This is a genomic window from Anabaena sp. UHCC 0253 (assembly GCF_009712085.1).
GTDB lineage: Bacteria > Cyanobacteriota > Cyanobacteriia > Cyanobacteriales > Nostocaceae > Dolichospermum.
Genome location: NZ_VILD01000001.1, coordinates 771,704 through 829,374, shown reverse-complemented (window position 1 = coordinate 829,374; position 57,671 = coordinate 771,704). Strand labels below are relative to the sequence as shown.

At 36.3% G+C, this 57,671-nt stretch carries 48 protein-coding genes and 4 pseudogenes (1 of these 52 cut by a window edge); 30 read left to right on the top strand and 22 right to left on the bottom strand.

Going from position 1 to position 57,671, the window contains the following annotated elements; translation table 11 throughout:
* The 7 genes from FJR38_RS03720 to FJR38_RS03690 all read left to right on the top strand — a co-directional run.
* On the top strand, window positions 1-1,606 hold the 3' portion of the coding sequence (locus FJR38_RS03720; RefSeq protein WP_168535467.1) for a type I polyketide synthase. 3,023 nt of this gene lie to the left of the window's left edge; 1,606 of the gene's 4,629 nt are visible here — the last part of the coding sequence; the start codon falls outside the window, past its left edge; it ends in the stop codon at window positions 1,604-1,606.
* Window positions 1,607-1,657: 51 nt separating this feature from the next.
* Complete coding sequence (locus FJR38_RS03715; protein WP_168496074.1) at window positions 1,658-2,608, top strand: acyl-CoA desaturase; 951 nt, start codon at window positions 1,658-1,660, stop codon at window positions 2,606-2,608.
* 105 nt (window positions 2,609-2,713) lie between these two features.
* Window positions 2,714-6,040 carry a non-ribosomal peptide synthetase gene (locus FJR38_RS03710; RefSeq protein ID WP_168535465.1) on the top strand — a complete coding sequence of 1,109 codons (3,327 nt, stop codon included), beginning with the start codon at window positions 2,714-2,716 and terminating at the stop codon, window positions 6,038-6,040.
* A complete protein-coding gene (locus FJR38_RS03705) occupies window positions 6,037-10,227 on the top strand; it encodes a non-ribosomal peptide synthetase (protein ID WP_168535463.1) in 4,191 nt (1,396 codons plus the stop codon). The genes FJR38_RS03710 and FJR38_RS03705 overlap by 4 nt, the downstream gene beginning before the upstream one ends.
* Before the next feature lie 4 nt (window positions 10,228-10,231).
* Complete coding sequence (gene recN, locus FJR38_RS03700) at window positions 10,232-11,968, top strand: DNA repair protein RecN (RefSeq protein WP_168496203.1); 1,737 nt, start codon at window positions 10,232-10,234, stop codon at window positions 11,966-11,968.
* A gap of 141 nt (window positions 11,969-12,109) precedes the next feature.
* Complete coding sequence (locus FJR38_RS03695) at window positions 12,110-13,831, top strand: bifunctional diguanylate cyclase/phosphodiesterase (protein WP_168535461.1); 1,722 nt, start codon at window positions 12,110-12,112, stop codon at window positions 13,829-13,831.
* Between the two features lie 49 nt (window positions 13,832-13,880).
* Window positions 13,881-14,972: a response regulator gene (locus tag FJR38_RS03690; RefSeq protein ID WP_168535459.1), complete on the top strand. Its 1,092-nt coding sequence runs from the start codon at window positions 13,881-13,883 to the stop codon at window positions 14,970-14,972.
* Between the two features lie 10 nt (window positions 14,973-14,982).
* Here the strand turns inward: FJR38_RS03690 and FJR38_RS03685 are convergent, their stop codons facing one another.
* Window positions 14,983-16,197 carry a hybrid sensor histidine kinase/response regulator gene (locus FJR38_RS03685; protein ID WP_168535457.1) on the bottom strand — a complete coding sequence of 405 codons (1,215 nt, stop codon included), beginning with the start codon at window positions 16,195-16,197 and terminating at the stop codon, window positions 14,983-14,985.
* 14 nt (window positions 16,198-16,211) lie between these two features.
* Complete coding sequence (locus FJR38_RS03680) at window positions 16,212-18,530, bottom strand: ATP-binding protein (RefSeq protein ID WP_168535455.1); 2,319 nt, start codon at window positions 18,528-18,530, stop codon at window positions 16,212-16,214.
* 407 nt (window positions 18,531-18,937) lie between these two features.
* On the opposite strand from FJR38_RS03680, the gene FJR38_RS03675 reads away from it, so the two are divergent.
* From FJR38_RS03675 to FJR38_RS28085, 4 genes are read left to right on the top strand one after another with little or no spacing between them, the layout of a single operon-like run.
* The gene (locus FJR38_RS03675) at window positions 18,938-20,614 is read left to right on the top strand and encodes a CBS domain-containing protein (protein ID WP_254449332.1); all 1,677 of its coding nucleotides are present in this window, start codon (window positions 18,938-18,940) and stop codon (window positions 20,612-20,614) included.
* A complete protein-coding gene (locus FJR38_RS28090; RefSeq protein ID WP_371418139.1) occupies window positions 20,599-20,994 on the top strand; it encodes a PAS domain-containing protein in 396 nt (131 codons plus the stop codon). Before FJR38_RS03675 ends, FJR38_RS28090 begins: the two co-directional genes overlap by 16 nt.
* A complete protein-coding gene (locus tag FJR38_RS03670) occupies window positions 20,964-21,200 on the top strand; it encodes a PAS domain-containing protein (protein ID WP_371418132.1) in 237 nt (78 codons plus the stop codon). Before FJR38_RS28090 ends, FJR38_RS03670 begins: the two co-directional genes overlap by 31 nt.
* Window positions 21,118-22,803 (top strand): PAS domain S-box protein, encoded by a 1,686-nt coding sequence (locus tag FJR38_RS28085; RefSeq protein WP_371418138.1) that lies wholly within the window; start codon window positions 21,118-21,120, stop codon window positions 22,801-22,803. The genes FJR38_RS03670 and FJR38_RS28085 overlap by 83 nt, the downstream gene beginning before the upstream one ends.
* On the opposite strand, the gene rdgB is transcribed toward FJR38_RS28085, so the two are convergent.
* Window positions 22,781-23,371 carry an RdgB/HAM1 family non-canonical purine NTP pyrophosphatase gene (rdgB, locus tag FJR38_RS03660; RefSeq protein ID WP_168535449.1) on the bottom strand — a complete coding sequence of 197 codons (591 nt, stop codon included), beginning with the start codon at window positions 23,369-23,371 and terminating at the stop codon, window positions 22,781-22,783. The genes FJR38_RS28085 and rdgB overlap by 23 nt on opposite strands.
* Window positions 23,372-23,523: 152 nt before the next feature.
* Between rdgB and FJR38_RS03655 the strand changes: the two genes are divergently transcribed.
* Window positions 23,524-23,745 carry a hypothetical protein gene (locus tag FJR38_RS03655; protein ID WP_168535447.1) on the top strand — a complete coding sequence of 74 codons (222 nt, stop codon included), beginning with the start codon at window positions 23,524-23,526 and terminating at the stop codon, window positions 23,743-23,745.
* Window positions 23,742-24,038, top strand: coding sequence for a type II toxin-antitoxin system VapC family toxin (locus FJR38_RS03650; protein WP_217359973.1), 297 nt, complete (start codon window positions 23,742-23,744; stop codon window positions 24,036-24,038). The genes FJR38_RS03655 and FJR38_RS03650 overlap by 4 nt, the downstream gene beginning before the upstream one ends.
* Window positions 24,039-24,153: 115 nt before the next feature.
* On the opposite strand, the gene FJR38_RS03645 is transcribed toward FJR38_RS03650, so the two are convergent.
* The 3 genes from FJR38_RS03645 to FJR38_RS03635 form a co-directional block, all read right to left on the bottom strand.
* Complete coding sequence (locus tag FJR38_RS03645) at window positions 24,154-25,596, bottom strand: phosphoglucomutase/phosphomannomutase family protein (protein ID WP_168535445.1); 1,443 nt, start codon at window positions 25,594-25,596, stop codon at window positions 24,154-24,156.
* 143 nt (window positions 25,597-25,739) lie between these two features.
* Window positions 25,740-26,381: a phosphoribosylglycinamide formyltransferase gene (gene purN, locus FJR38_RS03640; RefSeq protein ID WP_168535444.1), complete on the bottom strand. Its 642-nt coding sequence runs from the start codon at window positions 26,379-26,381 to the stop codon at window positions 25,740-25,742.
* A gap of 9 nt (window positions 26,382-26,390) precedes the next feature.
* Window positions 26,391-27,326: a type IV pilin-like G/H family protein gene (locus FJR38_RS03635; protein ID WP_168496100.1), complete on the bottom strand. Its 936-nt coding sequence runs from the start codon at window positions 27,324-27,326 to the stop codon at window positions 26,391-26,393.
* A gap of 83 nt (window positions 27,327-27,409) precedes the next feature.
* Between FJR38_RS03635 and FJR38_RS03630 the strand changes: the two genes are divergently transcribed.
* Entirely contained in the window at window positions 27,410-28,297 is an 888-nt protein-coding gene (locus tag FJR38_RS03630; RefSeq protein ID WP_168535442.1) for a carbohydrate ABC transporter permease, read from the top strand.
* A gap of 155 nt (window positions 28,298-28,452) precedes the next feature.
* Here FJR38_RS03630 and FJR38_RS03625 read toward each other — a convergent pair whose 3' ends face one another.
* The 3 genes and pseudogenes from FJR38_RS03625 to fraC form a co-directional block, all read right to left on the bottom strand.
* Window positions 28,453-29,232, bottom strand: a complete 780-nt coding sequence (locus tag FJR38_RS03625; protein ID WP_168535440.1) for an ABC transporter permease — start codon at window positions 29,230-29,232, stop codon at window positions 28,453-28,455.
* A gap of 26 nt (window positions 29,233-29,258) precedes the next feature.
* Complete coding sequence (gene fraD / locus FJR38_RS03620) at window positions 29,259-30,269, bottom strand: septal junction protein FraD (RefSeq protein WP_168535438.1); 1,011 nt, start codon at window positions 30,267-30,269, stop codon at window positions 29,259-29,261.
* Between the two features lie 52 nt (window positions 30,270-30,321).
* Window positions 30,322-30,859, bottom strand: a pseudogene (gene fraC / locus FJR38_RS03615) (filament integrity protein FraC).
* Between the two features lie 590 nt (window positions 30,860-31,449).
* Between fraC and FJR38_RS03610 the strand changes: the two are divergent.
* On the top strand, window positions 31,450-32,586 hold the full coding sequence (locus tag FJR38_RS03610; RefSeq protein WP_168496110.1) for a cob(I)yrinic acid a,c-diamide adenosyltransferase: 1,137 nt from the start codon (window positions 31,450-31,452) through the stop codon (window positions 32,584-32,586).
* Between the two features lie 91 nt (window positions 32,587-32,677).
* On the opposite strand, the gene FJR38_RS03605 is transcribed toward FJR38_RS03610, so the two are convergent.
* On the bottom strand, window positions 32,678-33,877 hold the full coding sequence (locus FJR38_RS03605; RefSeq protein WP_168535436.1) for a murein hydrolase activator EnvC: 1,200 nt from the start codon (window positions 33,875-33,877) through the stop codon (window positions 32,678-32,680).
* Between the two features lie 308 nt (window positions 33,878-34,185).
* Window positions 34,186-35,505 carry an FADH(2)-oxidizing methylenetetrahydrofolate--tRNA-(uracil(54)-C(5))-methyltransferase TrmFO gene (gene trmFO, locus FJR38_RS03600; RefSeq protein ID WP_168496114.1) on the bottom strand — a complete coding sequence of 440 codons (1,320 nt, stop codon included), beginning with the start codon at window positions 35,503-35,505 and terminating at the stop codon, window positions 34,186-34,188.
* A 95-nt stretch (window positions 35,506-35,600) separates the two neighbouring features.
* Here trmFO and FJR38_RS03595 point away from each other — a divergent pair, with 95 nt between their 5' ends.
* Together FJR38_RS03595 and FJR38_RS03590 are read left to right on the top strand one after the other, a co-directional pair.
* On the top strand, window positions 35,601-36,866 hold the full coding sequence (locus FJR38_RS03595; RefSeq protein ID WP_168496117.1) for a tetratricopeptide repeat protein: 1,266 nt from the start codon (window positions 35,601-35,603) through the stop codon (window positions 36,864-36,866).
* A 144-nt stretch (window positions 36,867-37,010) separates the two neighbouring features.
* Window positions 37,011-38,026, top strand: a pseudogene (locus FJR38_RS03590) (sulfate/molybdate ABC transporter ATP-binding protein).
* Between the two features lie 109 nt (window positions 38,027-38,135).
* On the opposite strand, the gene FJR38_RS03585 reads toward FJR38_RS03590, so the two are convergent.
* From FJR38_RS03585 to gatA, 3 genes are all read right to left on the bottom strand, one after another.
* Complete coding sequence (locus FJR38_RS03585; protein WP_168496121.1) at window positions 38,136-39,131, bottom strand: protochlorophyllide reductase; 996 nt, start codon at window positions 39,129-39,131, stop codon at window positions 38,136-38,138.
* Window positions 39,132-39,346: 215 nt separating this feature from the next.
* Window positions 39,347-40,351 carry a hypothetical protein gene (locus FJR38_RS03580; protein ID WP_168535434.1) on the bottom strand — a complete coding sequence of 335 codons (1,005 nt, stop codon included), beginning with the start codon at window positions 40,349-40,351 and terminating at the stop codon, window positions 39,347-39,349.
* A gap of 108 nt (window positions 40,352-40,459) precedes the next feature.
* Entirely contained in the window at window positions 40,460-41,920 is a 1,461-nt protein-coding gene (gatA, locus tag FJR38_RS03575; RefSeq protein ID WP_168496125.1) for an Asp-tRNA(Asn)/Glu-tRNA(Gln) amidotransferase subunit GatA, read from the bottom strand.
* A gap of 139 nt (window positions 41,921-42,059) precedes the next feature.
* Between gatA and FJR38_RS28970 the strand changes: the two are divergent.
* The 12 genes and pseudogenes from FJR38_RS28970 to rfbB form a co-directional block, all read left to right on the top strand.
* A pseudogene (locus FJR38_RS28970) lies at window positions 42,060-42,209 on the top strand (element excision factor XisI family protein); the annotation flags it as partial.
* 105 nt (window positions 42,210-42,314) lie between these two features.
* Window positions 42,315-43,073 (top strand): hypothetical protein, encoded by a 759-nt coding sequence (locus FJR38_RS03565; RefSeq protein ID WP_168496127.1) that lies wholly within the window; start codon window positions 42,315-42,317, stop codon window positions 43,071-43,073.
* A 136-nt stretch (window positions 43,074-43,209) separates the two neighbouring features.
* A complete protein-coding gene (locus tag FJR38_RS03560; protein WP_168496129.1) occupies window positions 43,210-43,437 on the top strand; it encodes a ChpI protein in 228 nt (75 codons plus the stop codon).
* Window positions 43,438-43,485: 48 nt separating this feature from the next.
* Complete coding sequence (locus FJR38_RS03555; RefSeq protein WP_168496131.1) at window positions 43,486-43,650, top strand: hypothetical protein; 165 nt, start codon at window positions 43,486-43,488, stop codon at window positions 43,648-43,650.
* Between the two features lie 36 nt (window positions 43,651-43,686).
* Window positions 43,687-45,048 carry an OB-fold nucleic acid binding domain-containing protein gene (locus FJR38_RS03550; RefSeq protein WP_168496133.1) on the top strand — a complete coding sequence of 454 codons (1,362 nt, stop codon included), beginning with the start codon at window positions 43,687-43,689 and terminating at the stop codon, window positions 45,046-45,048.
* A 243-nt stretch (window positions 45,049-45,291) separates the two neighbouring features.
* A complete protein-coding gene (locus FJR38_RS03545; RefSeq protein ID WP_168496135.1) occupies window positions 45,292-45,885 on the top strand; it encodes a transposase in 594 nt (197 codons plus the stop codon).
* Between the two features lie 129 nt (window positions 45,886-46,014).
* Window positions 46,015-46,569 (top strand): methylmalonic aciduria and homocystinuria type D protein, encoded by a 555-nt coding sequence (locus FJR38_RS03540; protein ID WP_168535432.1) that lies wholly within the window; start codon window positions 46,015-46,017, stop codon window positions 46,567-46,569.
* Between the two features lie 122 nt (window positions 46,570-46,691).
* Window positions 46,692-47,015, top strand: coding sequence for a phasin family protein (locus FJR38_RS03535; protein WP_168496139.1), 324 nt, complete (start codon window positions 46,692-46,694; stop codon window positions 47,013-47,015).
* Window positions 47,016-47,093: 78 nt separating this feature from the next.
* Window positions 47,094-47,615: an FKBP-type peptidyl-prolyl cis-trans isomerase gene (locus FJR38_RS03530; RefSeq protein WP_254449331.1), complete on the top strand. Its 522-nt coding sequence runs from the start codon at window positions 47,094-47,096 to the stop codon at window positions 47,613-47,615.
* 110 nt (window positions 47,616-47,725) lie between these two features.
* The gene (locus FJR38_RS03525) at window positions 47,726-48,367 is read left to right on the top strand and encodes a DUF6391 domain-containing protein (protein WP_168535430.1); all 642 of its coding nucleotides are present in this window, start codon (window positions 47,726-47,728) and stop codon (window positions 48,365-48,367) included.
* Between the two features lie 105 nt (window positions 48,368-48,472).
* Entirely contained in the window at window positions 48,473-49,474 is a 1,002-nt protein-coding gene (locus FJR38_RS03520; protein ID WP_168535428.1) for a glycosyltransferase, read from the top strand.
* Between the two features lie 9 nt (window positions 49,475-49,483).
* Complete coding sequence (gene rfbB, locus FJR38_RS03515) at window positions 49,484-50,506, top strand: dTDP-glucose 4,6-dehydratase (RefSeq protein WP_168535426.1); 1,023 nt, start codon at window positions 49,484-49,486, stop codon at window positions 50,504-50,506.
* Between the two features lie 105 nt (window positions 50,507-50,611).
* Here rfbB and FJR38_RS03510 read toward each other — a convergent pair whose 3' ends face one another.
* A complete protein-coding gene (locus tag FJR38_RS03510; RefSeq protein WP_168535424.1) occupies window positions 50,612-51,466 on the bottom strand; it encodes an indole-3-glycerol phosphate synthase TrpC in 855 nt (284 codons plus the stop codon).
* Between the two features lie 241 nt (window positions 51,467-51,707).
* A complete protein-coding gene (locus FJR38_RS03505) occupies window positions 51,708-51,986 on the bottom strand; it encodes a HetP family heterocyst commitment protein (RefSeq protein ID WP_168535422.1) in 279 nt (92 codons plus the stop codon).
* 935 nt (window positions 51,987-52,921) lie between these two features.
* Between FJR38_RS03505 and FJR38_RS03500 the strand changes: the two genes are divergently transcribed.
* Window positions 52,922-53,791: a DNA-binding response regulator gene (locus tag FJR38_RS03500; protein ID WP_168535420.1), complete on the top strand. Its 870-nt coding sequence runs from the start codon at window positions 52,922-52,924 to the stop codon at window positions 53,789-53,791.
* 31 nt (window positions 53,792-53,822) lie between these two features.
* Here the strand turns inward: FJR38_RS03500 and FJR38_RS03495 are convergent, their stop codons facing one another.
* From FJR38_RS03495 to FJR38_RS03470, 6 genes and pseudogenes are all read right to left on the bottom strand, one after another.
* Window positions 53,823-54,146 carry a DUF3082 domain-containing protein gene (locus FJR38_RS03495; RefSeq protein WP_168535418.1) on the bottom strand — a complete coding sequence of 108 codons (324 nt, stop codon included), beginning with the start codon at window positions 54,144-54,146 and terminating at the stop codon, window positions 53,823-53,825.
* A 162-nt stretch (window positions 54,147-54,308) separates the two neighbouring features.
* Window positions 54,309-55,253 carry a 4-(cytidine 5'-diphospho)-2-C-methyl-D-erythritol kinase gene (gene ispE / locus FJR38_RS03490; RefSeq protein ID WP_168535416.1) on the bottom strand — a complete coding sequence of 315 codons (945 nt, stop codon included), beginning with the start codon at window positions 55,251-55,253 and terminating at the stop codon, window positions 54,309-54,311.
* 32 nt (window positions 55,254-55,285) lie between these two features.
* A pseudogene (gene rsmA / locus FJR38_RS03485) lies at window positions 55,286-56,103 on the bottom strand (16S rRNA (adenine(1518)-N(6)/adenine(1519)-N(6))-dimethyltransferase RsmA).
* 56 nt (window positions 56,104-56,159) lie between these two features.
* Window positions 56,160-56,582 carry a type II toxin-antitoxin system VapC family toxin gene (locus FJR38_RS03480; protein ID WP_168535414.1) on the bottom strand — a complete coding sequence of 141 codons (423 nt, stop codon included), beginning with the start codon at window positions 56,580-56,582 and terminating at the stop codon, window positions 56,160-56,162.
* Entirely contained in the window at window positions 56,579-56,833 is a 255-nt protein-coding gene (locus FJR38_RS03475) for a hypothetical protein (RefSeq protein WP_168496159.1), read from the bottom strand. Before FJR38_RS03475 ends, FJR38_RS03480 begins: the two co-directional genes overlap by 4 nt.
* Window positions 56,834-56,961: 128 nt before the next feature.
* Window positions 56,962-57,671: J domain-containing protein (locus FJR38_RS03470; RefSeq protein ID WP_168535412.1), on the bottom strand; the 710-nt coding region annotated here is incomplete at its 5' end.

The window sequence follows — 57,671 nt, the reverse complement described above, 5'->3', positions numbered from 1 at the left end:
ATGGAATTTAACAACTGAGACTTTAAATCAGGAATTAGATACAGCTTTAATAGCAACAGCCCAATATTTAGGATTTTACAGTTTACTATTTTTTGTCCAAGCTTGTGGAAAACAAGTTTTTCTCCATGACTGTGAAATTTTATCAATTGCTAACAATATACATGAAGTGACGGGATCAGAAATCCTCTGCCCTGAAAAATCCACAATTTTAGGAACTGTCCAAACAATTCCCCAAGAATACCCCAATTTTAACTGTCGTTTGATTGATGTAATTTTTTCTGAAGAGAAACAGCAAATTATCAAACAATTAATTGCCGAAATTACCACCAAATCAGCAGAAAAAAATATTGCTTATCGGGGACAACATCGTTGGGTGCAAACCTTTGCATCATTCCCCTTAGAACTTCCCGCAACCAATCACAAATTGAAAGAAAATGGCGTATATCTCATTACAGGTGGTTTGAGTTATTTGGGCTTTATCTTAGCAAAACATTTAGCTAAAACTGTCAAAGCTAAATTAATTTTAACAGGACGTTCTGCTGTTATTGAAAAAGCAAATTGGCAGCAATGGCTGGCTACTCATGACGCAGAAGATAGCATCAGTAAGCAAATTCGCAAAGTTCAAGAATTAGAAGCATTAGGGGCTGAAGTTATGGTAATTAGTGCTGATGTTGCTAATTTACAACAAATGGAAACAGCCATTAAGCAAGCAGAACAACGATTTGGTAAAATTAATGGTGTGATTCATGCAGCGGGTGCAGGTGCTATTTGGGGACAATCAATTAATGTAATTGAAAATATTACCAAAACCGAATGTGAAAATCAATTTACAGCTAAAGTATACGGCACATTAGTATTAGCTAAAATCCTCAAAAATAAAGAACTTGATTTTTGTATGTTGACATCTTCTTTATCTGCAATCTTAGGAGGATTAGGATTTGTAGCTTATGCAGCAGTGAATACTTTTATGGATACATTTGTTTATAGTTATAACAAAACAACAAATCATCCTTGGATTAGTGTAGATTGGGATGGTTGGAAAAGCAATCAACAAGTCATCATTAATAATCAAGGTTTTGGGGAAGAAATATCAGAATTAGAAATTACAGCGGAGGAAGGAGTTACAGCATTTCAACATATTTTAGCAGATCATCAATGTCATCAGTTAATTGTCTCCACTGTTGATTTAGAACCAAGAATTAATTTTTGGGTAAAGCGAGGTTTAGCAAAAAATCAAAATCTGCAAGCTGCAAATCGAAAAATATCAGCAAGTTCAAATTATATAGCACCGAGAAATGAAACCGAAGCCAAAATTGCTAATATCTTTGAATTTCTACTTGGTGTTAATCAAGTAAGTATCCATGATAGCTTTTTAGAATTAGGAGGTGATTCATTAACAGGAACTCAACTTTTATCTAAACTTAAACAAACCTTTGCCATGAATTTACCAATTAGCACTGTATTTGAGTCTCCTACTGTAGCGCAACTAGCAGAACTTATTGACAGCAAACAGGAATCAGGGCAAGATGATATGGACAAAATTAATGATATTTTGAATATGATGGAATTACTTTCAGACGATGAAATAAATGCTCTAGCTGAATAATCTAAATACCTTTTGTAAAAACGTTTATCTTTTGATAATTACTAAACATCTATGAAGAATCAAATAGTAGAAAATAATCAACCAGACAGTCCAACATCAACAAATAATGATGGACTATCTATCAATACAATAATCACAGCAATTATTGTTTTACTTCCTCTTGTCGGTACAGTAATTGGAATGGGAATTCTGTTTTATTCTGGTATTAGTTCATTAGAATTGGGATTGTTAGTTAGTCTGTGTATTTTAACAGTAATTGGTGTTGAAGTAGGGTTTCACCGACATTTTTCACATCATTCCTTTCAAACTACAACTCCAATTCGAGCTATCTTAACTATTTTCGGTTTAATGGCTGCTCAAGGTGGTCTAGTATATTGGGTAATTGAGCATCCACGTCATCATAAATATAGTGATGTATCTGGTGATCCTCATACCCCTAATTTACATGGAATCGGCTTTAAAAATCAACTTCGTGGCTTATATCATGCTCATATTGGTTGGATTTTTGAAGTTTTAAAGTCTGGAGATACAGATTCTTCACTCTTAGTTAAAGACTTGCTTAAAGATCCTGTAATTTTTAGAATTGACCAACTACAACTAACTTGGGTAGTGTTAGGACTGCTAATACCTGCTATTTTAGAAGGGGTAATTACATCGTCTTGGATAGGAGCTTTTAAAGGATTTATATGGGGAGGACTCGTGCGGATTTTTCTAGTCCAACATTTCATTTGGAGTACAAATTCAATCTGTCACGTTTATGGAAGTCGTCCTTTTAAAACCAATGGATTTAGCACTAATAATGTATGGTTAGCTATCCCTACTTTTGGTCAATCGTGGCATAACAATCATCATACTTTTCCCAATTCCGCAATTACTGGACTAGAATGGTGGCAAATTGATTTAGGTAAATGGTTAATTTGGATATTAGAAAAAACAGGTTTAGTTTGGGATGTAAAAAGACCTACAGCAAATATGATAGCTGCGAGAAAATTACAAACCTAAAGTTTTATAATTGAGGATAGAGGAAATACATAATTGTAGTTTTCTCTATCCTATCCTGGAAATGATATAAATTAACTTTATTGGGATCAAAGAGGATAATAAATAGTGGCTCAATCACAGCAAGATATAGCTAAAAAACTGGCAAGTCTTCCTCCAGAAAAGCGGAATATTTTAATTAAATTACTCAAAAAACAAGGAATAGATCCTTCTAAATTACCTATCATTCCTACCAACAGAGAATTAAACCCAATTCCTTTATCTTGGGGACAGGAAAGATTATGGTTTTTAGATCAGTTTGAAGAAAATAGTGCTACCTATAATCTATTACTAGGAGTAACAATTACTGGCAAATTAGAAATTAATGATTTGCAGAAAGCTTTAAATATGATTATCCAACGTCATGAAGTATTAAGGACTAATTTTCAAGAAATTAATGGAACTGTAGTACAGATAATTAAACCATCAGGAAATTGGCCTTTAATTATCGAAAATTGCCAAGAATCAGAAATTGCTATATATATTCACAAAGAACAGCAAAAACCTTTTAATTTAGCTACAGATTCTTTAGTCCGGGGGACTTTATTAAAAGTATCAAATTCTAAATTCATCTTATTAGTAACTAGACACCATATCGTTTGGGATGGTTGGTCTACAGGTGTATTTTTACAGGAATTATCTACTATTTATCAAGCTTATAGTCAAGGTAATAATCCTGATTTAGCACCTTTATCTATTCAATATGCAGACTTTTCTCAATGGCAAAGACAATGGTTAACCGGGACAATATTAGAACAACAACTTAATTATTGGCAGGAACAATTAAAAAATGCACCATCACTATTACAATTACCAACAGATAAACCTAGACCATCAGTAATGACTTTTAATGGTAAAAGTCAAGAATTAATTATTAATCAAGAAATAAGCAAAAAACTACAATTATTAAGTAGGGAAACAGGAACAACCCTATTTATGACATTATTGGCTATATTTGCCACATTATTATATCGCTATAGTCATCAAGAAGATATCTTAATAGGTTCACCTATTGCTAACCGTAACCGCGAGGAAATAGAACCATTAATAGGATGTTTTGTAAATACATTAGTATTAAGAGCCAATTTTTCAGAAAATCTCAATTTTACAGAATTACTAAATCAAATTAAGGAAACAACTTTAGCCGCTTATAATCATCAAGATATCCCTTTTGAACAAATTGTAGATGCAGTAAAAGTAGAACGTTCTTTGAGTCATTATCCTCTATTTCAGGTAATGTTTATTTTACAAAATACACCAAATGAATCTTTGGAATTACCTGATGTTACCCTAACACCTTTAACACTTGGCAAGGAAACTACAAATTTTGATTTAACATTAGATATAGAACCAACTGAAAAAGGTTTAGTCGCAACTTGGGAATATAATAGTGATTTATTCGCAGATGTGACAATTACGAGAATGCTATGTCATTTTGAAAATATTTTAACAGCAATTATTGCCAATCCTCAACTACAAATTAATCATATTTCTTTATTGACAGAAGCAGAGAGAAATCAGATATTATTTGACTGGAATAATACTCAAATTGAATACCCGCAAGAGAAATGTATTCATCAACTATTTGAAAAGCAAGTAGAAAAAACTCCAGAAGCAGTTGCAGTAATCTATGGAAATCAACAACTAACCTACAGAGAACTAAACGAAAAAGCCAACCAACTAGCCAACTACTTAAAAACATTAGGAGTAAAAGTAGAAACATTAGTGGGGATATGTGTAGAACGTTCCTTAGAAATGGTAATTGGACTATTAGGAATATTAAAAGCAGGAGGAGCTTATGTACCAATAGATCCTAATTATCCAGCAGAAAGAATAGCATATATGCTATCAGATGCCGACGTACAAATATTAATCAGTCAAAAATCATTATTATCATCCTTATCAGCACATCAAACAAAAATAATTAGTTTAGATCAAGATTGGGAAATAATTAATCAACAAAATTCAGAAAATCCAGATAGTGAAATAAAACCAAAAAACCTAGCATATATAATATATACATCAGGTTCAACAGGAAAACCCAAAGGAGTGCAAATAGAACATCAAGGAGTAGTGAACTTTTTAACTACCATGAGTCAGCAACCAGGGATAACAGAAAAAGATACATTAAACGCAGTTACAACAATCTGTTTTGATATAGCAGGATTAGAAATATATTTACCATTAATAGTCGGAGCAAAAGTCATAGTAGTAAGTAGAGAAATAGCGACAGATGGAAATAGATTATTAAAGCAAATGCAAGAGTCAGGAGTCACAGTTATGCAAGCGACTCCAGCGACATGGCAAATGTTATTAAGTGCAGGATTATCAACAGAGAAACTAAAGATAAAAGTGTTGTGTGGAGGAGAAGCATTAACAACAGAATTAGCAAATCAACTATTAGGAACAGGAGCAGAATTATGGAATGTATATGGACCTACAGAAACCACAATTTGGTCAATGCTGAAGCAAGTTGAGAAAATAAATGATTCAGGATCAGAGGGGATAATTCCCATTGGTTATCCGATTGCGAATACACAAATATATATTTTAGATAGTGATTTACAACCTGTACCGATTGGGGTAGCAGGAGAATTACATATTGGTGGTGCTGGTTTAGCGAGGGGTTATTTAAAGCGACCGGAGTTAACAGCAGAGAAATTTATTGAAAGTCCATTTAATAGCAACAATAAATTATATAAGACTGGGGATTTAGCGCGTTATTTAGCTAATGGTCAGATTGAATATTTAGGAAGAATTGATAATCAGGTAAAGGTGCGGGGTTTTAGAATTGAGTTGGGAGAAATTGAAGCGGTAATTAATGCTTATCCCGACGTAAATCAAGGAGTGGTGATATCCCGTGTAGATAGTCCAGGAAATCATCGCTTGGTGGCTTATTTGGTGACGAAAGATGGTTTTGATTTGCCAAAGTTACGCAATTTATTGAAGTTGCAATTGCCTGATTATATGATACCTGCGACTTTTGTGGTTTTGGATTCTTTACCTCTGACTCCTAATGGGAAGATTGATAAAAAGGCTTTACCTGCACCGGAAATTGATTTAAGTAAAGAAAAAGAATTTGTTCCTCCCCAAACTCCTACGGAGGAAATGATAGCTAATATCTTCGCAACTGTTTTAAATGTGCAATTAGTCGGGATTCATGATAACTTCTTTGAACTGGGTGGTCATTCCTTACTGGCAACTCAAGTGATTTCTCGTTTGCGAAAAGCCTTTGAGATAGAAATTCCCTTGAAAGAATTGTTTGCTGCTCCTACTGTAGCTCAATTAAGCGATCGCATTGAGTCACTCAGAAATAATCATAGTTTATCCTTAGCTCAACAGCTACAAGCTGTTCCTACTACTCAATTAGATAACCGGGAGATTATCGAAATATGAAAACTATAGAAGAATTTTTATCCAAATTAGCAAATCTAGATGTTAAACTTTGGCTTGAAGGTGAACGTTTACTTTGTGATGCACCTCAAGGCATTTTAACTCCTGATATCCGCACTCAATTAGCTGCCATAAAACCGGAAATTATTAGCTTTCTTAAACAAGTTAATCTTCAGAAAGATTTTTATCTCCAACCTATTCTTCCTGCTCCCAGAACTGGTGATTTACCTTTATCTTTTGCTCAAGAAAGACTTTGGTTTTTAGATCAATTAGAAGGTCAAAATTCTACTTACAATATCCCTGGAATGTTAAGAATTACGGGGAATCTGCAAATTTCTGCACTTGAGCAAGCATTGAAAGAAATAGTCAATCGTCATGAAGTGCTGCGGACAAATTTTAAAGCTGTCAATGGTACACCCATACAGGTAATTGATGATAAAAAAACTTTTACATTAACCATAGAAGATTGGCAGCATCTCAATAAAACAGAAGCTGATATTCAACTATTTTCACAACAAGAAACAGAAAAAACATTTGATTTAACTACAGATACTCTTTTAAGAGCCACTCTTTTACAAGTATCTAATCATGAATTTATATTGTTGGCAACTATGCACCATATCATCTCTGATGGTTGGTCAATAGGAATATTTGTAGAAGAATTATCTCACCTTTATCAAAGTTATATTCAGGGGAAAAATTCTTCTTTACCTAAATTACCAATTCAATATGCAGACTTTGCAATATGGCAAAGACAACGGTTGAGTGGAGAAATTTTAGAAACTCAAATAAACTACTGGAAACAGCAATTAGCAAATGCACCTGCTTTGTTACAATTACCAACCGATAGACCTAGACCTGCGGTAATGACAAATGCCGGCAAAAGCCACAGATTTACTATTAATTCCGAATTAACTCAGCAATTACAAAAACTCAGTAGGGAAAATGAAACAACCCTATTTATGACATTACTGGCAGGATTTTCTACATTATTATATCGTTATAGTTATCAAGAAGATATTCTCATAGGTTCACCAATAGCTAACAGAAATAGAGGGGAAATAGAATCCTTAATTGGTTGTTTTGTAAATACATTAGTATTAAGAACAAAATTTGATAATAATCCTAGTTTTCAAGAATTACTAAATCAGATAAAAGAAGTAACATTATCGGCATACTCTCATCAAGATGTACCTTTTGAGCAAGTGGTAGAAGTTATTAAACCAGAACGTTCTTTAAGTCATTCTCCTTTATTTCAGGTGCTATTTATTTTACAGAATGCACCAATGGAAAATTTAAAATTACCTGGAGTAAATATAAAAATATTCTCATCAGATATAGTTAGAGCTAAGTTTGATTTAACTTTATCAATGATGGAAACTGAGAAAGGATTAATAGCATCTTATGATTATAACAGCGACTTATTTGATGAAAGAACAATCATAGGAATGGCAGAACATTTCCAAAACATATTAACAGCTATAGTTGAAAATCATCAAATCCAAGTAAATACAATTCCTTTATTAACAACCACAGAAAAACAGCAATTATTATTTGACTGGAATAATACTCAAGTTGAATATCCCCAATATAAATGTATTCATCAGTTGTTTGAAGACCAAGTAATTAAAACTCCTAATGCTGTTGCAGTAGTATTTGAAAATCAACAACTAACTTATCAAGAACTAAATCAAAAAGCCAATCAACTAGCAAATTACTTAAAAACATTAGGAGTCAAAACAGAAACATTAGTGGGGATATGTGTAGAACGTTCCTTAGAAATGGTAATTGGACTATTAGGAATATTAAAAGCAGGGGGAGCTTATGTACCAATAGATCCTAATTATCCAGCAGAAAGAATAGCATATATGCTATCAGATGCCAACGTACAAATATTAATCAGTCAAAAATCATTATTATCATCCTTATCAGCACATCAAACAAAAATAATTAGTTTAGATCAAGATTGGGAAATAATTAATCAACAAAATTCAGAAAATCCAGATAGTGAAATAAAACCAAAAAACCTAGCATATATAATATATACATCAGGTTCAACAGGAAAACCCAAAGGAGTGCAAATAGAACATCAAGGAGTAGTGAACTTTTTAACTACCATGAGTCAGCAACCAGGGATAACAGAAAAAGATACATTAAACGCAGTTACAACAATCTGTTTTGATATAGCAGGATTAGAAATATATTTACCATTAATAGTCGGAGCAAAAGTCATAGTAGTAAGTAGAGAAATAGCAACAGATGGAAATAGATTATTAAAGCAAATGCAAGAGTCAGGAGTCACAGTTATGCAAGCGACTCCAGCGACATGGCAAATGTTATTAAGTGCAGGATTATCAACAGAGAAATTAAAGATAAAAGTGTTGTGTGGAGGAGAAGCATTAACAACAGAATTAGCCAATCAACTATTAGGAACAGGAGCAGAATTATGGAATGTATATGGACCTACAGAAACCACAATTTGGTCAATGGTGAAGCAAGTTGAAAAAATAGATGATGTAGCAATAATACCCATAGGAAAACCCATAGCCAATACAGAACTTTACATTTTAGATAGTTATTTAAAACCAGTACCCATAGGAGTATCTGGAGAATTGCATATAGGAGGAGATGGGTTAGCGAGAGGATATTTAAACCGTCCAGAGTTAACAGCAGAAAGATTTATTAATAGTCCATTTAATCCTGAACAAAAAATATATAAAACTGGAGATTTAGCTAGGTATTTATCAGATGGTAATATAGAATATTTAGGCAGAATAGATCATCAAGTGAAAATACGTGGGTTTAGAATAGAATTAGGAGAAATAGAAGCAGTAATTAATGATTATATCCAAATAAATCAATCAGTAGCAATTGCTAAAGCAGATAAATTAGGCAATCAAAATCTCGTAGCTTATTTATTAGTAAAAGATGGTTTTGAATTACAGGAATTAAGAAACTTCCTGAAATCTCAATTACCAGATTATATGATTCCTAGTGGTTTTGTAATCTTAGAATCATTTCCCCTTACTCCCAACGGTAAAATTGACAGAAAAGCCTTACCTGAACCTGAATTTACGAGAGAAAATTTACAACAAAGCTATCAAGCACCTCGTACAGCATCAGAAGTAATATTATGTGAAATATTCTCAGAACTATTAAATATTAATCCCGTAGGAGTCCAGGATAACTTCTTTGATTTAGGTGGACATTCATTATTAGCTGTGCGGTTAATGGCTTTAATTCAAGATAGATTTAAAATTAATTTACCTTTAGCAATTTTATTCCAATCTCCCACAGTAGAACAATTAGCATTATTAGTGGATGATCCTAATTTTAATGTTTCTAGTCCTACATTAATTCCTATTCAAAGCAAAGGCAATAAGCTACCTTTATTCTTTGTTCCTGGTGCTGGTGGTAACGTGATTTATTTAAATAGTTTAGCCCAGTTTATCGGTACAGAAAGGCCATTTTATGGATTACAACCAAATGGTTTAGATGGACAAGGAAAATTAGATGAATCTGTAGAAGCAATGGCTTTTACCTATATTCAATCTATGAAACAGGTACAATCTGAAGGTCCTTATTTTATTGCCGGTCATTCCTTTGGGGGTTGGATAGCTTATGAAATAGGTAGACAATTGCTCCAGAAAGGGGAGAAAGTTGGTTTGATATTTGAGGTAGATACACTTGCACCTAAACCTAAAAAATATCATATTCCTAAACACATGGAAGAGTGGCAATGGTTAGAAATGACTCTTAATCAAGCGGAAGGATTATATGGAAAAGAGATAGGAGTAAAGGGTGAAGAGTTACAGCAACTTAATTCTGAAGATGAGCAATATGCTTATGCTTTAGATAAACTGATTAAGGCTGGTATTTTACCCCCAGGAAGTTTGGTGAGGCAGCTACGGGGGATTATCAAAGTCTACAAGGCCAATAATGAAATAGAATATGTTGTGAAGGAAGATGAAGGAGATAAATTACCGATAGTATTATTTCGTTCTCAAGGGGGATTTACAGAAGAGGTTTCAGCGGTAAAAGAAGAGTGGTTTGCACGGGAAGATTGGGGTTGGCAAGAGTACGCAAGTATACCATTAGCGGTGGAATGGATACCAGGAGATCATCACACAATGATGGCTGTTCCTCATGTCGAAATCCTTGCCCAAAAATTTCGCCAATATCTGGATTAGTAAAATGTTGCTGTGCTTGAGAATTGAAAATTTCGCCTTGATTGATCATCTGGAATTGGATTTTGGATCTGGTTTGAATGTGTTGACGGGGGAAACCGGCGCAGGAAAGTCAATTATTTTGGATGCGATTGATGCGGTTTTGGGTGGTAAAGTTTCTAGTCGGGTGATTCGGACTGGCACAAATAGAGCGATCGTAGAAGCGACTTTTAGCGTCACTCCACCTCTAGCCGCTTGGTTAAGTGAGCAGGAAATTGATTTAACTGATGATAATGTGGTGATAATTAGTCGAGAAATTACTACTACTACCAGTAATATCCGCAGTAGATCACGGGTGAATGGGGTGCTGGTAAATCGTCAGTTAATGGGAGGATTGCGGGACAGTTTAGTAGAAATTACGGCACAAGGGCAAACTGTACAGGTGGGACAATCAGCCCAAGTTCGAGATTGGTTAGATTTGTATGGTGGTGATTCTGCTTGGCAAAAACGGCAAAATGTGGCTGCTGCTTATGGTGTGTACCAACAAGCCCGGCAAGCACTAGAAAAACGCCGGATATCGGAACGGGAACGACTGCAACAATTGGATTTACTCACCTATCAAGTGCAAGAATTGGGTGCAGCAAATCTTGATGATCCCCAAGAACTGGAACAATTAAATCAAGAACGGGAACGCCTCAATCATGTTGTTGATTTACAACAAATGAGTTACAAAGTTTATCAGGCTTTGTATCAAGATGAGCAGGAAAGTCGGACTGCTGCTGATTTATTGGCAGATGGTGAGATGACATTAACTCACATGGTGGAGTATGATTCTCAACTACAATCTTTATTAGAATTGGTGCGGGATGCGATCGCCGCAGTGATGGAAGTGGGTAGACAAATTAATGCTTATGGGGAAGCTTTGGAAGCTGATCCTCAAAGGTTGGAAGAAGTAGATGAACGGATACGGGAATTAAAACAAATTTGTCGTAAATATGGACCAACTCTGACGGAAGCGATCGCCTATTATGAAGTTATTCAAGGTGAATTAGCTGCATTAAATGATAGTGAACAAGCTATAGAAACTTTAGAACAACAAGAACAATTATATTTACAAGAACTCCTGCAAGTTAGTCAAAAATTAACCCAATTACGTCGGCAAACTGCGGCTCATTTAGAATCTCGTTTATTAGCCCAACTCAAGCCTTTAGCCATGGATAAGGTGAAATTTCAAGTGGAAATTATGCCAATTGCTCCCACAGCTACAGGTGCAGATAAAATTACTTTTATGTTTAGTCCTAACCCCGGAGAACCTATTCAACCATTAACAGAAATTGCTTCTGGTGGGGAAATGAGCCGATTTTTACTAGCATTAAAAGCTTGTTTTAATCAAGGGAATGAAGTAGGAACAATGGTATTTGATGAAATTGATGTGGGTGTTTCTGGTCGAGTTGCCCAAGCGATCGCGGAAAAATTGCACCAACTCAGTCAAGGACATCAAGTATTATGTGTAACCCATCAGCCTCTAGTTGCAGCTATGGCAGATCGTCATTTTCGAGTTGATAAATTAGTGATTAATAAACCTAGAAATAGTCATGATGAACAGCGGACAGTTGTCAGGGTGACAAGTTTAGATAATTTAACTACCCGTCGAGAGGAATTGGCACAGTTAGCCGGTGGGAAATCTGCAAATGAAGCGATCGCTTTTGCCGAATCTTTATTATTACAAGCTGCTAATCATCGAGAAACTACACAACCACAATAAGTTAATACAGGTTGATTACCTTTCCTGTTGCAAATAATACAACAAAAGCATTAAGATTAAACTAGCCATATACCTTTTTATCCTTAGTTTAAATCCCTGTTCCCTTGCCCCAACGACAATTTTTAACACACACCTACTTATATGAATACAATTTTGATCATTGAAGATGAGCCTCAAATACGAGAAAACATTCAGGAAATTCTCGACCTTCAGGGGTTTGCCACAATCACCGCAGAAGATGGATTGGAAGGGTTACAAATGGCTGAACGCCATCAACCAGATATCATTATTTGCGATCTGATGATGCCACGATTAGATGGATATGGAGTGATTAAAGCATTGCGTCAACAGCCATTGACTGCGGACATTCCCTTGGTTTTTCTTACTGCTAAAGCAGAACATCGTGATTTGCGTCAAGCAATGGAACTGGGTGCAAATGACTATTTAACCAAGCCCTTTGAACCCAATGAACTCATTCGGGTAATTTCGGTTCAACTAGAAAAACGCCAAATAGTTGCTCAACGCTACAGTGGACAGATTAAACAGATGGAAGATCAGATCAATTATCTGACTCGTCATGATAGCTTGACTGGTTTACCCAATCAATTTTTCTTAGAAGAGTATTTCAATCAAACTCGTCTTCAAGTCTACAATCAAAGTCAATTTTTACCCCTATTATTGATTGATATAGAAATTCTCTACCGGACTAAATTATTCTTTGAACCAAGTTTGAAGAATTTGTTAATTAAAACTGTAGGGGAACAATTAAATCAGTTAAATTCCCAAGATCAGATTATTGACTTAATTGCTTACTTAAAAACCGACCAACTAGCATTGCTATTAAAGCCAGTTCAAGACAGTAAAATCGCTGCTAATATTGCTTTACAAATTTTAGAAAATTTATCACAACCATTAATTATCAATAATCAGGAAATCTCTATTCAAGCTAAAATTGGTATTGCTTGTTATCCCAATGATGCGCTGCAATTAGGAGAACTATTGACTCATGCAGAAGTTACTCTAGAGCATTATAAACAAGAAAATAAAACTTACTATTATTTCTACAATCAAGAAATACTAGATATTGTTTTTAGAAAAGTAATTTTAGAAACTGACTTTTGGCAGGCGCTGGAAAGGAATGAATTTCAGCTTTATTATCAACCTCAAATGAATATTCAGACTAAAAAGGTTGTCGGTTTAGAAGCATTAATCCGTTGGCAACATCCAGAATATGGAATGATTTCTCCCGCAGAATTTATTCCTATGGCTGAAGAATCAGGCTTTATTATTCCTTTGGGAGAATGGGTTGTAAAAACAGCTTGTTCACAAATAAAAAAATTACAATTAGAAGGCTTTGGTAATTTAAATGTGGCTGTTAATATATCAGCTTATCAGTTTAGACAAGAAAATTTTCTTCAACGTATTCATGATATCATTATTGAGGCAAATTTCAATCCAGAACTATTAGAGTTAGAACTGACTGAAACTGTATTTATTCAAGATATTGAAGTAGTGAAAAGCCAAATAGAAGAGTTGAGGAATTATGGCATTAAATTATCAATTGATGATTTTGGTACAGGATATTCATCTTTTAAATATTTACAAGAATTATCTTTTAGCCACTTGAAAATAGATCGTTATTTCATTAGCAATATTGACAAGTTGGAAAATAAGCAATCAATTGTTAAAAGTATAATTCAGTTGGCAGATAGTTTGAAAATCAATATTATTGCCGAAGGAGTAGAAACAAATGAAGAGTTAAATTGGCTCAAACACAATCATTGTTCTATGATTCAAGGATATTTTATCAGTCGTCCTTTAACAATAGAGGAATTAAAGACTTTTTTACTAGCCAATCATTAAAAAACCAGAACCCCATTTATCTATCAATCAAGGAAACAAGGAAAATAACATGAAAACCATTTTAATTATTGAAGATGAAACTCAAATCAGAAACAATATCCGAGAAATATTGCACCTATCAGACTTTGATACACTCGTTGCTGAAAATGGGTTACAGGGTTTGGAATTAGCTAAAAATAAACATCCTGATTTGATTATTTGTGATTTGATGATGCCTGAATTAGATGGTTATGGTGTATTAACTCAATTGCGTCAGAATAGTTCTACAGCAACAATGCCTTTAATTTTCTTAACTGCTAAATCAGAGTGGTCAGATGTACGCCGAGGCATGGAACTTGGTGCTGATGATTACCTAACTAAGCCTTTTCAACCTCATGAATTACTACAAGCAATTACTGCTAGACTTGATAAAAAATCTATAGCTGACCAACAAATTCAACAAAAATTAAATGATTTAAGCAGTGCTATAAGTCACTCACTTCCCCATGAAATTAATACTCCTCTCAATCACATTATAGGATTATCAAATTTATTGATTCAAGAGCAGGGAATGCTTGCTAATGAGGAAAATTTAGAAATGCTAAATTTAATTCATCAAGCAGGTTTAAGAATACATAAGTTGACTCTTAATTTCCTCATGTATACAGAGATGGAATTAATATCATCTGATCCGGCAAAAATTGCAGCAATTCGCAATAATGGAGTCAAAAGTTTTGTCAAATCAGATATTGAAAATGTAGCTGTAAAAATTGCCCAAGAGTCCAATAGATTAGCAGATTTAAGTATAGAAATATCTGATGCAATGGTCAAAATTTCTCCAGCCAAATTGAGTAAAATTGCTGAAGAAATAATTGATAATGCTTTTAAATTTTCCCAGCCAAATACACCCATAAAAATCATTGGCTATAGCATTGAAAATACCTTTCATTTGTATATAATTGATTACGGTAGAGGTATGACTCACGAAGAAATTGCTAATGTTGGAGCCTATGTCCAATTTGGGCGCAAAATTTATGAACAACAGGGTTCTGGTTTAGGACTATTAATTGCTAAGAGGTTGGTGGAACTCCATGGAGGAGAATTTTCAATTGAAAGTATATATGGGAAACAAACAATTATTAGGATTGTTCTTCTCCAGTAAATTATCTAATTTATAAAGGGATGTTTTGAAAAGGAATACTAACTGTAAATGTTGTTCCCTTTCCTAATTGGCTATCTAGACTAATTTTCCCTTTGTGCAAATCCACACATTTTTTGACTATGGATAGTCCTAACCCTGTTCCCGAAATATTACCAACATTTGAAGCTCGGTGAAAAGATGCAAATAAATTAACTTTATCTGCTTCAGGAATGCCGATGCCACTATCACTAATTTTAAATATCAGTTGATTATTTTCTTGAGTTAAACTCAAGTTAACTAAATTAGTATTAGGAGAATACTTAATAGCATTAGTGAGGAGATTAGTGAGAATTTGCTGTAACAGTTTTTTATCGAAATAAATCATCAGAAAATTGTCAATAATTTCCTCACCTAAATCTACAGAAAAATCAATTTCATGTTGGGTACTTTTAGCTTCTATTTCCTCTTTGAGATGATCACAGAAAGCGATGATATCTAATGCTTCTAAATTTAATTCTATGATCTCAGCTTCAGTACGATTAATCATCAATACATCATCAAGGATTTGGGTTATATGCGTGATAGTGTTTTGGATTGTTTGTAGATGTTCCTGTTTTCTTTCTGGGGTGAGGCGATCGCTAAAATTTTGCAAAATCCCTGATGATGAGGAAATAATAGCTAACGGTGTACGAAACTCATGGGATGCCATGGTAATAAAGCGTGATTTTAATTGGTTTAATTCCTTTTCTTTTTCTAGAGATGCTTTTAATTCTGCTGTCCGTTCAGCAACTCTATTTTCCAATTTCTCAGTCAGTTCCATAAGTTGTTGGTTCTGAATTTCCAAAGCTTTGCTCAACTGGCTTAATTGCAAATGTGTTCTTATACGAGCAAATAGTTCTTCTTCTTGAAATGGCTTGGTGATATAGTCTACAGCACCTAAATTTAAACCTCTGACTTTATCAACAGTATCTATTAAAGCCGTCATAAAAATTATTGGAATTGACTGAGTGAGAGGATCGGCTTTCAATTGCTGACAAACTTCAAAGCCACTAATATCAGGCAACATAATATCTAGAAGGATTAAATCAGGAATACTGAGATGGACTTGCTTGATGACATTTAAACCCTCTACTTCAATGCGAACGTTGTAACCTCTGGCACTTAAAGCATGATCAAGAATTTCTAAATTGGTGGGATTGTCATCAACTATTAAAATCGTGGCGCACTCAGGTAAATTTTCCAACATCTTTAACTCATTCTTTAATTGGATACTATTGTTTCTGTTGATTGTTCATTTATGGCTTCTTGCAGAAACTCACGAACTTTAACAATTTTATAACCACGCAGCATTAGAGCAATTTTATCTACAAAGTGGCGGTATTTTTCACTTTTTTGAACTAGCACTTCTAGCTCTTGCTGCATTGCTTTAATTTGTCCTTGCATGGCATATTCTAATAATGTACTTAAATCAGAGGCTGGAGGAACAAGTATTTCTGTATTTATATTGTCCTCTGATGATTTAGCATTGATTGTTTCTGACTCTGTATACATCCAATCCAGATGGAGATATTGAGCTAATATACGATAAAGTTCTTCTGCTTGTACTGGTTTAGGTAAGAAATCTTGTCCACCGACTGACAAGCTGGCTTGACGATCAGCATCCAATACACTAGCAGAGGAAATAATCACAATGGTGTTTTGCAATTCGGCTAATTGACGTAATTGGATCAGCATTTCCCACCCATCCATAATTGGCATTTTCAGATCAGAAATGATCAGATCAGGAGGATTTGCTAATGCCTTTTCTAAAGCTTCTTCCCCATTTTTTGCTTCTATAATGATAAAACCCAAGGGAGTAAGCAAACTCATAAGTACAGAGCGATTTTCCCAGCGATCATCAACTACTAAAATTTGCTTACGCTGTCCAGAATATCCGACAATTCGCCCCAGGTTTGTGATAGTGTTAGCTTTAGCCCAATCATCTGCTAAAGGACACTGGAGTTCAAATTCAAATATACTCCCAATTCCCAATTGACTGCGAACTTGCAGACTACTACCCATCATTTCTACAAAATTTTGACTGATAGCTAAACCTAAACCAGTTCCTTCTGCTTGTCGTTTTGATGTTCCTACTTGTTCAAAGGGCAGAAAAATTTTTTCTAGTTGATCTGAATTCATCCCAATACCTGTATCTTCAATTTGAAAGTGGAGTTTGACGGTAGATACAGAATTTGTAGATGATGTAAATGATTCTGTTATATTTTCACTAAGAATAACTCTAAAAATGATTTTTCCTCTATCTGTAAACTTGATGGCATTACCTAAAAGATTGAGTAAAATTTGTCTAACCCGCTTTTCATCAACAATGACTCCTGATGGTAGATTTTCTGGTGTTTGGTAAATAAAATCGAGACTTTTTTGCTCGGCTTTGATCTGTGCAACTGCTACTACCCCTTGTAATAAAGATGGTAAATAACAAGGTGCGGGGTAAAGTGCCATTTTTCGAGCTTCAATTTTGGCAAGATCGAGGACATCATTAATCAAGGTAAGTAAGTGAGCGCCACATTCATAAATTACCCCAACTCCCCGTTGTTGTTCTGAACTTAGTGCTGTGCGGGTGAGGATTTGAGCATAGCCTAAAATGCCATTTAGAGGTGTACGTAATTCGTGGCTCATGTTGGCAAGAAACTCGCTTTTAGCTTGATTTGCCGTATCTGCTACTTCCTTGGCTACTTCTAATTGCTGGGTATATTCTTGCTGTTCTTGTAGCAGTTGTTTAACTCGTTGAATCAGTTGGTTTAAAGATATAGCTAGTATGCCGGTTTCATCGTTGATATCTGTTGGTAATTGCAGATCAAAATTTGATTCGCGGGTGACTTGTTGAGCTATGTTTGTGACAGATTGAATGGGTCGGGCGATCGCTCGACTGATGTAGAATGCCAAAATAATAGCGATCGCAATTGATAGTCCTAGCCCCATAATAATAATCTGGGTGCGTAAATGTTCGGCTTCGATAAGAGCTAATTCTGCTGCACCTTGTCTTTCTACTGATTGTTCATAAAAACTTCTTAACTGATCTGGAAATTCGATAAAAGGAACAAATTCTGGACTTTTGACTATTGCAACTACTAGCTTTTCTGCTTGTGCTGCTCCCTCTGGAATAGTTGTCAGTGGCTGAATTTCTTGAGTAAATTCTCGCGCTTTTTGTGCAAATTTACTAACAGTCACTTCATACTTTTCTAGTAAAGGTTGTAACCCCTCTAGAGTCACTGGTTTCCCTGACTTATTGTGATTATGAAGCAGCAACCGAATTTGTTCCACCCGATTAATTAATTTGCTACTTTCGCGTTCAAAGGCTTCGGGATTTTGTAAATATGGTGAAAGTTGCTTGGCTGGCCGATTGTACAAAACATCAACCTGCAATGTACTCAGCAGGTTACGCTCTTTTGAAGCTATTTGACTGGCTTGTAAAGCTTTCTGTTGATAATAGTTACCTACAGTTAGTCCAATGATAGTTCCCCCTAGTGCTATTCCTAGAGATACTGCATACCCATAAATAATTTTGTTTTTAATACTCATAAGACCTCACGGTATGGGGGAAACTCAGTGCTGCTACTAGCTCTAGCCATAAGTCATTTTTTAGTATTTACACTGATACTCTACTTACTTGATTACCCTTATAATTAGATACAGTAAGCAATTATTAACGCAAAACTACTTGTATCTATGGTAGGTTGACAAAGAAACCCAAATCTGTGCTTTTTACTATAGCATTTGTATATACACATACCCACCAGAAAACGTTGAATTTAAGATTTATAAACTGGCAAAAAGTAGTAAATATTTCTATTACTTTCATTAATGAAAAAATTCCCGGTCATAAATTACCTAAAGTGCAACCATTAGAAAAATTGCAAATTAGTATTTGCATAATAAATAATCCCTAAATAAAACCCAGATCAAATATTCAGAGATGATGACAAGTTATGTCTATAAAAAATTTTTCTGTATCAGATATAGAGTCAACTATTCTCACTTCTCCTTTAACACTTTCTGCTGACACTCCAGTAATTGCAGCAGTGCGGTTAATGAGTCAAGTTCGAGAAACTTGTCATGTCACCTTAGCATTGGTGCAATCAGATGTTAATTTGTTAAATTATTCAGAACAAGCCAGTTGTATTCTTATAATTGAGAACGAAAAATTAATTGGTATTTTTACAGAAAGGGATATTGTCAGATGTACAGCATTGGGTTTGAATTTAGACAACACCAGTCTGGCAGAAGTAATGATTCAAAATCCAGTAACTATTAAAAAATCACAATTGACTAATATTTTTGTGGCTTTGAATTTGTTTCGTCAATACAAAATCCGCCATTTAACAGTTGTTGATGATCAGAATCATATTATAGGTTTGATCACACCTACAACAGTGCGCCAATTACTACAAGCTGCTGATTTACTAAAAATACGTACTATTGGTGAAGTCATGACTGCTGAAGTCATCCAAGCACCACCAACAATATCGGTATTAGAATTAGCACAATTAATGGCAAAGTATTCTGTTAGTTGTATAGTAATTACAGAATCAGATTCCCAACGTCAACCTATAGGCATTGTCACAGAACGAGATATTGTCCAAATGCAGGCTTTGGAATTAAATATTGTAGAACTTGAGGCTCATACTGTGATGAGTGCGCCTTTGTTTTATATGCGTCCTCAGCAGTCATTGTGGGAAGCTCATCAACAAATGCAGCAGCGGCATATCAGACGTTTAGTAGTCGTAGACGAGTCTAATGAACTACTAGGAATTGTCACCCAAACCAGCATACTTTATTCTCTTGATCCAGTGGAGATGTATGAAACTATTAATTTTTTACAGAATAAGGTTTGTCAATTAGAATCAGAAAAAGTCGAGATTCTGCATAAGCAAAATACAGAACTAGAGATCCAAGTTCAGGAAAGGACTACAGAATTAAGACAACAAGTAAATTCAGGTCAACTCCTAGCTACCCTCTCTCAAAAAATTCGGCAATCCCTTAATCTAGAGTTTATTTTACACACTACTGTTTCAGAAATTCAGGAGTATTTACAAACAGAAAGAGTCATAATTTACCAGTTTGAAACAATATCATCTGGAAAAATTATTGCTGAGTCCCTATTACCAGGAATAAAATCTCTTCTAGAGATTAACAACGAGGATTCATGTTTTGCAGAGCGTTGGTTAGAACCCTATATTAATGACCAAGTGCGGAAGATTGATGATATTTATACTGGCAATCTTAACGAAAACTATATTCAGTTTCTAGAACAATTACAAATTCGTGCCAGTCTGATTGTACCGATTGTCCATAATAGTCAGCATTGGGGTTTATTGTGCGTTCATCAATGCTTAGAACCTCGATATTGGGACACCTTAGAAGTTGAATTACTAGAAAAATTATCTGCCCAAATTGCGATCGCTATTCAACAATCCCAACTTTATCAAGAAACACAAAAGGAACTACTAGAACGTCAGCAAGCAGAAATAAATCTGCAAAAACTCAATGAAGAATTAGAAACCCGTGTAGCTCAACGTACTGCCCAATTACAGCAAATTAATCAGGATTTATTACTAGAAATTATAGAGCGTAAACACATTGAAAAAAAATCCAAAAACAGTTAACAGCTATTGAATCTACTATTGATGGTATCGCCATTGTTCAAGATGAAAAATATCTCTATTTAAATAAAGCCCATACTGAAATGTTTGGATATGATACAGCAACAGAATTAATCGGTAAACCTTGGCAAGAAATCTATACTCCAGAAGAAATAGCCCGTTTTGAAAGTGAGGTTTTTCCGATTTTAAGTCAAGCAGGATACTGGCAAGGAGAAGCAACAGCAAAGCGACGTGACGGCAGTCTTTTTAGTGAAGAAGTATCACTAACCTTAACGAAAGATGGTGAGTTAATTTGTGTTTGTCGGGATATTACTAAAAATAAACAAGCAGAAAACAACTCCAAAAATTACTTTTGGAATTGTCAGACTTCAAATATGCTTTAGATCAATCTGCGATTGTTGCGATTACAGACTCCGATGGCAAAATTACTTATGCCAATGATAAATTCTGTGAAATTTCCCAATATTCAAGATCAGAACTCATTGGTAAAACCCATAAAATAGTTAATTCTGGTTATCACTCCCAAGAATTTTTTCCAAAACCTTTGGGCAACTATTACCAAAGGCGAAGTTTGGAGCGGAGAACTTAAAAACCGGGCTAAAAATGGAACTGACTATTGGGTAGATACAACCATAATTCCTTTCCTAGATAGTAGTGGCCAACCTTGGCAATATTTAGCTATTCGTAATAATATTACTAATCGCAAACAAACGCAATCTGATCTCCAAGAAAGTGAAGAAAAGTTCCGTGAACTGGCAGAAAATCTGCAACAAGTTTTCTGGATAACTGATCTAGAACAATCTCAAATGCTCTATATAAGTCCTGCTTACGAAGAAATTTGGGGTCGGACTTGTAAAAGTCTTTATGAAAATCCCAAATCTTTTATAGATGCTATATATGCTGATGATAGACAAAAATTTCTGACAGCTATGCAAAATAAAAAACAAGGGTTTGATGTCGAATATCGTATTATTCGACCTGATGGTTCAATGCGTTGGATTCGTGATCAAGCTTTCCCCCTCAAGTATAAAACTGGAGAAGTTTATCGAGTAGTTGGTATTGCTGAAGATATTACAAATAGCAAAGAAACCACAGTTGCCCTTGAGCAAAGTCAAAATTTTCTCCGTCAGGTTATTGATACTAATCCTAATCTTATTTTTGTCAAAGATTGGGAAGGACGATATGTTTTAGTTAATCAAGCTTTAGCAGATATTTATGGAACAACCGTTGAAAATTTTATTGGTAAAACTGACGCAGATTTTAATCCTAATTTAAATGAGGTGGCATACTTCAAATTAATCAATCAGCAAGTAATGACGACATTACAACCTTATACCATACCTGAAAGAATGATCATCAGTGCAACTGGGGAAACTCGCTATTTCCAAATTATCAAATCTCCTTTGATAGCTGCTGACGGTAAAGCCTATCAACTTCTCGGAGTATCAACTGATATTACCGAACGTAAGCGAGCCGAACAGGAAATTCAGAAAGCATTGGAAAAAGAAAAAGAACTCGGTGAACTCAAATCACGTTTTGTATCTATGACTTCCCATGAGTTCCGCACCCCTTTAGCTGTAATTTCTTCTTCAGCCGGAATTTTGAAAGATTTTGGCCACAAACTCGACGAAGCGCGAAAAACAAAACATTTAGATTGCATTCAAACTTATGTCAAACACACAACACAACTATTAGATGATATTTTATTAATTAATAAAGCAGAACATGGTAAATTAGCTTTTGAACCGGCTCTTCTCGATTTAATTCCTTTTTGCCAGCAACTAACTGAAGAAATACAATTGAGCGCCCCAAATCACACTATTCTTTTTTCTAGTAATCCTCCAACTGGTGTAAGTGGGAAGATGGATAAAAAGCTAATCCGGCAAATTTTAATCAATTTGCTTTCTAATGCTATTAAATACTCACCCCAGACTTCTACAATCAACTTCAACTTGAATATTATAGAGTCAAATGTAATTTTCAGTATTCATGATCAAGGTATTGGTATTCCCGAAGCAGACATATCTCAACTGTTTGAATCTTTTCACCGCGCTCAAAATGTCGGTAATATTGCTGGTACAGGCTTAGGGTTATCAATTGTTTCCAAATGTATTGATTTACATCATGGCTCAATCGTTGTCAATAGCGAAGTAGGCAAGGGAACAACCTTTACTGTGAAAATGCCCTTATAACTTTCCTTAATTGGGGAACTAAAGCTTTTAAAGCATTTCCCCGATGACTAATTGATTTTTTTAAATCTGTTGTCATTTGGGCAAAAGTCAATTGTTTTTCTGGTACATAAAAAACTGGATCATAACCAAAACCACCATCCCCAACAGGTGCGAATAAAATTTCACCCTGACAAATACCCTCAGATTGAATGACTATTTCTCCTTGGGGATTAGCAACAGCGATCGCACACATAAACTTAGCCTGGCGATTTTCTTGATCACCTAATTCTCTTAATAACCTAGCAATCCTTTCTGCATCACTATTCCCATAACGAGCAGAATACACCCCCGGCGCACCATTGAGGGCATCTACGGCTAAACCTGAATCATCAGCGATCGCCCAATTCCCTGTAACTTTGGCAATTTCAGAAGCTTTTAAACAAGCATTTTCTGCAAAAGTTTCTCCAGTTTCTTCCACATCCAAATCTTCCGGTTTTAAAGTTAATTCCCAATCAGAATCAGCTAAATAAGCTTGCATTTCTCTTAATTTACCGGGGTTTCCTGTTGCTACTACGAGTATTCTATTCATTATTTATATTATGTACAATGTAAAATTAACTGGTTGACGCAAATAATATTTTTTAACTTGTAGTCCCAATTGTAATTTATTTTATAGTTTTCTGTCAATACAACAAAAATAATTGTACAATTTAGATAGAATTGTTTCAAGATAGCGCAACCATGGAACAACTAATCATTAAGGTCGCTGATAAAGAAAAAGCACAGATGTTATTATCAATTATTTCTGCTTTGGATTTTGTTAACTCTGTAGAAGTAATAGAAGATAAGACCATTATATCTGATGATGAGGAAGATTTTTTCTCTTTAGCAGGACTCTGGGAAAATAGAAATATTTCTACTGAGTCAATTCGTCAAGAAGCATGGAGAAGAGAAGTTAAATGATTTTATGTGACACAAATATTCTCATAGAATTCTATAAAAACAATTCTCAAATTATCTCTGAGCTTCGTTTGATTGGACTAAATCAATTAGCGATTAGTACAATTACTCAAGCTGAATTATATTATGGTGCTATTAATAATGTGGAATTGAAGACAATTAAGAAACATTTGAAATTACTTCATATTTTTCCTGTTGATATTACGGTATGTAATCAATTCATTGAATTAATGGAAACTTATTCACTCAGTCATAAACTCAGTATTCCTGATGCCTTAATTGCCTCAACCGCATGAGTTCATAAAATTGATTTATATACTTTAAATGTTAAAGATTTTCGCTTTATTGTCGGGTTAAATTTACATTAGCAATGGGCAATAAGTAATAGTTTTACCAATTACCCATTAATGCTTAATTTGATTCTGCCCAAGTTTTTGCCCAAGCTAGAGTTTTGTGAACTTCTTCTAGGGTTGCAGCTTCACAATAAAGACGTAAAACTGGTTCTGTTCCACTAAATCTAATCATTAACCAACTTTGATCAGCCAGACGGAATTTATAACCATCAATTGTTTGACAACCGATGACTTTTTTACCTGCAATTTCTGTCAAAGGTTGGGATTGCAACTGTTGTAATAATCGCCCTCTGACTTCCATATTTGCTAAAGGTAAATCAATGCGATCATAGCTTGATGAAAAACCAGTTTGTTGTTGTAAATAGCGATAATATTCACCTAAATCCAACCCTGATTCCACCACCGCTTCCAATACATACAGCGCAGATAATAAAGCATCACGTTCGGGAATATGGCTACCATAACCAATTCCACCGGATTCTTCACCACCTAGCAATACTTGTGTAGCTAACATTCGGTCAGCAATATATTTATAACCCACTGCCGTTTCATGGATAGAAAGGTTATGTAGTGCGGCTACACGGGGCATTAAGTCCGAACCGCTGACAGTTTTAACGATTTCGCCCTGAAAGTTGCGCCGCAGGGTGAGATGGTCAATTAAGATGGGAATTAAAATTTGGGAACTGAGAAAATTAGCATCTTGATCTACTGCGGCAATGCGATCGCAATCTCCATCAAATACCAAACCCACTGTTAAACCTGTTTTCTGGGTTTCCCGGTGGGTTTTCATGACTGTAAATAGTCGTGAAAGGTACTTTGGTAAAGGTTCAGGCGCACCACCTTCAAACAGAGGATCGCGATCGCTATTAATTTCCTTAACTTGTTCTCCTAATAGTCGTGCTACTCCTCCAGCCGCCGCCCCGTGCATAACATCCACAAATAATGTTAATTGTCCCGAAGCGATCGCTTTCCTAATTTTGTCAATATCAACTTTAGCTGCTAATGCTTGACAATAACTCGGCCAGGGATCAAAGGTATTTTCCTTGCCTGGGATTGCGGCTGGTACAACTTTCTCTGATAATAAGGCTTCTATCTCTTGTGTAACTTCCTGTGGAACTGAACCACCAAAAGCACTTTTAACTTTTAATCCTAAATATGTACCAGGATTATGACTGGCTGTTACAACTAGCGCCCCTAAAGCTTGGCGTTCTTTAGCCGCCCAACTAAAAGCCGGAGTTGGCGCAAAACAGTCACTAAACAAGACATCAAACCCAACTGCGGTGACGGCATTAGCCACAACACGGGCAAACTCTTCCGCCATAAATCGGCGATCGTAACCGACAATAATTGTCCGGCTACCCACTTCAGAAAAGTAAGTATTATGTAAAACTTTGGCTGCTACAGTTGCGACTAAGGCTAGGCGTTCAAAGGTAAACTCCTCACCTATGACACCCCGCCAGCCATCTGTACCAAACTTGATTGGATTAGTTACAACTGGCATAAAAATATCCTAAATTTCTAATTGAAAATTCTAGCATTTATCATAGGGGATTTGTCAGTTGTCAGTTGTCAGTTGTCAGTTGTCAGTTGTCAGTTGTCAATTGTCAATTGTCAATTGTCAATTGTCAATTCTTGAACTGCCCCCTAGCTTAAAAGTGCGATCGCCATTGGTAAAATTCGATGTTCCTGTACTTGAATTCTCGCGTGTAGTGTTTCTGATGTATCATCTGGTAGCACGGGAACAGCGGCTTGCATTAAAATTTCTCCACTATCAACTTCTAAAGAAACAAAATGCACACTACAACCAGTAATTTTTACTCCAGCAGCTAAAGCCTGTTCTACAGCCCGTACTCCCTTAAAACTCGGTAATAAACTAGGATGGATATTAATCATGCGATTGGGAAAAGCGTCAATTAACACTTGTGTAACTAATCGCATCCATCCCGCCATAATTACGAATTCCACATCATACTGCTTTAATGTTTCGGCAACTTTACCATCAAACTTTTCCCGACTTTTACAGTCACGATGATTTAATAATACAGCTTTTACACCCCATTTGTCAGCCCTAGTTGCTGCCTTCGCCTCCGGATTATTGTAAATTAAAACTTGAATTTGGGCGTTAATTTTCCCATCTGCGATCGCTTGAGCAATCACTTCAAAATTACTCCCATTTCCAGAAGCCATTATTCCCAATTTCACAGGCTTATTTGCGGAAACTTGGTGATGATCAATATCAGGAGAAATGAGACTAGCCGTAGTATTTTTTGGGGAATCATGAATCATAAATAATGATTATTTTAACAAACTTGAACCTACTGGACATTGAACTTCCTGAGCAGCTTTTGTAGGAATTTTGGGAATGGCTGGGGGTTTAGTGGCAGGTTTAACTGTTACACAAATAGCCGTATTTGGCAATATTTCACTGTTGTTTTTTTTGATAAATACAATTCCTGTATAGCTTTTCAAATCAGGCTTTTTAGCAGTAGCTGTTTGCACAACACGCTGATTATTTTTACCTTGAGGAATAATGCGATAACGGTAATTCTCAGTTTCCGACTCAATGCCAATTTTTAGTTCTTGAATAGTGTTGGCAAACTTATTCAACTCTATAAAATAAGCCTGTTGGGCGCGATTCATTGATTTGATAATTATTTCAGCTTCAGCTTCTGGATTATTAGCTGGTTTTTCCATATTCGGATCAATTACTTCAACATTTTCTGGTAATGTTGTATTATCAGAAACCTTTGTAAACAGAGATACATCTGGAGAAAACTGATTAGGTCTAGGTTGTCCAGGATCAGTATCCTTTAGTTGTAGCCGCATTTTACCATCAGTAGTAAAATCAAAAATAGTTAAAACTGGTTTAGGATTATCAGGGAGAATAATATCCAAATACATGGGGTTTGGTGTCGAGTTAATCCGATACTCTAATGGGTAAGCAGCCGATTTTTCAGCAATCCCCATAATCAAAAATAGCTTACCATCAGCAGTGAAGAGAAAATTGATATCTAAACCTAAAGAATCCTTATTTTCCCATCGTCCCAGCAGTTTTTTCAGAATAGCGTCTTCTGAAGAATTAGCTGGTTGGGATACAGTAGGTGTTGGTGCTGTGGTCGGTTGAGCTAGTACATTTGTATGAAATGTCAATGGTAAAGCCACTAATAAGCTGTAAGTTAGGAATTTACTAGCATTTTTGAGTTTGTCAAAGTCAAGAACAAGATACGGCATTTAAGGATATTCCCATGTATTAATAGAATTTTATTTCAATATGGCGCTAATGCTATTTCTCAGTCCTATTAAATAACATAGTCATGACAACACCTCGTCCTTCTCAGATGAAACTGCTAGATAATGATACAGCCGCGGCTTGGATTTTTCTCACCCCAGCCCTGATTTTGTTAGGTTTATTTATAATTTGGCCGATTATCTATTTGTTTTACCTTAGTTTCACTGCTGGTAGTTTCACTTCTAGCGGTACTTATTGGGTAGGCATTAAAAATTACAAGCGATTGTTATTCAATGCGGATTTTTGGCAAGTTATTTTTAATACGGTTTATTTCACGATCGCTACCCTCATTCCCAGTTTAGTAATTCCACTAGGGCTAAGTGTATTATTAAATCGTGCCATTCCTATGCGGGGAATTTTACGCAGTGCCTATTTTCTCCCCTCTATTATCTCCCTTGTGGCTGCTGGCTTAGGTTTCCGCTGGTTATTTCAAGATACAGGACCAATCAATGGACTTTTATCTATGTATGGTATTGGTACAATTTCTTGGTTATCAAATACCTTTTGGGCAATGCCAGTCATTATTTTATTTAGTATTTGGAAACAAATCGGCTTTAATATGGTAGTTTTTTTAGCCGGATTACAAGCAATTCCCCTGAGTCGCTATGAAGCTGCGGAATTAGATGGGGCTAATGACTGGCAACAATTTTGGCATATTACCCTACCAGGACTCAGACCAACGGTAATATTTGCGACCATTACTACAGCAATATTTACATTACGTAGTTTTGAACCTGTTTATGTCATGACTGGTGGTGGACCATTAAATTCTACCAATTTGTTGGTTTACTATACATATCAAGAAGCATTTGGGCAATTTGATTTTGGTTATGCCGCAGCAGTAGCAACGGTACTTTTAGGAGTGACATTACTATTAGTCTATTGGCAATTAAGAACATGGGGAAATGATTAATTAGGGATAGGAGTCACCGAGTCAACAAACTGATTCATGGCGTTGCTGAATTAGGGTATGAAATTCAAAAATCAATTATTTCAAACTCTTACTCTCTGTGACTCTGCGTCTCTGCGTGAAACAAAATCATACTCTTAATCAGCAACACCGATTCATTAAAACTCCCTGCGTAAAAAGATGAGAATAGCAAATGCTAACAACATAAAACTATAAAGTAAACCATAACCAGCATTAGTAAATAATGTGATTGTGTCAGGTAATGCTTGTAAACCATAAACAGCATCATTTTTCAAATCTAATCTAGATAAATCTGGTAATAACAGATATAACCCTTGAGTGATGCGTTCCATACCTGGGTTTTCACTTAAGCGACCTAATGCCACTAAATCTTGAGTAATAGTCCCCATTAAATAGACTGCAAATGTTAAAGCTGTGGCGATAAGGGAACTGGTAAAAACGCCTAGTGTGATGGCTACAGCCGTAATTAAACATAATTGAAAGAATATGAATAGTGCAGCCAGAAAAATACTAGTAACTGGATAGGATACCTGACCAATTTGCAAAAATCCGACATAGATTATTGTCATTGTGGAAATTAAGACAGCGATAACGGCTGATAGTCCTAAGTATTTACTGGTGATAAATTCACTGCGGCTGATGGGTTTGGCAATTAATACTAAGATGGTGCGTTTTTCGATTTCTTTGTTAACTAATCCCGTACCGATAAATATAGCCACAATCAAACCAATAACATTCATGGCTGCTAAACCAAAGTCTAAAAAGATTTTATCAGCAGTAGTGGTGGCAAATTCAGGAATTGCGCGGAAAGCAATAGCCAGAAGGATTGCATAAAAACCAATAATGTAGAGGATGCGATCGCGGATCACTTCCTTAAACACATTCTTGGCCATGACAACAGTTCTAATTACATTCATGGTAGTTATTAATGTTTAATTTTCCCTTATTGTTGTGCTGGTGGAGAACCGACGATAAATGTACTTGTGCGATCGCAAGCAACCTTAGCTACTGTGGTTTTATTCTCTGTTTGTTGACTAGGATTAGATGGTTGAATCAGACAAGATTTTCTCCAGTAATATCCTTGAGCATCTGCACTTGGTCCACCCCAAATAGTTAAAATGTCTAGTCTATATCCAGATTTGATATTCACTACACGGGGTTCAACTCGCCATAGTAGTTTTTCTTTAGATTTATTCAGGTTACTTTCAATGGTTCTTCTACCTAAGTTGCCTAGTTGTTGATCAGCTTCTAGTAACCATTTTTCGACTTCTGACCAAGGTCTATTGCCAATTTGTTGATTAACTAATGGTTGAATTTTATTTAAAATCAAATCACCATTTTTTGGCTTAGGTGTTGGTGGTTCTAATCTAATTACAAAGGCACTTTTTTCAAAGTTGTCTGCACGTAAACTAGGATATTCTTTCAACCATTTATCTATGACAAAGTAAAACTGAATCCAACAACTAATCAGCATACACCAAGCTAACAAAACTACAACTTTTTGACGGTCTTGTAATTTAGGAAGTTTGGCTTTTGCAGATGTTCCTCCTGTTCCTTCAAAAAAGTTAGGTATAGCGGTGACTATGGCGGCTATTGTCGGCCAAATAACTATGGTATTAGATGTTAATACATTCTCTTGATGGCCAAAGGCAAAAACACTGACTAAAAAGCCAGTGATGATAGCCCCTATGGGCATAAAAGTTCCCGGAAATCTTAAAGGATCATCGGTAGTATACCAAGCTGTTCCTGCTAATAAAAATAGCCAACCACAAAAGGCAATAGTATCTTTTATGTAACCGACGGCAAAATATGATATTCCCCAAGAAAAAAGACTCAAGTAAATAAATGTCTGCCATGAATATGCTTTTGGTGGCGTGAACAGTTTTTGCACTCCGGCAAATAAACCTTGAATAAATTTAAATATGCCTATTACATCTTTGAATAGTGAATCCATTTGATTACCTCTAATTTATGTTGAGATGATTGTTCATGTCTTTCATCTATTTTTACCGAGAGCGAATTAAGATGATCAAGGTTATAGCACTATAACTGAGTGAATTTGCTATTAATGTAGCAGTTATGAGATTAGTATTTTGCAATTTAGCTATATTCATATAGCTTGTTCTTTGTTGTGAGGAAGCGAGTTCTATTTCTTTGGCTTTTCCTGCCTCATCCATGAAAATTATCAGGAGCTTGATCAGGATAAATTTAACTAAAAAAGTCGCTAGAAAAATAGTAAAGGATAACAGGACTATCATTGTCCCAATGCTAGGATCTTTGAGCTTATTGAAAAATATATAATTAATCAATTCTGATTTCATAGCAATAGAGAACATTGGCTCGGTTACAAAAAACACAATCCAGCCAATTACACAAGAAAAAACATTCATGGAAATAGCATAAAAAATGCTGGTTTTTTTATCAAATTTTTAGGGATTTATTCAGGACATAAGCTTCTATGGGAATGGCAGTCAGTAAGAATAATATGCCAAAAAATATTGCACCAAGGGGTAAAATTATGGGTAGTGTTAATTCTTCAGACATAGTTATAACAACAACGAGATTTTGTAATTTATAATTTATGGGAAATTGCTGACTTCTGTAGAGATGTTCTGGAGGAATGTCTCTACTGACTTATTTTTGAGTTTTTTTTACTTAGTTGTCCAGAGTATAACTGAAAGAATACGGATAGTAGGCAATTATCTCATTGTTATGGCATTTATGATCTGGGTATGCCAAGAGATTTTGATTAAGATTATTAATACATCTATCAAACTTTGATACGTAGGGATGAAGTTAGTGTAGCGTGGCGCAAGCCATACTCTTGTAAGGGCGAAGCGTTCGGTGTAAGGGCGAAGCATTCGGAAAATAAACTTGGGAAAAACCGAGAATTTGTCGCCCGAATGCTTCGCCCCTACTGGGAAAAACCGAGAATTTGTCGCCCGAATGCTTCGCCCCTACTGGAAAAAACTGAGAATTTGTCGCCCGAATGCTTCGCCCCTACGACTCCTGAACTCCTAGCCCTCACAGATATCTTTTTCCGCAAACTCTACGTAGGAATGAAGATAAAACCCCACACCCTAGACCATAGTTTCGATAAGATAAGGAATTGCCACTTTATAGCTTTTCAAAAGATGACAAGGAACGGCATCGGTATTCGCACAGCGCAAGTGCGTTCTGAGCGGCTTACAGGTCAAATTCACGTATATGATGGCATTGGGAAAGGTAAGTCCCAAGCGGCTTTAGGGGTGGTTTTGCGCTCGATTGGTTTGGGAATAAATACACCGAGTGATTCTAACCGCGTCTTACTATTGCGGTTTTTGAAAGGTCCAGAACGTGATTATGATGAGGATGGTGCGATCGCAGCTTTACAGCGTGGTTTTCCCCATTTAATCGATCAGGTTCGCACAGGAAGAGCGGAGTTTTTTGGCCATGATGAGATTACACTTTTTGATAGAACTGAAGCTGCACGGGGTTGGGATGTAGCTAAGGGGGCGATCGCATCAGGGTTATACTCGGTTGTAGTCCTAGATGAAATTAACCCGGTTTTAGATTTGGGTTTGCTACCTGTGGATGAGGTGGTAAAAACCTTAAAATCTAAACTCCAGGAATTGGAAATTATCGCTACTGGACGCGCTGCACCGCAACAGTTACTAGATATTGCGGATTTGCATTCGGAAATGAAACCCCACCATCACCCAACAGCCGCAGAACTATTAATTGAGGGGATTGAAATTTATACTGGTGCGGGTAAAGGTAAATCTACCAGTGCTTTGGGTAAAGCCTTGCAGGCCATTGGTAGAGGTATCAATCATCCTGGATCTACCCGTGTATTAATTATGCAGTGGTTGAAAGGTGGTAGTGGTTATACTGAGGATGCAGCGATCGCGGCTTTACAACAATCCTATCCTGAAGTAGTAGATCATCAACGTTGTGGACGTGATGCCATTGTTTGGCGTAATTCTCGACAAGACTTAGACTATATAGAAGCGCAGAGAGGTTGGGAAATTGCCAAAACAGCGATCGCCTCTGGTGTGTATAAAACCATCATTCTCGATGAACTCAATCCCACTGTGGATTTAGAATTATTGCCTGTAGATCCTATTGTGCAAGCTTTGCTACGTAAACCCAGAGACACGGAAATCATTATTACTGGTCGCTGTCAAAATCAACCAGCTTATTTTGATTTAGCCAGTATTCACTCGGAGGTTTACTGTCATAAACACTACGCAAATCAAGGAGTAGAACTGAAGCGAGGAGTAGATTTTTAACCGTAGGGGCGCAGGGTCTGCGCCCTCCATTGTATTTCCACTGTTAAAAAACGATAGTTCAACACAAGTTCTCTATTTAAATCAGAGAATTTTATCTTATTTGTTTCAAAATGAGCATTGCTGGGTCAACTGGTGTACCATTACGACGGACTTCAAAATGGAGATGGGGACCTGTGGATAAACCTGTAGAACCGACAGCAGCGATCGCTTGTCCTTTTTGTACGGTTTGTCCTTCACTCACATATAGTTCGCTGCTGTGTCCATAGAGGGTGGTGAGTCCCTGGCTGTGACTAATAATGACGGCTTTTCCATAACCACCATACCAACCGGAAAAAATCACTGTTCCTGAATCTGCGGCGCGAATTGGACTACCATGACTGGCGGCGAAATCCAAACCTGCGTGAAAGCGCCGATAGCCGAGAATAGGGTGGACTCGCCAACCAAAAGGGCTGCTGGTGGGTGCGTTGCTGGGAAGTGCAAAGATCCCTGTTCCGGGAATAATCACATTTTTACTAGCTGTTTTGGCTCTGGCTGCTTCTAAGGCTTGTTGTTCGGCAATTTTTTGTTGAATTAAAAGAGTGAGATTTTGAGAGTCTTGTTCTAGTTGATTTTGGGCGGCTTCTAAGGCCAAGCGATCGCTATTTAATCGTTGAACTAATTCGGTTTGTGATTGTGTTTGAGTTTGATAATCGGCTTTTTGAGCTAGTAATTGTTCTCTAATTAAAGCAATTTGATTTTTTTGTCCTTCTACTTCTGTTCTTTGTTTAATTAATAAGTTTGCTTGTTGAGATAGTTTTCCTAAAATTTGCTGATCTGCTTGATAAACTAATTTTAGGTGATAACGACGACTAATAAAATCGCTAATATTTTGACTTTGTAATAAAACCGCCCAACCTTGAGAAGTTGGGGAACGCTGAAGAAACCGCAACCTTGTTACTGTAGCTATTTGGCGATTTTCATAATCCCGTTGAGCGATCGCTAAATCACTTTCTAACTGTTGAAGAATTTGGGTAGCTTGTTGTAATTTGGTTTCACTATCTTGAATATAGTTATTAGTAGTTTGGAGATTTTCGTTCAAACCGCCGAGGTGTTTTTGTGCTTCGTTTTGCAAATTGGTTAAGCGATTTTGTTCTTGAATAACATTTTGACGTTGTTGCTGAACTTGTTGTTGTTGTTGTTTAAGAGTATTAATAGAATTTGCTGATACTGGTAACAATATGACAACAATCCAGAAAATGCAGCCACATATCAGGAATAACCACCACCATCTAATTTTTGAGAAAAATGCCATGCCGTTTTCATTTCCTTAAATTGAGTAGGGGCGAAGCATTCGGGCGACAAATTCTCGGTTTTTCCCAAGTTTATTTTCCGAATGCTTCGCCCTTACACCAAATGCTTCGCCCCTACTGTATATAATTTATTGACAATATCAAAAAAGGGCGTTGCTGATTAAGGGTATGAATTTTAGTCTCACGCAAAGGCGCAAAGACGCAAAGGTAAGAGTTTTAAAGGTTCAATTTAGGAATTTCATACCTCAATATGGCTATCGCCACGCAGGCTATCAGCAACGCCCAAAAAAGAAGTCGGGGATCTGATTGATTATCCTAAATTTGTAGATTTCCAACTTGCTAAATCAGCCAAAGAGCGATCGCGGTAACGACCATATTTTTCCGGTTTACTCTTAATTCTCACACCCAAATCTGGGACAATACCAAAATTAGGAGCCATGGGTTGAAAATGCTTAGGTGCAGCGGATCTGATAAACTCAAATAAAGCCCCCATCATCGTTGTGATGGGTAAAATTAGTGGTTCTTTTCCTAATGCTAACCTGGCTGCATTTGTTCCCGCTAACCAACCTCCCGCAGATGCAGCAGTATAACCTTCTGTTCCTATTAATTGTCCCGCAGCCAATAAAGTTGGACGTTCTTTAAATTGCAAACTTGCAGACATTAATTGTGGTGCATTTAAAAAAGTATTGCGGTGCATGACTCCTAATCTGACAAACTCAGCTTTTTCCAAACCAGGTATCATTTGAAAAACTCGTTTTTGTTCACCCCAACGCAAATTAGTTTGAAATCCGACCATATTCCAAAGTTGACCAGCTTTATCTTCTTGTCGCAATTGAATTACCGCATAATTACGTTCTCCATTGCGAGGATCAGATAAACCCACTGGTTTGAGAGGACCATAGCGCATGGTATCTTCCCCTCTGCGTGCCATTTCTTCAATTGGTAAACAAGCTTCAAAAAATTTTGCTGTTTCCTTTTCAAAGTCTTTTAATTCTGTTTGTTCTGCTTGACAAAGTGCTTCTCGAAATTCTAAATACTGCTCTTTATTCATGGGACAATTCAGATAAGCTGCTTCACCTTTGTCATAACGGGAAGCCATAAAAGCAATATCTTTATTAATAGAATCACCCACAATAATTGGACTAGCAGCATCAAAAAAATTGAGATATTCCATCCCCGTAAATCGCTGTAAATCTGCGGCTAAATCGGGACTGGTTAAAGGTCCAGAAGCTAAAACAACGATACCTTCAGGAATTGCGGTAACTTCCCCGCGACGAAAATCAATTAAAGGATGATTTGCTAAAGTTTGGGTTAAATCTTCCCCAAATTGTCCCCTATCTACCGCTAAAGCCCCACCAGCGGGGACTGCGTGTTCATCTGCTTTGGAGATGACAATAGAGCCGAGTTGGCGTAATTCTTCGTGTAATAATCCGGCTGCGCGATCGCTTGCCATTGCCCCAAAGGAGTTACTACATACCAATTCTGCCAAATTTTCGGTATGATGGGCAGGGCTGAACCTTTTGGGGCGCATCTCATGGAGAATTACAGGAACGCCTGCTTGAGCTATTTGCCACGCTGCTTCTGTTCCTGCGAGTCCACCTCCAATTACTTGTATCGGTGCTTGTGTCATAGTGATTTTTTTATTTTTGCTTTGGTTAAATAATGATAACAAGAATATACTGATGATGATGGGTAATTTATATTTACCAATTGCCAATTACCAATATGAATAACGAATTTTACCATCGGGGATTAGAAAAAGCTCAACAAAAAAATTATGCAGGTGCTATAGAGGATTTTAACGCTGCTATTCAGGAAAATCCTAACTTTAGCAAGGCATATATCCAACGAGGTTTAGCATATTATGATTCTGGGGCAATTCTCCAAGCTGTTGATGATTATAGCAAGGCGATAAAATTGGATGAATTGAGTGTAGAAGCTTTTTATTGTCGAGCTTTAGCTAGGTTAACATTAAAAAACCTGCCGGGGACTTTAGATGATGTAGAAAAAGTAATTCGTCTTAATCCTCTTTATGCGGCTGCTTATGATTTACGGGGAATGGTGCGACGGAAACAAGGATATATTCAAGAGGCGATCGCTAATTTTAAAAAAGCAGCCGAATTATATTTAGAACAGAAAGATAAAGACAAATGTTATAGCTGTTTGGAAAAAATTAAACAACTACAATCACCAGAGAAATCAATTCAGCCAGTAACTAAGTCTGCTCCTGAATCTATAATTTCTACTAATCAATATTTTCAACAATTATTAGCAAAGGCAGAACAAGGAGAAACCAGCGCCGCAATTGCTGATTTGAATTGGGTATTAAAGGCTGATCCCAATGATGCCCAAGCTTATTGTTGTCGTGGTGTGGTGCAGTGTAAACTTGGTAATTATCATGAAGCGATCGCCGATTTTAATCATGCACTACAACTAAATTTTCAAGATGGGATTGTTTATCGTAACCGAGGAAAAGCTCGTTCCCAAATTGGTGATTATCAAGGAGCATTGTCTGATTTAAACCAAGCATTACAAAAACAACCTGAAGATCCCTTAGTTTATGTTGCTAGAGGGAATATTTATCGCAGTATGAGTGATTATCTCAAAGCAATTCAAGACTATAGTCAAGCACTGCAACTCAATCCTAATTATGCTCCAGCTTACTATCATCGTGGTCTTGTTTATACATTGTTAGAAGAAATTCAAAATGCTATATCCGATTATCAAAAAGCAGTTAGTATTTACTGCGAACAAGAAGATTGGGAAAATTATCAACAGGTATTAAATAGTTTACAAAAAATACAAACTTCCAATCCCGAAATCAAAAATCAGAAATATCAAATTTTACGACAGCGGCTTTTGCGTTTAGTGGGAGGACAACAGGAAATAGCAAACCGTTTAATTCAGCAACAGGAATATAATTATCCGGGAATGTCAGATGATTGGTATTTGCAAAAGGTAATTGATCAGTTAGAGCGCGATCGCCAGTGATAAAATTTGATTATTTAACCCAAAACTTCAAATTCTGGAAATTTATGAATTTTCATGATACCACAGCAGAGATTTATGATATAAATAGTAAAATACGGTATTCCTACCTAAAAACCGTAGATTATTTGTAGAAGGATAATATAAGTGGGTATAGTAGTTGAAAACGTCTCCAAACACTTTGGTAGTTTCCAAGCAGTTGATCAAGTAAATCTGGAAATTCAGAGTGGTTCGCTAGTAGCTTTACTTGGTCCATCTGGATCTGGTAAATCCACCCTATTGCGGTTAATATCTGGTTTGGAAATGCCAGATAGTGGTAAGATAATTCTGACTGGTAAAGATGCCACCTATCAAAGTGTGCAAGAAAGGAATATTGGCTTTGTTTTTCAGCACTATGCCCTATTTAAACATTTAACTGTCCGCCAAAATATCTCCTTTGGCTTAGAAATTCGCAAAGCCCCCAAAAGAAAATTCAAGGGAAAGTAGAACAGTTATTAGAATTAGTGCAGTTAAGTGGATTAGGCGATCGCTATCCTTCACAACTTTCCGGTGGACAAAGACAACGGGTAGCATTAGCTAGAGCTTTAGCTGTAGAACCCAATGTCTTATTATTAGATGAACCTTTCGGCGCACTTGATGCCAAAGTTCGCAAAGATTTACGAGCCTGGTTACGTCGTCTTCATGATGAGGTTCATGTTACCACAGTTTTCGTTACCCATGATCAAGAAGAAGCAATGGAAGTTGCTGATGAAATCGTGGTAATGAATAAAGGCAAAGTTGAACAGGTAGGAACACCCGCAAATATTTATGATCATCCTGCATCAGCCTTTGTGATGAGTTTTATCGGTCCGGTGAATGTATTACCAAGTTCTGCGAAAATTTTTCAAAGTAGCGGTTTTGAATCAACAAATCCAGAAACATTTTTGCGTCCCCAAGATATCATCATTGAAACAGTTAGTAATGGGACAACAGCACAAGCTACAGTTAGCAGAATCATTCATTTAGGCTGGGAAATTCAAGTTGAATTAACCTTAGATGACGGACAAATGATTAAAGCCCATTTAACAAGGGAACAGTTTGATGAATTAAAATTAGCACCCCAAGAAAAGGTTTACGTTAAGCCTAAAGATGCTAAATCTTTTCCCCTTTATTATTCAATTTAGGGAACAGGCAATGGACAATGGACAATTGACAATGGACAATGGACAATTGACAATTGACAATTGACAATTGACAATTCTGAATTACCAATTATCAATTATCAATTATCAATTAAATTAGAGATTTTGCTTTTTCAGCTTCTTTTCCCAATCCCACCAACTGATAGCTGAGATCCCACATCCGCTTGCCTTTTTCATCATCTCGTGCTTGGGGAGAAACCTTTTGTCCAAAAGATGTCCGTCCTTCTTTTTGACGATTTCCCCAACTCCAATAAATACCTGATTGTTTGTATTCAGGATCAGCAACTACCATAGCAACGCGCTGTCCAGATAATTCCTCAGTGACAAATCCCCCAGTAATATACTTTTGGAAAAGAGGGAAAATTTTCTGAAACAGCGGATAGTGATTGCGGAATAACGCCGTTGTCGCTACACAACCAGGATAGAGAGAACTGAAGGTAATGCCGGTTGATTCATGAAAACGATTATGTAGTTCGCGCATGGTGAGAACGTTACACACCTTGCTATCTTTGTAAGCTTTGACTGGTTCAAATTGCTTACCGTCAATCATGCAAATTGGATCTTGGAAACCGGCGGCAAAACCTTCAAAATTACCCAAATCTGGACGAGGAGGAATTTTTCCACCCAATTCATCTGGGTTGTGAGTCACAGTTCCCAAAATTACCAATCTCTTATCAGCAGCAGGTGACTTTTGCAAATCTGCCAACATCAAGTTACACAGTAAAAAATGTCCGAGGTGATTTGTGGTGACAGTTAATTCATATCCTTCGGGAGAAAATAAAGGTTCTTTAATTAAAGGCATATAAATGGCAGCGTTGCAAAGCAAGGCTTCCAAGGATTTGCCAGTGGCTCTAAAATTGTTAACAAACTGTCTAACGCTTTCTAACGAGCCTAAATCAATGTGCATCAGTGTGTAGCTATTTTTAGGCATTCCCACACTTTGAGCCGCTTTTTCGGCTTTAATTAAATCCCGACAAGCCATAATGACGTGCCAGTTTCCTTTATCAGCGATCGCCTTTGCTGCTTGCAAACCAACTCCTGAAGACGCACCAGTGATGATTACTGTTGACTGACGATTTTGTTCCATCTGTTTAGACTCCTTTGATTATACGTTGATTAAAAATCAGTTTATATGATCTTGATGATCTCATACTTTTGAAACTTCTATAGTAATCCTAAATTAGTCGTGAACAAAATATAATCAATTATGGATCATGGCAATCAATGAACATATTTTCAAAACCTAAATGTGGGGATTTAGCATTGCTAAACCCCTAATTCTCTACTTTCTCTGTACTATTGTTAGGCAAATTTAGCTAATAATTCCTCACGAGATGATTGTAGAAGTAAAGGAGTAAATTCTTCTCTGGACATGGCAATTAGAGGATTGATTATTCTTGTTAATTCTGCATCAATTTGACCAAAACGCACTTGTAGGATACTTTCAATCATAGCACGTCTTTCTCTTTCTACACCTGCCTTGAGTCCTTCTTGTCGTCCTTCCTGAAGTCCTACATGAATTCCTTCCTGAAGTCCTTCTTGTCGTCCCTCTTGTCGTCCTTCTTGTCGTCCTTCTTGAAGTCCTTGTTTTTTCAGTTCTTCTAATTGTTGCTGATAAATTTCCGATAATTTCATAATCAACTCCTGATCATCTTTATCAATATCTTGTTCTTTTCGTTGACGAGCCGATAATACAGCAATTAGGTTATGTACTAATTGTATAATATCCGCAAAAAAAGGACTATCATTAGCCAGTGCTTCTAATTCTTCTACTGCTTGTCTTTGTACTTTTCCTTTTCCTAGAACCCTCAAAAACAATGTTTCTGGTGTACTAGAAAGTTGATGAATCGCAATAATTACTGTTTTGAATCCTTCTCCAAAAAAATAAATTCCTTTTCCCCAGTTGTCTTCATCCGCAGTACCATTAAAACTTGCTAGAAGTTCCACTGATGCTGTAGGAGTAAAAATCCACAGACGAGGTAATTCTGCTTCATTTATACGGGTATTATTGCGGTTAGATTGCCGTTCTAGATCAGCATGGATGTCAAATAATTTACCCATACAACTGCGAATTTCACTTTTGCTAACGGCATTGCGAAATGGTTCAAATATAGCATAATTTGTCGCCATTTGCCCTAGTAATCCGAGTGTTTCTAGGCTTGGTGTTGGTTGGGATGAGGGGATAAATAAAACGTCTATTTGTCTAACTTCTGCGGTGATATCTTTGCTGGTTTCTACTTGCCCGTAAGGTGTTAATAGTTCAGTTAGATATTGCTTGGCGAATTGGTCATGTATAAAGCGAGTCATTTAATTTGATTTTGACTAATACAGAAATGTTAATCTAACATTTTTTGAACACATGAAAAAAAGTAATAATATAGGGGTTTATGCCGTAAACCCCCTACGAGGAAAAAACTAAGCAATTTTGGGTTTTTGTAAATGCCAATTAGTTGATTGTTCATAGGCATAAGCTATTTGGAAAAGTTGTTCTTCTCCTAAAACCTTACCAACTATTTGTAGTCCAATTGGTAAACCTTTACTATCAAAACCACAAGGTAAACTAATACCAGGTAAACCAGCTAAATTAGCAGGAATAGTCATTAAATCATTTAAATACATACTCAAAGGATCAGTGGTTTTTTCTCCAGCTTGAAATGCGGTTGTAGGTGCAGTTGGAGAAATTAAAACATCTACTGTTTCAAAAGCTTTTTCAAAGTCTTGTTTAATTAAAGTACGGACTTTTTGCGCTTTCAAATAATAGGCATCATAATAACCAGCTGAAAGAGCATAAGTACCAATCATAATCCGGCGTTTGACTTCCGCTCCAAAACCTTGAGAACGAGTCCGGGTGTACATTGATAAAAGATTATCGGCATCTGGAGAACGCAAACCATATTTAACGCCATCATAACGCGCTAAATTAGCTGATGCTTCCGAAGGAGCGATAATATAGTAAGTTGGTAAACCATAGCGGAAACTGGGACAAGAAATAGGATGAATTTCTGCACCTAATTCTTGAAGTTGTTCAATGGCTTTGGTGACAGCGGCTTCTACTTCTGGATCTAAACCTTCACCAAAGGTTTCTGTAATTACACCAATTCTCAATTTTTTGCCAACTTTGAGATCCGGTTTTAAACTAGCAGCATAGTTAGGAATGGCAACTTTGAGACTGGTGGAATCTTGTGGATCATAGCCAGCGATCGCACTCAACAATATAGCCGCATCTTCTACACTGCGTCCAAATGGTCCAATTTGGTCTAAAGAGGAAGCATAAGCCACTAAACCATAACGGGAAACTAACCCATAAGTTGGTTTCATCCCTACGACACCGCAGAAGGAAGCCGGTTGACGAATTGAACCCCCTGTATCCGAACCCAGGGAAACCACACATTCATCGGCTGCTACGGCTGCTGCTGAACCACCGGAAGAACCACCAGGAACACGGGATAAATCCCAAGGATTAGCGGTAACTTGATAAGCGGAGTTTTCTGTAGAACTCCCCATTGCAAACTCATCTAAGTTGGTTTTACCTACCATTACACCCCCAGCATCAGCTAGTTTTTGGGTAACGGTGGATTCGTAAGGTGGCACGAAATTTTCTAAAATCCGGGAAGCGCAGGTTGTGACAATCCCCTTCGTACACAAATTGTCCTTAATCCCGATAGGAATCCCCGCTAAGATGCCAATTTCTTCTCCCGCAGCAATTTTTGCATCCACAGCTTGAGCTTGTTTTAAGGCTTGTTCTGTCGTGACAGTGAGGAAACTGTGCAGTTTTGGTTCTAACTCTTGAATCCGATTTAATGCTTCTTGGGTAATTTCAACGGCAGAACGTTCTTTACTGATTATCTGTTCGTGCAACTCGCGGATGGATGCCATAATTGTTCTCTTTAAGGAATCAAGTCATTGATTTTAGCATTTCCAGGACTGGGGATTGGGGAATTTTCGTCTGAAGTTACAGCAGATTTTTTTCTCACGCAGAGGCGCTCCAGACGCAAAGAGAGTTTTGAGAGTTTAGATTATTGATGGCAAAATCTGGGTACAAAGAGATGATACCGAAGATGGTATTACCTATGAATTAGAAGCAGCGGGAATTCCTAAAGATAAGATTGTTTTAGGTTTTCACCCGCAAAATGTTAGGCAACATAAGGGATATGCTGTGATATAAATTTAATCAATGAAATCGGAACAATGAGCAATTGGGGAGAAAATACTTGAGGGTTATTCCGTAATTACAGTATAATAGTTATGTTACCTGAATTGGGTGTTATTGATGCAGCCACTACATTATTTAATATTCCATCCTGACTATGCAAGGAAAAAAACTGAAGTCAAAGGTAAAGCTTTAATTGAACATCAACTTACAGATTGGCAAGGTAATGTTTGGGTAGATGAACCAGATGGAAATGAAGATCCATTTGTATTTTCAGAAAAGTGGCTTTATTCGTACTGTCATGCCACGCAATTACGAAGAAGTCCTGAGTCAAATGATGCCTATATCACAGAAGGATCATATATATTTTTCTGTAGTGGAGATGCTGCCCATAAAAGAACTATTCAACTAGACACAGTTTTTGTTGTAGATCATGCTGCCAAGTGGCCAGATAAGCAACAAGGAATACCTAAAGAGTTTAAACAGGATTACCAAAATAATAAATCTAGCCTATGGGAAAGACATTTTAAATACCCTTTTATTGGACAACATACTGGAAAATACACTTATGTAAGTAGGCAATGGTTTGATAGAAAAGATGAGTATTCTTTTTTGCCAATTTTTGATGACGGTGATAGAGTAAAGTTTGATTTAGAGTTACTTACATCCGAGCTTAAATCGAAGATAGAAAATAAAATACGTGGAAAATATCCAGTAATGTTAAGTGAAGAACACAAGACAGAATTACTAAAAATAATATTATCTCTAACGAGTATTCAAGTAGTAGGAAATCTGAAGAGGCAAGATGACAACATTAACATAATAGATTCTTACATCACAGGCTGTGGAGCAAAATCGGTAAGGATGGGAAAGTGTTAGATACAGCTTTGCTCAACTCAATCATGATTTTTGGGTAGCAGTATGATTGCTTCGCTCGCCGTAGAAATAGCTAAATTTCCAGCATTAATTACAAAAAATCGGTAACATAAAGGTATAACTCAAGTTATACCAAGCTATGAAAACAGCAATTTCCATTCCTGACCCTCTTTTTGAAGCTGCTGAACAGTTTGCAAAACATAAAGGTTTATCTCGTAGTCAGCTTTATGCTGTGGCACTTAAAGAATACTTGAGAACTCATCAACCGGATCAAATTACTCAACAATTAGATGCTATATATGCCGATGAAAATAGCAGTATTGATCCATTGTTTGTAAGTCTACAAGCCCATACGATATCTCAATAAAATTGGATGACTTGTAAAATTTAAACAGCGAAAAATTACTACCTTCCTATGAATGATAAAATCCAGACAGAAAAAGACAAGCTACAGGCAAATACTAATATAGAGATAAATCAAGCAACGGAAAAGGAAGAGGTTCTCTGTCCCCATTGTCTACGCACTGCTACAAATGGTATTAAATGTAAAGGTATTTGTGTGGCTGATAATGACTATTAAGATATCAATAAACAAATTTACAAAGAGCTAAATAATATGGTTAAAATAGTTTCTCGTACTTATGTGGGTCAAGCCAATGTTTATGATATTGGTGTGGAAAGTGACCATAATTTTGTGATTAAAAATGGTTTTATTGCTTCTAATTGTTTTAATAAATCTCACTCTACAGCTTACGCTTACGTAACTTATCAAACATCATATTTAAAAGCAAATTACCCATTGGAATATATGGCGGCGTTATTAACCGCTAACAGTGGGGATACTGACAAAGTGCGGAAGTATCTTGATAATTGCTCTAATATGGGTATTGTGATTGATGCACCAGATGTTAATCGCTCTGGTTTAGATTTTACTCCGGTAGATGGGAAGATTTTATTTGGATTTTCGGCGGTGCGGAATGTGGGACAAAATGCGATCGCCTCAATTTTAGAAGCTAGGGAAGAATCAGGAGAATTAGTCCCATTTAAATCTCTGGCGGATTTTTGCGATCGCGTTGATTTACGAGCGATGAATCGGCGAACTATAGAATCACTAATTAACTGTGGAGCGTTTGATAAAATTGAACCTAACCGCAACCAATTAATTCATGATTCAGAATTAGTTTATGAGTGGGCGCAATCTAGAGCTAGAGATAAAGCCAGTGGACAAGGAAACATCTTTGATTTATTAGGAAGTGGATTTGCAGATAACAATAACCAACCCCAAAAGAACGCTTTTGAATCTGCACCGAAAGCTCCTCCTGTCAATGATTTACCACCTCAAGAAAAATTACGGATGGAAAAAGAATTATTAGGATTTTATTTATCAGATCATCCTCTCAAATCTATTAGACAATCATCTTCAGTCCTTGCACCTATTAACCTCGCACAACTAGGAGAACAAAAAGATGATTCCCTACTTTGTGCCGTGGTAATGTTGAATAATGTCAAAAAGGTTGTCACAAAAAAAGGCGACTCTATGGCAATTTTGCAAGTTGAAGATTTATCTGCTGCGTCAGAAGCTGTCGTTTTTCCTAAAACATACGAGCGGATTAGTTCTCTACTAGAAGTTGATGCTAGATTGATTATTTGGGGTAAGGTAGATCGCCGTGATGATCAAACTCAATTTATTCTTGAAGATGCCGAAACTGTAGAAACAGTAAAAATGATTTTAGTGGAACTTAGTCCACAACAAGCCGGGACAATTGAAGAACAACATCGTTTAAATACTATTCTTAAAACACAGGCTGGGGATAAAGATAAATCACGAATACCAGTAATTGGGGTTGTTCAAGCCGGAAATCACCGAGAAATTGTCCGCTTTGGTAGACAGTTTTGGGTACAAGATTCAGGAACAGCAGTACAAGCACTACAAAATGCCAGATTCCCAGCGCATATCAAACAACTAACCAGCGGTTAAACCATAATACATTTCGCACGTAGGGGCGCAGGGCCTGCGCCCTTCCATATTATGTCTGTCCCATATCACGCCTTTCTTGTATATGTATGTAATCGTGAATTAAGAGGGCTTACACCGTAAGCCCCTACGAAATCAACCATATTATGTCTGTCTCATATCACTTCTTTCCCTTATATGTATGTAATCGTGAATTAAGAGGGCTTACACCGTAAGCCCCTACGAAATTAAATTATTGATTTGGTTATGACGTTTGATCCCGAAAAACATCACCGCCGTTCAATTCGGCTTACTGATTACAATTATGCTCAAGCTGGAGCTTATTTTGTGACGATTTGTACTTATCAGAAACAATGCTGGTTTGGTGATGTTAAACAGGGTGAAATACAGCTAAATCAAATTGGCCAAATAGTTGTTCAAGAATGGTTAAAATCATCAGAAATTCGGCAAGAGATTGAATTGGATGAATGGGTTTTAATGCCTAATCATTTACATGGAATTGTTTGGATTAAAGATCAAGATCAAGGGAAGGGAGATGCCTACAGCGAGCGAAGCTATTGCATTCAGGGATTCAACCAAGAGGGTTTACAGTCTCGTTCTTTGGGTTCATTTATTAATGGATTTAAATGCTCTGTGACTCGGCGCGTTAATTTAATTCGTTATGATTCTGATGTTTCTTTTTGGCAACGTAATTATTATGAATCGGTCATTAGGAGTGAAGAGCATTTAAGTAATATTAAACAATATATCTTGAGTAATCCTCAAAACTGGGAGGATGATGAAGAACATCCGCACAATAATTCTGAATGGCAGAAAAAGCTGATTGATGTTCGATTTTAACACACGGCATATTTTAGTAAATAATTGTCCTTACCTAATTATTCGCAAAATTGGATGATTTATCTGTAGATTTAAGAGTTATCATTTTTAGCAGAGATAAATTTAAAAACTTTCATAAACAGAATAAATGTGGTGTATTATCCCAAAGTTTATATTTCAGAACCTAGCTGTCCGATTCATTTAGTTGGCAGAACAGGACAAGAAGTGGAGATATCCATTCATACTCCCAGTCCATATATCTGTGCTAATTGCGAACAGATATTACCAGACTGGAAACAGCAACAGTTTTTATGGGTAGTGATTATCTTGCAGCAATCACAATATCCTTTAGAGGAAATGACTATAGAAACAGAAATAGAAAAAGAAAAGCTGCGAGAAAAATTTATGCGTTTTGGTTGCGATGTGGCATTTAATTTGCGCGATCGCGGATATTTAACAGACCTAATAGATCCCCGTACAGGCTATCCATTACTATCTCATTCTGGTTTAGTTCCCCACGATGATACAGCAGTAGCCCAAGCCTTATTGAAATATCCAGCAATTGAAAATAAATGCCATGTCCTTGTACATCCTCAATGGGGAACGGCTGTTTATCCTAGCGTCATGCTTTCAGAAGCACCTCCAGACATCATCGAGTTAGTTACTAAAGCGATCGCACCAATGCACGGATGGATAGAGGTGTAATACAAAGCTGGAGACAGGAAAAGATATTTCCAACGAACAACGAACAACTGACAACTGACAAAATAAATGTGTAGGCTAGAATTACAAAGCTTTTAGTTAGCAACAAGACAGAGGTAGGGAATATGGATAATAACAACTGGTTGCAGCAGTTAATGATGTTGGGTATTGGGACAACTTCTTTAGTTGCAGACAAACTTAAGCAAGTCAGTGATGAATTGGTAAAAGACGGTAAGCTCAATCCTGATCAAGCTAAAGCAGTCATGGATGATCTTGTAACTCAGTTACAATCTGAACAAGGCAATTGGGACGAACAAATGCAACGACAAATGCGAAATATGATGCAGGATTTGGGAGTTGCACGTCAGTCGGAAGTAGACGAATTACGAGGGAGAATTGACCGTTTAGAGCGACAAGTCAGGGATTTAGAAAATAAACTGTGGCGCTAAAATGTCATTTCTGATTTAAACTAATTTGTGTTCTGTCAGTAATCTGATTACCAATAATTGAAACAGAGAGGGCTGAATTTGAAAGGAATTTTCCTCAGCGTAGCGTTCATGCTGGTGTGTGTTGGCATTTTAGTATTTACCCAAATTAGCGGGAAACAAAATACTGCAATAGCAACTCAATTAACCCAAACACAACTAGCTACCACTGTCATTCAAGAAAACAATACTCTAATAGCGAGCAATACTATGTCTGAAGCCAATACTGTTACTACCCCCTCTGGACTAAAATATGTGGAACTAGTAGAGGGAACAGGTGATACTCCCAAATCTGGACAAACCGTTGAAGTTCACTACGTCGGTACTTTAGAAGATGGGACTAAATTTGATAGTTCACGCGATCGCGGTCAACCATTTAGCTTTAAAATCGGCATAGGACAAGTAATTAAAGGTTGGGACGAAGGACTAAGCACTATGAAAGTAGGTGGCCGTCGTCAATTAATTATCCCTTCAGAATTAGGTTATGGTGCGCGTGGTGCTGGTGGTGTAATTCCCCCCTACTCTACTTTACTTTTTGACGTGGAATTGTTAGGCGTTAAATAGAAATTGGGAACTGGGGATTGGGAATTAGGAATTGGGAAAATATAGAAATTTTCAGTTATTGCCGTGGTTGAAAAACATCAATAAAAAAATTAGTTGTCAAAAGAAAACAGATGAATAATGCTACTTATTCTGGTGACTCTTCTCCTTTTAGCTTTGATTTTTTCGCCCCTCACCCCAGCCAAGATGCTGATTTACTCCAACAGCTATCTTTTGTCCCTGGGTTGAAAGAAATCCTCATGTTACGTCAAGTTCATGCTTTAGAACACGCCACTGTTTGGTTATTGGGGGAAAATAAAAACCCCTATTCACCACCAGGAACAACCACTAATATGCAATTAGATGATGAATTATTGGGTGGTTTGTCTACTGAACAAGGATTTTTTCTCTATGGTGATGTAAATATTAGTGATTTGCGACGGGCTGTAACATTAGCTCAACATCGTCTTACTACTGGAGAATGGGATTTGGCGGTACATCCCCGTTGTGGCACAAATTTATCTGTAGCTATGTTATTAATGGCTGGATTGGCTGTTAGTGTGCCTTTTATCTTACCATTTCGACCTGTTGAACAACTGATTGGTTTAGGTTTAGCAGCCACAGCAGCGGCGGAAATTGCTCCGGATTTAGGTATGCTCACTCAGCGTTATATTACAACTTCTATTCCTTTTAATTTGGCTGTTGAGAATATTACTATTACTCGTGATTTTTGGGGCAGGGAAAGTCATTTTGTTAGGGTATGTTGGGAAGAATAGGAGTTAATGAATCAGGAGTTAATGAACCACGAAGGAACGAAGAACACAAAGGAAGAAGGAAGAAGGAAGAAAATTAATAACGGTAAAAAGTAGATATTTAGTATTATGAGAAAACTTTATTTTTTAGTTCCTGGAACAAATGGTAAGTTTGCTTGTGGTGGTCTTTGGGCGGAGTTGAAAACTGTTGATTTAGCTCAACAAATTTGTGATGCTGTGGTGGTTACTTATCGTCAACGAGAATCAGATAAGTTGTTTTTAGATGATTTATTAAAGGACAAAAAACTAGATGATGTGATTTTTGTGATTAGCTGGGGTTTTGATGTTGGTAAATTGGCGGCTAAGTTACAAAACTATCATGTGATTTATCATGCTCATAGTGCAGGTTATCAAATTAGTTTACCAGCGAATATTCCCATAATTACCGTTAGCAGAAATACTCTAGGTTATTGGGGACAACAATCACCAAATTCTCTAATTTATTATTTACCAAATCAAATTAGTGATGGATTTACTAATTTACATCAAAATCGGGATATTGATGTTTTGGTTCAGATGCGGAAATCTTCGGAATATTTAATTAAATCATTAATTCCCGCTTTAGAAAAAAAATGTAAGGTATTAGTTGTTGATAGTTATGTGGAAGATTTACCAGCTTTATTTAATCGTGCTAAAGTTTATCTTTATGACTCTGGGGAATATTGGAAGTTACAAGGAGTTAGCGAAGGATTTGGTTTACAACCAATGGAAGCTTTAGCTTGTGGTTGTCAGGTTTTTTCTAGTGTGAATGGGGGATTGTCTGATTATTTAGATCCGGGATTTAATTGTTATAAAATTGCTGGGTATGCTTTGGAATTTGACTTAGAACGGATTTTAAAAGTTTTAGAATCTTCAGCACCACTAACTTTATCGGAAACTGTGTTAGCAGAGTATAGAACTGAGAATATTATTCACCGTTTACGGGTAATTTTAGCAGATATCAATGATTTCTTTGATCATAAAAATAATTATTCGGCTCAAATTCCAGATTTTACAAAAATTCGGTTAGCAAAATTATTGACACAGAGAATTTTTGCTAAAATTAAGAAGAAATATTTACAGGGTAATTAGGTAATTTTAATGAATAGAAGATTATTGGTAACTGGAGGGGCTGGGTTTATTGGTGCGAATTTTGTCCACCATTGGTGTCAGACTTATCCAAACGATCGCTTAGTGGTATTGGATGCTCTTACCTATGCTGGAAATCGTCATAATTTAGCCTCGGTTGCAGAAAGAGAGAATTTTCGATTTGTCCAGGGAGACATAAGCGATCGCTCTTTAGTTGATAATTTACTTTTAACAGAAAATATAGATACCATAGCTCATTTTGCTGCGGAATCTCATGTTGATCGTTCAATTACTGGACCTGCTGCGTTTGTCCAAACTAATGTAGTAGGAACTTTTACTCTTTTAGAAGCTTTTCGTCAACGTTGGGAAGCAAAAGCACAACCTAGTAATTATCTATTTCTTCATGTTTCTACAGATGAAGTTTATGGTAGTCTCACTCCAGATGCACCAGCATTTTCGGAAACTACAGCATATAGTCCTAATAGTCCCTATTCAGCCTCGAAAGCTGGAAGTGATCATTTAGTTCGGGCTTATTATCATACTTATAATTTACCGACAATTATCACCAATTGCTCAAATAATTATGGTGCTTTTCAATTTCCCGAAAAGCTAATTCCTTTGATGTGTATTAATATTTTAACTGGTAAAGAATTACCTGTTTATGGTGATGGTAAAAATGTTAGAGATTGGCTGTATGTAGGTGATCACTGTCGGGCTTTAGATGTGGTAATCCATCAAGGAAAACCAGGTGAAAATTATAATATTGGTGGGAATAACGAAGTTGAAAATATCAGCCTCGTCCAAAATTTATGTCAAATTATGAATGAATTAGCATCAGATTTACCAGTATATCCAGCAGAAAAATTAATTACTTTTGTTAAGGATAGACCTGGACATGATCGAAGATATGCAATTAATGCTAATAAGCTGAAAACCGAATTAGGTTGGACTCCATCTGTGACAATTACTGAAGGTTTACGTTTAACGGTGGAATGGTATCTTAGTAATCGTGATTGGTGGAAACCTTTGTTATAGAAGTAGTGAAGAAGGTGGAATAATCTCGAATTTTGAAAAGTGCTTAACCCCCATTTTCACGAAGACAGGTTTTTAATTATATCAATACCTACTTCCTACAAGTTATTAATGATGAATGGGAAATTTGGATTGGAGTAAATTCCGCACAGCTACTTCTAAATCGCTTTCTTTAAGTAAAGATTCTCCCATAATCACTGTTTGAACACCAGCATCAGCAAGTAGAGATAAATCATCAGAAGTTTCTATTCCCGATTCACTGGTAACTATAATTCCTAACTTTTGTAATTGCGATCGCCTAGCTGTTAATAATTGCTGAGTGATATTAATATTGATGTCAATATCAATTAAACTCTGGTTATTAATGGAAACTATGCGGACATCTTCTAATTCCAGCACTCTATCCAAATCAGTTAAGTTATTAACTTGGATGATAGCATTCATTCCTAAGTAGTGAATCACTCGTAGAAAGTTTTGTAATTCTTTATCTGTAAGAATAGCAGCAATTAATAATATTGCGTCTGCACCAGCCGAACGTGCTAAATAAATTTGGCAAGGATCAATGATAAAATCTTTGCAAAGTAGAGGTAATGCTACCCGATATCTAATCGCCCGCAAATGATCAAAACCACCTTGAAAAAACTTTTGATCAGTAACAACAGATAAACAAGATGCACCTCCACGTTTATAGGCTTGAGCAATAGCAACTGGTTCAAAATCTGGTCTAATTACTTTTTGATAAAGTGATGTTTTTCTCACTTCGGCAATTAAACTAGGTTTATAAATACTCTGTTGCAAAGCTGTGAAAAAATCCCGTACAGTAGGAGCAGCGGTTAACTGACGTTGCAAAGAAGCCCAAGACATATCTTGTTGCATTTGAGCAACTTCTAGTTTTTTTTGCCACACAATTTCTTTGAGCATTGCTTGCATTTGAGGATTATAAATTGTAATTGGGTAAATCATAAAATCTGCATAATTCAAAGTTTGTAGTGTTAGCGCAGCGTCTCGTAGAGAGGACTTTAGTCCTAATCTAAGGGCTGTTCGCGTAGCGTTCCCGCAGGGTAGCCCTACCAAATCATCTCCATATTTTTACATTACTTAATCTACTTTGATTTATTCTCCTCTACTTACTTAATGGTGATGAATTATTATTTAAGAAGTTTCATCTTTCTGGTTTTAGACGAAAATTTCAACATATTCATCTTCAAAAACGCACCCATTTTGATTTGACATCAAACCTGTCAACTTTTTTTACATTTGGCTGATTTTCCTGAGTATTACCAAGTAAGCAGTTAGTTTTCAGCAATCTGATATAAGTACGATATGGAATATAGTCTATTGGGTTATAACCAGAAAATTGTAAAACTAACACACAAGCCCAAGAGTATTTTCCTGAGATAATCGCTTTGATTATTTGTTCTATTTGTTCAGCTTTAATTTTTTTATTAATGGATGCACTATACCCTGTAAGATTTTGACTCATGATTTGTATCCCTATTTCTCAGCTAAAAATTATTTAATGATTTTTCTGATTCAGTCATCAAAAAAGGCTTCTTTTTAAAGACTACCTAAAGTTATCCATCCAATACATGAATTATTTTTTGATTGATTTGATGATTTTTTCGCTCTTATTATTTTTACATTCTATTAACTGTCAGCACCTCTATTTTTTAAGTGCCTATTTATCGCCAAGAATTATATAGTATATCTATGAATATTTAGGTTAATTTTCTTGTGTAATCCGGTTGTTAGTGATTTTGTTGAGATTGGTGATTGGTAGTAGATAATCCGTAAAATTATCATCCCTCTACTACTTTTTATTAACTTTTATCTATTCCTTATTCCCTGACTTTATTATTTAGAGCTTATTTTTGATAGTTATACATAAATTTTTCTAATGATTTATCTTCCCTAAGATGGATGTTAAATAATTATGGGTTAATTTTAGGAAAAAATATCTTCCTCCTGACAGATGACTGTCTATATTCTTTCGTAGTTCAATCCAAATAAGAGGAAATATAGTGGAATTAGATAAATAATTCATAATTTACCTATTTATCAAGTTTCACAACCCAAAAATCTCTACAAATATTAATTGACAATATCGCTATTTTATGGTTTGGCATTCAAATTTCAGGGTGAGTAAATTAGCAGACAATCAAAATAATAATTATTGTTGTCATGCAACTAAATGAAAAGGTTTTACTTTTTATTGTTAAAATCAAATTTATTCAAACTTAAATATGAAGCTACCAAGGATTAATTCTTGATGGGGATCATATCAATTATCAAGATTTTATTAGGTATTTTCTCTAATTTTGTGTTTCCTATTACTCAAGTTATATCTAGATTGATGAGTTCCTCGGTACAAGTTTTAGTTATGGTTAAAAACTCTAAAATTTAGTGATTGGAATAACTATGTACGCAGCATCAAAAAAAATTATCGTCATTGATAATGACGTTGTTAACCGCAATCTTATTTGTGATTATCTTCAGGCTGAGGGCTATCATACTTTATGTGCAGAAAATGGTATTATTGGACTACAATTAACGAAAAAATACTTACCTGATTTGGTAATTTGCGATCTGGTGATGCCAGATATAGATGGTTATACTATATTGAGTAATCTGCGAGAAGATCCTTTAACAGCCATTATTCCTTTCATCTTTTTAACTGCTATTAATACAAAAACATCTTTGCGAAAAGCCATGGAATTGGGTGCAGATGATTATTTAACTAAACCTGCAACAAGGGATGAGTTATTGCGAGCGATCGCTATTAGATTACAAAAACAAGCTCTTTTTAGATATTGGTATACTACCAATTCCCCTCAATTCACAGAATTTCCAAATATGTCGGTAAATACTCAGTCAATTTTTCCTACTTTTCCCAATCTAAAAAAGGTGTTTGATTATATTGAAGCTCATTATCAAGAAGGAATTACCTCTTCTGATGTTGCGGAAGCGGTGGGTTATTCTCCTGCATATCTAACTAACCAAGTTGCTAAACAAACAGGAGAACCAATTAATGTTTGGATTGTCAAAAGACGGATGGTAGCTGCCCTTCCTTTACTGAAAAATACTAATCAGACAATTGAGGAAATTGCTGCTAATTTAGGTTATCAAAATGCGTGTCATTTTTCCCGACAGTTTCGCCAACATCATGGTTTATCTCCCAAAAATTGGCGAAAAAAACATCAGGTAACTTCAGATTCAACAACGACAAAGTTGCAATTTATTAAAAATCGCTCACCATTAGTAAAACCTGTAGCTGTAGGCAGAAATTAACAATTAAAAACCTCTTACCTATTCGCTAAAATTAACTACTTTTAGGATTGCTTAATTGCTGGATTACAAGTTGTACTGCTAAGGCTAATAAACCCAAAGTAACTATCCCAAATATTCCCATTCCTAAAGCTACTACACCTACTACTAAGGTACGTACAGCCGAACCAATATTTACTACCATTTGGTTATCGGAATGGATGGGTTTATTAGCAAAAGTTGTGGCAATTGAGATCATGAGAGAATAGGCCGCAAAGGCAAATCCTCCTGACATTACCGCCCCAGTTATACAGCGTAAGGGCGTGGGTGATGATTGATTAGAATCATTGGCTGATAGCGTTTCTTTTGGTTCGTTCATAACATTTAAAAATGAAGTATGGGGCGACTATAAGTCACTACTATACAAGCAAAGTCCACCTTCGTGGACTAATAAAAAAATCAGAAATTTATTAACCCACGGATGTGGGTTTTGTCTGTGTAGCCGTGACTTCTAGTCGCCTTTTGTTTCTTTTTTTTGTAATTAGGCTATTTTAATCCCATGTTTAATTGTTCGTGTTACAAACAATTCTAAATCTTGATCAGGAATAGCTTCTCGTATCTGCTGCTTGACTATTTCTGCTTGAGCTTGAGATTCAACAATGGCAAATACCGAAGGACCAGAACCTGACATCATTGTTCCTAAAACCCCTGTTTGCCTGGCGAATAATTCCCGCAGTTGCAATACTTGGGGATAAGCTGGTAAGACAACTTTCTCTAAATCATTATGTAGTTCTTGGGCAATTTTTTCGGTATTTTGATTTAAGATAGCTTTGACCATTTCTTCCGAATGAAATGCCTTAGTACGAGCCGCAAAACCTTCTGTATCTTGAATATAGTTAATTCCAAATTGTTGCCGATAAGTTTTGTATGCCCAAGGTGTAGAAACTTCCAAACTACGATATTTGGCTAATACTATGTGTAAATTATCCAAACTTTGTAAAGGTGCAAGTTGTTCACCTCTACCAGTTGCGATCGCTGTTCCCCCAGCAATACAAAATGGTACATCTGAACCGAGACTCGCGCCTAATTCTTCTAATTCTAACTGAGTTAATCCCAAATCCCAAAGTAAATCCATTCCCATTAATACCGCTGCGGCATTGGTAGAACCTCCTGCTAACCCAGCAGAAACAGGAATATTTTTTTTCACGGTAATATCAACACCGCCAAAATTACTATACGCTTTGGGAAATTCCTTCGCCATTAATTCCGCAGCTTTATAAACTAAATTAGTTTTATCTGTGGGTACTTGGGGATGATTGCAATAGACGCGGATATTTCCTGTGCTGGCAGGGTGGATATCAATTTGGTCAGATAAATCTATACTTTGGAGTATCATCGCTAACTCATGATAACCGTCAGGACGAGTACCGATAATTTCCAAATACAGATTGATTTTGGCAGGTGCAATTAAACTATAGGAACGCATAACGGTTATTTAGTAAGCAAGAGTAAAGAAAACTATTCCTCATTCCCGATCATATTTACCAATGATACCCATTGGTTAACACCGAGGTCTTCGGCACGGACTTGGGGATTTATTTCTAATTGTTCCAGTATTTGAGTCAAGCGATCGCGATCGATGACCGATTGCAAATTATTTCTTAACATTTTCGTTTTGCCCCAAATCCCAATTTAACTAAAGTTTCTAACCTTTTAGGATCATTAGCTGGAATTTCTATTTCTTTAGGACGCAACCGCACCACAGCCGAATCTACCTTTGGTGGTGGTTGAAATGCAGCCGCGGGAACTGTACAAATAAAATCACAATCTGCTAAATATTGTACTCGTACCGATAATGCCCCAAAACTTCGAGAACCTGGTTTAGCATATAATCTTTCTGCTACTTCCTTCTGTACCAACAAAACAATCGCCTCAAAAGGTTCTGGATTGGGATGGGAAATAGTCCCAAGTAACTTTTCAATAATGGGTCCTGTAATATTATAAGGAATATTCGCAACAACTTTATTCTGGTTTTGGAAATTAGTAAATGCTGTTAACTGGGATGGTAGATCAAGAGTCAGAAAATCCCCTTGTAGTAGTAAAAAATTTTCTTTTTCACCGATTTGTTTCACAAGTAACTTACATAAATCCCTGTCAATTTCCACAGCGAGTAAAGATTTTACCAGCGGTAATAACCGACGAGTGAGAATTCCTGTACCGGGTCCAATTTCTAAAACTTTATCAGTTTCTTGACAATTAGCCGCTTGGACAATGGAGTTAAGAGCTTTATCACTTTTTAACCAATGTTGAGCAAACTGTTTACGGGGTTGAATCATGTTATTGCAATTAAAATTATACCTTTTGTCAAATTAACGTATTTTATTTATAAAATTTATGGTAAATCTTCTATCCAACACAAATAACTAAACAGTTTATCGTTAGACAGCGAATTATAAAATCTTTCATCAGCCGTTGCCATTTTACAATCGTTGTTTACCGCTAAAGCTAAATATACACAATCATAAACAGCCTGTTGAACTCTTACAGCAATTTCCAAAGCAATGGGCATTAAAGGAGAAGATAAACAAATTTGTAAAGGTAATCCTAAAAGTGATTCTAAATCATTTTGAGCATCATCTAAAGTCATTTCTCCCTGACGTACACGCTTCCATAAAATATTCCCAATTTCTGGAAAAAAGAAATCAGGAACTAATAATTCATAATTTGGTTTATTTAAACGTAATGCTGCTTCTGAATGGATTTCTGGTAGTACCCATTTAATTCCTACATTCGCATCTACTACAAACTTAGTCAACGGTTTCTATCCTCACGTAAAAGTTCAACACTGTCACTAAAAGTTTTATCTAAATGACGCTGACGTGCAGTATCTACTTTCGCCCAAGCTTGTGCTTTAGCAGATTCTTGATTTACTAATTCAGCCTGGACAAAATTTTCTAGAATTATATTGACTTCATCTTCTAAACTGCGGTTATGTCTTTGAGCTAAACCCTGTAATTTTTCTAATACAGCAGGATTAATATTTCCTAGTATAACCTGTGTTGTCATATTACCTCATTATTTCTACAGAGCAAGACATTGTGAGCTACTAATTATTGATAATAATAGCATCAAATTTTAACGCCAACCTATTTATACAAAAACATCAGGTAATTCGCCATTAAAAAACCCAGCTACTAATTAAAGTTCATCATATCCCCAAATTCTTCCATCATTCTCTCCATTAATTCTTCCATCATCTCCTCTTGCATAGAACGGAGACTCTTTGGCCCCGCGAGGAATTCTTTGATACTGATCTTTTTATCCTTAAAATCCTTGACAAAATCACGAATTTCAACAACAATCTTAGTTTGAGATTCTATGGTTTCTATCATCATTTCAACAGCATCAATACCTTGTTTAGCCGCTTTTTTATAATCTGCAACCATCGTTCCTTCGGGAGTATTTTTAGCTAGACGTAGTTCCCGTTTCAAGTTCTCATATTGAGTTTTGAGAATTTCATTTTGTTGTTCTATATTTTTACATCTGCGGGTTAAATCATCTTCACTATTATTATCAATTGATTCACCTACTTCATACTTCCGTTCAATTTCTAACAGTCTCGCTAAATCTCCTTCTTGGTAAGCTTTATTAATCTCCTTCATAATTTCTGTATGAGACATTTGCGTTTCATTATCTTTAACCTTATCAGGGTGAAAGATTTCCGCTAACCGCAAAAACGTCTGTCGAATTTTTCTGGACTCATCTGTTCTCCCTACAGCAGGAGATTCTGAATCTCTTTCTGATTCCCAATAATGACGGCTTTGATGATTATTTTGGGGATCATGATCTTCAAATAGTTCATCTAATTCATCATCATCATCTTCTTCTTCAATAGCTTTGTAAC

Bases quoted from the DNA above. Each gene is read 5' to 3' on its own strand.
- FJR38_RS03625 (WP_168535440.1), bottom strand. From the start codon at position 29,232: ATGAATGTAATTAGAACTGTTGTCATGGCCAAGAATGTGTTTAAGGAA.
- gatA (WP_168496125.1), bottom strand. From the start codon at position 41,920: ATGGCATCCATCCGCGAGTTGCACGAACAGATAATCAGTAAAGAACGT.
- rdgB (WP_168535449.1), bottom strand. From the start codon at position 23,371: ATGAATAGAATACTCGTAGTAGCAACAGGAAACCCCGGTAAATTAAGA.
- FJR38_RS03500 (WP_168535420.1), top strand. From the start codon at position 52,922: ATGTACGCAGCATCAAAAAAAATTATCGTCATTGATAATGACGTTGTT.
- FJR38_RS03565 (WP_168496127.1), top strand. From the start codon at position 42,315: ATGCAGCCACTACATTATTTAATATTCCATCCTGACTATGCAAGGAAA.
- FJR38_RS03630 (WP_168535442.1), top strand. From the start codon at position 27,410: ATGACAACACCTCGTCCTTCTCAGATGAAACTGCTAGATAATGATACA.
- FJR38_RS03555 (WP_168496131.1), top strand. From the start codon at position 43,486: ATGAATGATAAAATCCAGACAGAAAAAGACAAGCTACAGGCAAATACT.
- FJR38_RS03690 (WP_168535459.1), top strand. From the start codon at position 13,881: ATGAAAACCATTTTAATTATTGAAGATGAAACTCAAATCAGAAACAAT.
- FJR38_RS03510 (WP_168535424.1), bottom strand. From the start codon at position 51,466: ATGATTTACCCAATTACAATTTATAATCCTCAAATGCAAGCAATGCTC.
- FJR38_RS03535 (WP_168496139.1), top strand. From the start codon at position 46,692: ATGGATAATAACAACTGGTTGCAGCAGTTAATGATGTTGGGTATTGGG.
- FJR38_RS03605 (WP_168535436.1), bottom strand. From the start codon at position 33,877: ATGGCATTTTTCTCAAAAATTAGATGGTGGTGGTTATTCCTGATATGT.
- FJR38_RS03550 (WP_168496133.1), top strand. From the start codon at position 43,687: ATGGTTAAAATAGTTTCTCGTACTTATGTGGGTCAAGCCAATGTTTAT.
- fraD (WP_168535438.1), bottom strand. From the start codon at position 30,269: ATGGATTCACTATTCAAAGATGTAATAGGCATATTTAAATTTATTCAA.
- FJR38_RS03520 (WP_168535428.1), top strand. From the start codon at position 48,473: ATGAGAAAACTTTATTTTTTAGTTCCTGGAACAAATGGTAAGTTTGCT.
- FJR38_RS03685 (WP_168535457.1), bottom strand. From the start codon at position 16,197: ATGTTGGAAAATTTACCTGAGTGCGCCACGATTTTAATAGTTGATGAC.
- trmFO (WP_168496114.1), bottom strand. From the start codon at position 35,505: ATGACACAAGCACCGATACAAGTAATTGGAGGTGGACTCGCAGGAACA.
- FJR38_RS03545 (WP_168496135.1), top strand. From the start codon at position 45,292: ATGACGTTTGATCCCGAAAAACATCACCGCCGTTCAATTCGGCTTACT.
- FJR38_RS03645 (WP_168535445.1), bottom strand. From the start codon at position 25,596: ATGCCAGTTGTAACTAATCCAATCAAGTTTGGTACAGATGGCTGGCGG.
- FJR38_RS03495 (WP_168535418.1), bottom strand. From the start codon at position 54,146: ATGAACGAACCAAAAGAAACGCTATCAGCCAATGATTCTAATCAATCA.
- purN (WP_168535444.1), bottom strand. From the start codon at position 26,381: ATGATTCATGATTCCCCAAAAAATACTACGGCTAGTCTCATTTCTCCT.
- FJR38_RS03695 (WP_168535461.1), top strand. From the start codon at position 12,110: ATGAATACAATTTTGATCATTGAAGATGAGCCTCAAATACGAGAAAAC.
- FJR38_RS03635 (WP_168496100.1), bottom strand. From the start codon at position 27,326: ATGCCGTATCTTGTTCTTGACTTTGACAAACTCAAAAATGCTAGTAAA.
- FJR38_RS03560 (WP_168496129.1), top strand. From the start codon at position 43,210: ATGAAAACAGCAATTTCCATTCCTGACCCTCTTTTTGAAGCTGCTGAA.
- FJR38_RS03715 (WP_168496074.1), top strand. From the start codon at position 1,658: ATGAAGAATCAAATAGTAGAAAATAATCAACCAGACAGTCCAACATCA.
- FJR38_RS03505 (WP_168535422.1), bottom strand. From the start codon at position 51,986: ATGAGTCAAAATCTTACAGGGTATAGTGCATCCATTAATAAAAAAATT.
- FJR38_RS03675 (WP_254449332.1), top strand. From the start codon at position 18,938: ATGTCTATAAAAAATTTTTCTGTATCAGATATAGAGTCAACTATTCTC.
- recN (WP_168496203.1), top strand. From the start codon at position 10,232: ATGTTGCTGTGCTTGAGAATTGAAAATTTCGCCTTGATTGATCATCTG.
- FJR38_RS03610 (WP_168496110.1), top strand. From the start codon at position 31,450: ATGACAAGGAACGGCATCGGTATTCGCACAGCGCAAGTGCGTTCTGAG.
- FJR38_RS03585 (WP_168496121.1), bottom strand. From the start codon at position 39,131: ATGGAACAAAATCGTCAGTCAACAGTAATCATCACTGGTGCGTCTTCA.
- FJR38_RS03655 (WP_168535447.1), top strand. From the start codon at position 23,524: ATGGAACAACTAATCATTAAGGTCGCTGATAAAGAAAAAGCACAGATG.
- FJR38_RS03650 (WP_217359973.1), top strand. From the start codon at position 23,742: ATGATTTTATGTGACACAAATATTCTCATAGAATTCTATAAAAACAAT.
- FJR38_RS03680 (WP_168535455.1), bottom strand. From the start codon at position 18,530: ATGAGTATTAAAAACAAAATTATTTATGGGTATGCAGTATCTCTAGGA.
- FJR38_RS03595 (WP_168496117.1), top strand. From the start codon at position 35,601: ATGAATAACGAATTTTACCATCGGGGATTAGAAAAAGCTCAACAAAAA.
- FJR38_RS03475 (WP_168496159.1), bottom strand. From the start codon at position 56,833: ATGACAACACAGGTTATACTAGGAAATATTAATCCTGCTGTATTAGAA.
- ispE (WP_168535416.1), bottom strand. From the start codon at position 55,253: ATGCGTTCCTATAGTTTAATTGCACCTGCCAAAATCAATCTGTATTTG.
- FJR38_RS03525 (WP_168535430.1), top strand. From the start codon at position 47,726: ATGAATAATGCTACTTATTCTGGTGACTCTTCTCCTTTTAGCTTTGAT.
- rfbB (WP_168535426.1), top strand. From the start codon at position 49,484: ATGAATAGAAGATTATTGGTAACTGGAGGGGCTGGGTTTATTGGTGCG.
- FJR38_RS03705 (WP_168535463.1), top strand. From the start codon at position 6,037: ATGAAAACTATAGAAGAATTTTTATCCAAATTAGCAAATCTAGATGTT.
- FJR38_RS03580 (WP_168535434.1), bottom strand. From the start codon at position 40,351: ATGACTCGCTTTATACATGACCAATTCGCCAAGCAATATCTAACTGAA.